This is a genomic window from Micromonospora parathelypteridis, from assembly GCF_014201145.1.
GTDB lineage: Bacteria > Actinomycetota > Actinomycetes > Mycobacteriales > Micromonosporaceae > Micromonospora > Micromonospora parathelypteridis.
Genome location: NZ_JACHDP010000001.1, coordinates 5,204,600 through 5,261,206, shown reverse-complemented (window position 1 = coordinate 5,261,206; position 56,607 = coordinate 5,204,600). Strand labels below are relative to the sequence as shown.

The 56,607-nt window shown below is 72.1% G+C and carries 54 protein-coding genes and 1 riboswitch (2 of these 55 only partly in view); of the genes, 25 read left to right on the top strand and 29 right to left on the bottom strand.

Features of this window, described 5'->3' with window-relative positions; genetic code table 11:
- Together HNR20_RS23850 and HNR20_RS23845 are read left to right on the top strand one after the other, a co-directional pair.
- Positions 1-1,184, top strand: the 3' portion of a protein-coding gene (locus tag HNR20_RS23850; protein ID WP_184183834.1) for an SGNH/GDSL hydrolase family protein. 73 nt of this gene lie to the left of the window's left edge; only the last 1,184 of its 1,257 coding nucleotides appear in the window; its start codon lies beyond the left edge, outside the window; it ends in the stop codon at positions 1,182-1,184.
- 100 nt (positions 1,185-1,284) lie between these two features.
- The gene (locus HNR20_RS23845; protein WP_184183831.1) at positions 1,285-2,148 is read left to right on the top strand and encodes an alpha/beta hydrolase family protein; all 864 of its coding nucleotides are present in this window, start codon (positions 1,285-1,287) and stop codon (positions 2,146-2,148) included.
- A gap of 83 nt (positions 2,149-2,231) precedes the next feature.
- Here HNR20_RS23845 and HNR20_RS23840 read toward each other — a convergent pair whose 3' ends face one another.
- On the bottom strand, positions 2,232-2,402 hold the full coding sequence (locus tag HNR20_RS23840; RefSeq protein WP_184183828.1) for a hypothetical protein: 171 nt from the start codon (positions 2,400-2,402) through the stop codon (positions 2,232-2,234).
- A 196-nt stretch (positions 2,403-2,598) separates the two neighbouring features.
- Between HNR20_RS23840 and HNR20_RS23835 the strand changes: the two genes are divergently transcribed.
- Both HNR20_RS23835 and HNR20_RS23830 read left to right on the top strand, forming a co-directional pair.
- Positions 2,599-3,228, top strand: coding sequence for a hypothetical protein (locus tag HNR20_RS23835; RefSeq protein WP_184183824.1), 630 nt, complete (start codon positions 2,599-2,601; stop codon positions 3,226-3,228).
- A gap of 171 nt (positions 3,229-3,399) precedes the next feature.
- Positions 3,400-3,771, top strand: coding sequence for a hypothetical protein (locus HNR20_RS23830; RefSeq protein WP_184183819.1), 372 nt, complete (start codon positions 3,400-3,402; stop codon positions 3,769-3,771).
- 70 nt (positions 3,772-3,841) lie between these two features.
- On the opposite strand, the gene HNR20_RS23825 is transcribed toward HNR20_RS23830, so the two are convergent.
- Positions 3,842-4,759, bottom strand: a complete 918-nt coding sequence (locus HNR20_RS23825) for a DUF72 domain-containing protein (RefSeq protein WP_184183816.1) — start codon at positions 4,757-4,759, stop codon at positions 3,842-3,844.
- 149 nt (positions 4,760-4,908) lie between these two features.
- On the opposite strand from HNR20_RS23825, the gene HNR20_RS23820 reads away from it, so the two are divergent.
- Positions 4,909-5,412, top strand: coding sequence for a DinB family protein (locus HNR20_RS23820; RefSeq protein ID WP_184183813.1), 504 nt, complete (start codon positions 4,909-4,911; stop codon positions 5,410-5,412).
- Between the two features lie 15 nt (positions 5,413-5,427).
- Here HNR20_RS23820 and HNR20_RS23815 read toward each other — a convergent pair whose 3' ends face one another.
- The 3 genes from HNR20_RS23815 to HNR20_RS23805 form a co-directional block, all read right to left on the bottom strand.
- Complete coding sequence (locus tag HNR20_RS23815; RefSeq protein WP_184183810.1) at positions 5,428-7,488, bottom strand: amylo-alpha-1,6-glucosidase; 2,061 nt, start codon at positions 7,486-7,488, stop codon at positions 5,428-5,430.
- On the bottom strand, positions 7,485-7,928 hold the full coding sequence (locus HNR20_RS23810; protein ID WP_184183807.1) for an SCP2 sterol-binding domain-containing protein: 444 nt from the start codon (positions 7,926-7,928) through the stop codon (positions 7,485-7,487). Before HNR20_RS23810 ends, HNR20_RS23815 begins: the two co-directional genes overlap by 4 nt.
- A gap of 81 nt (positions 7,929-8,009) precedes the next feature.
- The gene (locus HNR20_RS23805; protein WP_184183804.1) at positions 8,010-8,522 is read right to left on the bottom strand and encodes a mycothiol transferase; all 513 of its coding nucleotides are present in this window, start codon (positions 8,520-8,522) and stop codon (positions 8,010-8,012) included.
- Between the two features lie 78 nt (positions 8,523-8,600).
- On the opposite strand from HNR20_RS23805, the gene HNR20_RS23800 reads away from it, so the two are divergent.
- Positions 8,601-9,116 (top strand): 2'-5' RNA ligase family protein, encoded by a 516-nt coding sequence (locus HNR20_RS23800; RefSeq protein ID WP_184183802.1) that lies wholly within the window; start codon positions 8,601-8,603, stop codon positions 9,114-9,116.
- A 214-nt stretch (positions 9,117-9,330) separates the two neighbouring features.
- Complete coding sequence (locus HNR20_RS23795) at positions 9,331-9,522, top strand: hypothetical protein (RefSeq protein WP_141908638.1); 192 nt, start codon at positions 9,331-9,333, stop codon at positions 9,520-9,522.
- A gap of 16 nt (positions 9,523-9,538) precedes the next feature.
- On the opposite strand, the gene corA is transcribed toward HNR20_RS23795, so the two are convergent.
- Positions 9,539-10,669: a magnesium/cobalt transporter CorA gene (gene corA, locus HNR20_RS23790; protein WP_184183799.1), complete on the bottom strand. Its 1,131-nt coding sequence runs from the start codon at positions 10,667-10,669 to the stop codon at positions 9,539-9,541.
- Between the two features lie 169 nt (positions 10,670-10,838).
- Here corA and HNR20_RS23785 point away from each other — a divergent pair, with 169 nt between their 5' ends.
- The 5 genes from HNR20_RS23785 (at position 10,839) to HNR20_RS23765 (ending at position 15,691) form a co-directional block, all read left to right on the top strand.
- The gene (locus HNR20_RS23785; RefSeq protein WP_229687359.1) at positions 10,839-12,797 is read left to right on the top strand and encodes an amino acid transporter; all 1,959 of its coding nucleotides are present in this window, start codon (positions 10,839-10,841) and stop codon (positions 12,795-12,797) included.
- Between the two features lie 87 nt (positions 12,798-12,884).
- Positions 12,885-12,996, top strand: a riboswitch (SAM riboswitch).
- Between the two features lie 32 nt (positions 12,997-13,028).
- Positions 13,029-13,169: a hypothetical protein gene (locus HNR20_RS23780; RefSeq protein WP_184183796.1), complete on the top strand. Its 141-nt coding sequence runs from the start codon at positions 13,029-13,031 to the stop codon at positions 13,167-13,169.
- Positions 13,170-13,271: 102 nt separating this feature from the next.
- The gene (locus HNR20_RS23775; protein WP_184183794.1) at positions 13,272-14,132 is read left to right on the top strand and encodes an ABC transporter substrate-binding protein; all 861 of its coding nucleotides are present in this window, start codon (positions 13,272-13,274) and stop codon (positions 14,130-14,132) included.
- Positions 14,133-14,177: 45 nt separating this feature from the next.
- Complete coding sequence (locus tag HNR20_RS23770) at positions 14,178-14,951, top strand: amino acid ABC transporter permease (RefSeq protein WP_184183791.1); 774 nt, start codon at positions 14,178-14,180, stop codon at positions 14,949-14,951.
- Complete coding sequence (locus HNR20_RS23765) at positions 14,948-15,691, top strand: amino acid ABC transporter ATP-binding protein (protein ID WP_184183788.1); 744 nt, start codon at positions 14,948-14,950, stop codon at positions 15,689-15,691. Before HNR20_RS23770 ends, HNR20_RS23765 begins: the two co-directional genes overlap by 4 nt.
- A 15-nt stretch (positions 15,692-15,706) precedes the next feature.
- Here the strand turns inward: HNR20_RS23765 and HNR20_RS23760 are convergent, their stop codons facing one another.
- From HNR20_RS23760 to HNR20_RS23750, 3 genes are all read right to left on the bottom strand, one after another.
- Positions 15,707-17,287 (bottom strand): Na+/H+ antiporter, encoded by a 1,581-nt coding sequence (locus tag HNR20_RS23760; protein WP_184183785.1) that lies wholly within the window; start codon positions 17,285-17,287, stop codon positions 15,707-15,709.
- A gap of 210 nt (positions 17,288-17,497) precedes the next feature.
- A complete protein-coding gene (locus HNR20_RS23755; RefSeq protein WP_184183782.1) occupies positions 17,498-17,782 on the bottom strand; it encodes a DUF3303 domain-containing protein in 285 nt (94 codons plus the stop codon).
- Between the two features lie 51 nt (positions 17,783-17,833).
- Complete coding sequence (locus HNR20_RS23750) at positions 17,834-21,181, bottom strand: ATP-binding protein (protein WP_184183779.1); 3,348 nt, start codon at positions 21,179-21,181, stop codon at positions 17,834-17,836.
- A 153-nt stretch (positions 21,182-21,334) separates the two neighbouring features.
- On the opposite strand from HNR20_RS23750, the gene HNR20_RS23745 reads away from it, so the two are divergent.
- Positions 21,335-22,213 (top strand): alpha/beta fold hydrolase, encoded by an 879-nt coding sequence (locus HNR20_RS23745; RefSeq protein ID WP_184183776.1) that lies wholly within the window; start codon positions 21,335-21,337, stop codon positions 22,211-22,213.
- 41 nt (positions 22,214-22,254) lie between these two features.
- Here the strand turns inward: HNR20_RS23745 and HNR20_RS23740 are convergent, their stop codons facing one another.
- The 6 genes from HNR20_RS23740 to HNR20_RS23715 form a co-directional block, all read right to left on the bottom strand.
- Positions 22,255-24,429, bottom strand: coding sequence for a hypothetical protein (locus tag HNR20_RS23740; RefSeq protein WP_184183773.1), 2,175 nt, complete (start codon positions 24,427-24,429; stop codon positions 22,255-22,257).
- Positions 24,422-25,603, bottom strand: coding sequence for a low temperature requirement protein A (locus HNR20_RS23735; RefSeq protein ID WP_184183770.1), 1,182 nt, complete (start codon positions 25,601-25,603; stop codon positions 24,422-24,424). The genes HNR20_RS23740 and HNR20_RS23735 overlap by 8 nt, the downstream gene beginning before the upstream one ends.
- A gap of 131 nt (positions 25,604-25,734) precedes the next feature.
- A complete protein-coding gene (locus HNR20_RS23730) occupies positions 25,735-26,502 on the bottom strand; it encodes a TetR/AcrR family transcriptional regulator (RefSeq protein ID WP_184183767.1) in 768 nt (255 codons plus the stop codon).
- An 86-nt stretch (positions 26,503-26,588) separates the two neighbouring features.
- The gene (locus tag HNR20_RS23725; RefSeq protein ID WP_184183763.1) at positions 26,589-26,966 is read right to left on the bottom strand and encodes a hypothetical protein; all 378 of its coding nucleotides are present in this window, start codon (positions 26,964-26,966) and stop codon (positions 26,589-26,591) included.
- 155 nt (positions 26,967-27,121) lie between these two features.
- Entirely contained in the window at positions 27,122-28,756 is a 1,635-nt protein-coding gene (locus HNR20_RS23720) for an MFS transporter (protein WP_184183760.1), read from the bottom strand.
- Complete coding sequence (locus tag HNR20_RS23715) at positions 28,750-29,445, bottom strand: SDR family NAD(P)-dependent oxidoreductase (protein WP_184183757.1); 696 nt, start codon at positions 29,443-29,445, stop codon at positions 28,750-28,752. Before HNR20_RS23715 ends, HNR20_RS23720 begins: the two co-directional genes overlap by 7 nt.
- 173 nt (positions 29,446-29,618) lie before the next feature.
- Here HNR20_RS23715 and HNR20_RS23710 point away from each other — a divergent pair, with 173 nt between their 5' ends.
- The 4 genes from HNR20_RS23710 to HNR20_RS23695 all read left to right on the top strand — a co-directional run bounded on the left by HNR20_RS23710 (position 29,619) and on the right by HNR20_RS23695 (position 33,449).
- Complete coding sequence (locus HNR20_RS23710; RefSeq protein WP_184183754.1) at positions 29,619-30,908, top strand: sensor histidine kinase; 1,290 nt, start codon at positions 29,619-29,621, stop codon at positions 30,906-30,908.
- A complete protein-coding gene (locus HNR20_RS23705) occupies positions 30,896-31,561 on the top strand; it encodes a response regulator transcription factor (RefSeq protein WP_184183751.1) in 666 nt (221 codons plus the stop codon). The genes HNR20_RS23710 and HNR20_RS23705 overlap by 13 nt, the downstream gene beginning before the upstream one ends.
- Before the next feature lie 87 nt (positions 31,562-31,648).
- A complete protein-coding gene (locus HNR20_RS23700; RefSeq protein WP_184183748.1) occupies positions 31,649-32,710 on the top strand; it encodes a Gfo/Idh/MocA family oxidoreductase in 1,062 nt (353 codons plus the stop codon).
- 190 nt (positions 32,711-32,900) lie between these two features.
- Positions 32,901-33,449 carry a DUF1062 domain-containing protein gene (locus tag HNR20_RS23695; protein WP_184183745.1) on the top strand — a complete coding sequence of 183 codons (549 nt, stop codon included), beginning with the start codon at positions 32,901-32,903 and terminating at the stop codon, positions 33,447-33,449.
- 116 nt (positions 33,450-33,565) lie between these two features.
- Here the strand turns inward: HNR20_RS23695 and HNR20_RS23690 are convergent, their stop codons facing one another.
- The 3 genes from HNR20_RS23690 to HNR20_RS23680 form a co-directional block, all read right to left on the bottom strand.
- Positions 33,566-33,724, bottom strand: coding sequence for a hypothetical protein (locus HNR20_RS23690; protein ID WP_184183743.1), 159 nt, complete (start codon positions 33,722-33,724; stop codon positions 33,566-33,568).
- 213 nt (positions 33,725-33,937) lie between these two features.
- Positions 33,938-34,159: a hypothetical protein gene (locus HNR20_RS23685; RefSeq protein ID WP_030335934.1), complete on the bottom strand. Its 222-nt coding sequence runs from the start codon at positions 34,157-34,159 to the stop codon at positions 33,938-33,940.
- 157 nt (positions 34,160-34,316) lie between these two features.
- Complete coding sequence (locus HNR20_RS23680) at positions 34,317-35,405, bottom strand: hypothetical protein (protein ID WP_184183740.1); 1,089 nt, start codon at positions 35,403-35,405, stop codon at positions 34,317-34,319.
- 49 nt (positions 35,406-35,454) lie between these two features.
- Here HNR20_RS23680 and HNR20_RS23675 point away from each other — a divergent pair, with 49 nt between their 5' ends.
- Complete coding sequence (locus HNR20_RS23675; protein WP_184183737.1) at positions 35,455-36,330, top strand: collagen-like domain-containing protein; 876 nt, start codon at positions 35,455-35,457, stop codon at positions 36,328-36,330.
- Between the two features lie 68 nt (positions 36,331-36,398).
- Here the strand turns inward: HNR20_RS23675 and HNR20_RS23670 are convergent, their stop codons facing one another.
- On the bottom strand, positions 36,399-39,059 hold the full coding sequence (locus HNR20_RS23670) for an AAA family ATPase (protein ID WP_184183734.1): 2,661 nt from the start codon (positions 39,057-39,059) through the stop codon (positions 36,399-36,401).
- A gap of 94 nt (positions 39,060-39,153) precedes the next feature.
- Positions 39,154-40,251 carry an NYN domain-containing protein gene (locus tag HNR20_RS23665; RefSeq protein WP_184183731.1) on the bottom strand — a complete coding sequence of 366 codons (1,098 nt, stop codon included), beginning with the start codon at positions 40,249-40,251 and terminating at the stop codon, positions 39,154-39,156.
- A gap of 220 nt (positions 40,252-40,471) precedes the next feature.
- On the opposite strand from HNR20_RS23665, the gene HNR20_RS23660 reads away from it, so the two are divergent.
- Positions 40,472-42,508, top strand: a complete 2,037-nt coding sequence (locus HNR20_RS23660) for a glycosyl hydrolase family 28-related protein (protein ID WP_229687360.1) — start codon at positions 40,472-40,474, stop codon at positions 42,506-42,508.
- A gap of 80 nt (positions 42,509-42,588) precedes the next feature.
- Here the strand turns inward: HNR20_RS23660 and HNR20_RS23655 are convergent, their stop codons facing one another.
- The 4 genes from HNR20_RS23655 to HNR20_RS23640 are packed head-to-tail and all read right to left on the bottom strand — an operon-like array spanning position 42,589 to position 46,584.
- The gene (locus HNR20_RS23655; RefSeq protein ID WP_184183728.1) at positions 42,589-43,224 is read right to left on the bottom strand and encodes a CG0192-related protein; all 636 of its coding nucleotides are present in this window, start codon (positions 43,222-43,224) and stop codon (positions 42,589-42,591) included.
- 14 nt (positions 43,225-43,238) lie between these two features.
- On the bottom strand, positions 43,239-44,336 hold the full coding sequence (locus HNR20_RS23650) for a cellulose binding domain-containing protein (RefSeq protein WP_184183725.1): 1,098 nt from the start codon (positions 44,334-44,336) through the stop codon (positions 43,239-43,241).
- A gap of 54 nt (positions 44,337-44,390) precedes the next feature.
- The gene (locus tag HNR20_RS23645; protein ID WP_184183721.1) at positions 44,391-45,440 is read right to left on the bottom strand and encodes a nitronate monooxygenase; all 1,050 of its coding nucleotides are present in this window, start codon (positions 45,438-45,440) and stop codon (positions 44,391-44,393) included.
- Between the two features lie 31 nt (positions 45,441-45,471).
- Positions 45,472-46,584: an SMP-30/gluconolactonase/LRE family protein gene (locus HNR20_RS23640; protein ID WP_229687361.1), complete on the bottom strand. Its 1,113-nt coding sequence runs from the start codon at positions 46,582-46,584 to the stop codon at positions 45,472-45,474.
- A gap of 153 nt (positions 46,585-46,737) precedes the next feature.
- On the opposite strand from HNR20_RS23640, the gene HNR20_RS23635 reads away from it, so the two are divergent.
- The gene (locus HNR20_RS23635) at positions 46,738-47,697 is read left to right on the top strand and encodes a hypothetical protein (protein WP_184183718.1); all 960 of its coding nucleotides are present in this window, start codon (positions 46,738-46,740) and stop codon (positions 47,695-47,697) included.
- A gap of 86 nt (positions 47,698-47,783) precedes the next feature.
- Here HNR20_RS23635 and HNR20_RS23630 read toward each other — a convergent pair whose 3' ends face one another.
- Positions 47,784-48,893 carry an RICIN domain-containing protein gene (locus HNR20_RS23630; protein ID WP_184183715.1) on the bottom strand — a complete coding sequence of 370 codons (1,110 nt, stop codon included), beginning with the start codon at positions 48,891-48,893 and terminating at the stop codon, positions 47,784-47,786.
- Positions 48,894-49,172: 279 nt separating this feature from the next.
- Between HNR20_RS23630 and HNR20_RS23625 the strand changes: the two genes are divergently transcribed.
- A complete protein-coding gene (locus HNR20_RS23625) occupies positions 49,173-49,445 on the top strand; it encodes an Rv3202a family protein (protein ID WP_184183713.1) in 273 nt (90 codons plus the stop codon).
- 71 nt (positions 49,446-49,516) lie between these two features.
- Here HNR20_RS23625 and HNR20_RS23620 read toward each other — a convergent pair whose 3' ends face one another.
- Positions 49,517-50,785: an Nramp family divalent metal transporter gene (locus HNR20_RS23620; RefSeq protein WP_184183710.1), complete on the bottom strand. Its 1,269-nt coding sequence runs from the start codon at positions 50,783-50,785 to the stop codon at positions 49,517-49,519.
- A 208-nt stretch (positions 50,786-50,993) separates the two neighbouring features.
- Here HNR20_RS23620 and HNR20_RS23615 point away from each other — a divergent pair, with 208 nt between their 5' ends.
- From HNR20_RS23615 to HNR20_RS23605, 3 genes are all read left to right on the top strand, one after another.
- The gene (locus tag HNR20_RS23615; protein ID WP_184183707.1) at positions 50,994-51,401 is read left to right on the top strand and encodes a GntR family transcriptional regulator; all 408 of its coding nucleotides are present in this window, start codon (positions 50,994-50,996) and stop codon (positions 51,399-51,401) included.
- Between the two features lie 86 nt (positions 51,402-51,487).
- On the top strand, positions 51,488-52,378 hold the full coding sequence (locus HNR20_RS23610; RefSeq protein ID WP_184183704.1) for an ABC transporter ATP-binding protein: 891 nt from the start codon (positions 51,488-51,490) through the stop codon (positions 52,376-52,378).
- The gene (locus HNR20_RS23605; protein ID WP_184183701.1) at positions 52,375-53,355 is read left to right on the top strand and encodes an ABC-2 membrane transporter-related protein; all 981 of its coding nucleotides are present in this window, start codon (positions 52,375-52,377) and stop codon (positions 53,353-53,355) included. The genes HNR20_RS23610 and HNR20_RS23605 overlap by 4 nt, the downstream gene beginning before the upstream one ends.
- A gap of 48 nt (positions 53,356-53,403) precedes the next feature.
- Here the strand turns inward: HNR20_RS23605 and HNR20_RS23600 are convergent, their stop codons facing one another.
- Genes HNR20_RS23600 through HNR20_RS23590 form a run of 3 tightly spaced genes read right to left on the bottom strand, consistent with a single transcriptional unit; the run spans position 53,404 to position 56,336 of the window.
- Positions 53,404-54,492, bottom strand: coding sequence for a DNA glycosylase AlkZ-like family protein (locus HNR20_RS23600; RefSeq protein WP_184183698.1), 1,089 nt, complete (start codon positions 54,490-54,492; stop codon positions 53,404-53,406).
- A gap of 45 nt (positions 54,493-54,537) precedes the next feature.
- Entirely contained in the window at positions 54,538-55,353 is an 816-nt protein-coding gene (locus tag HNR20_RS23595) for an ABC transporter permease (RefSeq protein WP_184188862.1), read from the bottom strand.
- An 11-nt stretch (positions 55,354-55,364) separates the two neighbouring features.
- Positions 55,365-56,336 (bottom strand): ATP-binding cassette domain-containing protein, encoded by a 972-nt coding sequence (locus HNR20_RS23590; RefSeq protein WP_184183695.1) that lies wholly within the window; start codon positions 56,334-56,336, stop codon positions 55,365-55,367.
- Positions 56,337-56,425: 89 nt separating this feature from the next.
- Here HNR20_RS23590 and HNR20_RS23585 point away from each other — a divergent pair, with 89 nt between their 5' ends.
- Positions 56,426-56,607: the 5' portion of an avidin-fold protein gene (locus HNR20_RS23585; RefSeq protein ID WP_184183692.1), read on the top strand. The gene runs 163 nt beyond the window's last position; 182 of the gene's 345 nt are visible here — the first part of the coding sequence; the start codon lies at positions 56,426-56,428; its stop codon lies beyond the right edge, outside the window.

Below are 56,607 nucleotides of genomic sequence, written 5' to 3'. Positions count from 1 at the left end.
CGCTGCCCGCACCCGCGTCCGCCGCGCTACCCACCGCCGCGGTGGCACTCGGGGACAGCTTCATCAGTGGCGAGGGCGCCGGGGCGTACACCCCGGTGGTCGACGTCAACGGAGTCACCCAGGGCTTCCCCGGCTGGACCGCGCCGAACAACAACGCGTTCTTCTGCCACCGGTCGGCGAACGCCTCGCTCAACCAGGCCAACCTGCCGGGCATCCAGAACCGGTTCAACCTGGCCTGCTCCGGCGGCCAGCCACACGACATCGCCACCGCCTCGCAGGCGCGTACCAACGGCCGCACCGTGGCCGCGCAGCTGGACCAGCTCCGCGCCGTCGCGCAGACCCAGGACATCGACCTGGTGCTGATCGGTCTGGGCTCCAACAACAGCTCGTTCACCTTCGGCAGCGTCGCGGAGAAGTGCGCCAACCGGTTCATCGCCGACGCCTGGACCGGCTGGTGGGAGTTCTGGGCGTACCTGAACGGCCCGGTCGAGCAGAAGCCGTGCACCGACGCCGACCTGGCCACCGCCGCACAGCTCAGCGCCGCGACCGCGGAGACCACCGCCGCCGTACGCCAGGTGCTGACCACCCTCGACCAGGTGGACGCGGACGGACAGCACCGCGTGGTGTTCCAGGACTACACGAACCCGCTGCCGCTGGACCTGAACCAGCAGTTCCACGAGGAGGACAGCCGCGACGACACCCGGGACAAGTTCCGTGACCTGGGCGCCGAGCGGTACGCGGCCGGTTGCCCGATCCACCGGGCCAGCCTGGCGCCCGGGCACCGCTTCTCGCAGGGTCTGGGCACCATCGTGAGGTCCACCCGGGACACTTTGGCCGCCGAGTTCCCGGCCGACGATCTGGTGTACCTGAACGTGCAGCAGGCCTTCAACGGCGCTCGGCTCTGCGAGCAGACGAGCAGCCCGACGGGCGCGCTGGCCACGCCGATCCGGCTCCAGGACGGCGCGACCGGCACCTTCGTCACGAGCCTCGCCGGCAAGGACAAGATCGCCATCCAGCGGATCGCCAACACCTGCGTCAGCTACTTCCAGACCTGCCAGGAGTCGTGGCACCCGAACGCCACCGGGCACCAGGTGCTCGGCCAGTGCCTCGCCGGCGCCGCCGTCACCGCCGCTCGCGCGGTGGCCTGCGTCCGCGCCGGCAACGGGACGATCTCCGTCTCCTGACCGCGTCACCACACGGAGGCCCCGCCAACCGGCGGGGCCTCCGTCGCGTCCGACCGGCCGCGGCTACCCGACGGTAATGTCCGGGCCCTAGGCTGGGCCGGTGAACGGGGATCCCGAGTACGTCCAGGAGTTCGTCGACGTCGACGGCGGTCGGCTGGGGGTGCAGGTCTATCCGGAGCCGGCCGGGACGACGGGCGCGCCCATGGTCGTGATCTGGCCCGCGATGGGTGTGCGGGCCCGCTACTACCGCCCCTTCGCCGCCGCGCTACGCGCCGCCGGGCTGGCCGTGGCCGTAGCCGACCTGCGCGGCAACGGGGCGAGCACGCCGACACCGAGCCGGGCGGACCGCTACGGCTACACCGAGTTGGCCGACGACGTCGGAGCCGTCCTGGCCGCGCTCAAATCCCGACTGGACGGGCGGAAGCGACTGCTGGTCGGGCACTCGCTCGGCGGCCAGGCCGCGCTGCTGCACCTCGCCCTGCACGGCGGCGACGAGGTGGACGGGCTGGCGCTGATCGCGGTCGGCATCCCCTACTGGCGAAGCTACCCCGGCCTCCGCGGCCTCAGCGTGCTGCCGTACACCCAGGGGATCGCCGCCACCGCGGCGCTGCTCGGGGTCTGGCCGGGCTGGGGCTTCGGCGGCCGGCAGGCACGCGGCGTGATCCGCGACTGGGCGTACACCGCGCGAACCGGCCGCTTCCCCCGCCTCAACGGTACGGACACCGAGGCGGCGGTACGCGCGGTGCGGACACCGGCGCTGGCGATCAGTGTGGACGATGACCAGTACACCCCGCACGAGACGATGGACGCCCTCTGCGCGAAGCTCACCTCCGCCCCGCTCACCCGGGAGCGCTACACAGTGGCGCAGGCCGGTGCCGCGCTGGACCACTTCACGTGGGTCCGCGCGAGCACCCCGCTGGCGCGGCGGATCGCCCGTTTCGCCGACGACCTGCCGCCCCGCTGAGCCCTACGGGCCGGGCCGCTGAGCCGTACCGGCCGGGGCCGCTGAGCCCCACCGGCCGGCCGGCATGTGACGGTCCGGCTGACTCACTCGTCCTGGTCCAGCGGCACCAGCTCGCCGTCGCGCTCCACCTGGATCTCCGCGTGATCCTTGCGCGGCGCGACCTCCGCGGTGTTCTTGTGTGGGTCGTTGTCCGGGTGCATGAGCACCGCGTCGGTCTTGGGGGTCTTCTCCCGACTTTCGTCCGGCTGCGACATTCCGTTCCCCTCTCCGTCAGCGTCGCTCGGGATCTACCCGCCACCGCGCGGACGACTCCTGCCGGCGGTGCCGCGGCACCGCGAGAACCGGATGTCCCTCTCGTGCCGATGCGGGGCGGATCACCTGGTGGGCGACGGGGTTAGCCGCCCGGGCGGCGGGTAAGCCGCAGCGCCCAACACGGCGGAAGGGGATCACATGTCCGAACGGCATACCGCACTGCGCTCGATGCACGATCTGGGCCTCGCGGCCTGGTTCGGCGGCTCCCTCATGGGTGCCTTCGGCGTCAACGGCGCGGCGGGGAAAATCAGCGATTCGACCCAGCGGCTCTCGGTCGCGTCGGCCGGGTGGTCCAGGTGGACCCCGGTCAACGCCGCCGCCATCGGCGCGCACCTGGCCGGGGCGGTCGGCGAACTGGTGACGGAGAGTCCACGTGTGGCGGCTCAGTCCGGGGTGGGCCGTACCAGCGCCATCAAGACGGCGTTGACGATCGGTGCGCTCGCCGTGACCGGCTACAGCCGGTTGATCGGCATGCGCCTGGAGAAGGCTGGTGCCTCACCGGTCAGCGGTACCACCGAGCCGAACCACCAGACCCCGGCCAGCGTGGCCTCCTCGCAGCGGCAGATGAAGCTGCTCCAGTGGGCCATCCCGGCGCTGACCGGGACCCTGGTCGTGGTCACCGCGTACATGGGTGAGCAGCAGAAGCCCGGCCAGGTGTTCAAGGGCATTCTCGGCCGAGGCGGCGGGATGAAGGGCGCCTCGAAGAGCGTGATCAAGATGGCCGGAATGAGCAATGGCAAGCGGCCGATGGCGATGGCCGGGCGCTGAGGCGTCGGGCCGGCCGGCGTCCCGCCGCCACCTCGACGGCGGGGCGCTGGCCGGCCCTGCGCGCTCACCGGACTGACGACGCACGTCGTGCGGCGACACCCGGGCGGGCAGGAACGGCCCGAGGACGGCACAACGTCCGCCGGTAGCGGCGGACCGACGAGCGGGGTGGCCATGACGGCACACAAGGGACGCGGCGGGGACAACGACCGGCTGGAGCCGGAAGCGGTCAAACCGTGGGGCACCGGCGACGGCTTCGACGCCGACGCGCCCTGGGGGACCGACGAGGACTCGCCGATGGACGAGGGCAGCGAGCAGACCGCGGTACCCGAGGGACGCCGCGGGGAGCGGCGGGCGGGCAAGCCGACCGGCCCGTCCGACCCGGCGGGACGGCATGGCTTCGGCTCGGTGGAGCCGACCCGTACGACGATGGCCGGACCGGGCGCCCCACCGGATCCGGCGCCCAGCGGCCGGACCTTCCCGGACGACGCGGACATCGGCGATTCGACACAGGACGCCCTGCGTAGTCGGGGCCGACGCTCCTGACACCACCCCCGGTCGCCGTGCCCGGACCGTGGGCACCGCGCGGGCGCGACCGTCAGCCGGTCGGTGTCCGTCAGCCGGTCGGTGTGGCCTGGGCCGGAACAGCCCGATCAGCGATCATCGTCTCGGTGAGCAGTTGCGCCAGACGTGTCGCGTCGCGTTGGGCCTGACCGGCACAGCAGTTGTTGAACAGCACGTGCAGGTCGTCGGAGGGACCGGCGAGCTCGGCCAGCAGGCCGGCCCAGTGCCGAAGCTCGTCATCGGCGTACGCGTACCGGAACTTCTCCTGCTTGTCGCCGTCGCTCCAGGCGTCGCTGTGGCCGTGGAACCGGACGACCGCCGGCTCCGCCGTCATGGTCAGGATCGGTGGCACCGACGACGGGTGTCCCTGAGGCATGTCGACGCAGACCAGGGACAGGTCGTGCGCGCGCAGCAGGTCCAGAGTGTCCGTCGCGGCCGGGCCGTCGAACCACGAGCCGTGCCGCAGCTCCACGCCGACCCGCCACGGCCGGCAACGCTGTGCCAGTTCGATGATCCGGCGTTCGGCGGCCGCGCCGCGTACCAGCCACGGTGGGAACTGCAGCAGCACCGCACCCAGCTTGCCGGCCGCCGCGATCGGGTCGAGGGCCGCGCGGAACCGGGCCCACAGTTCGTCGTACGCCCGCTCGGGCAGGTCACGGCGGCGGATCCGGCTCGGGCCGCCGGCCGGGCGCAGGTCCCGGGGTAGCGCGGCGACCGGCGTCGGATGGCCGGTGAAGAGACTGAACGCCTTGACGTCGAAGGTGAAGTCGTCCGGTGTGGCGTCGACCCAGCCCTGCGTGGTCTCCGCAACGGGGATCGCGTAGTAGGACGTGTCCACCTCGACCAGTGGGAACCGGCAGGCGTAGAAACCCAGCCGCCGGGCCGGCGTGTTGGCCGAGCGCGGGTACCACCCGGAGCGCAGCAGCGACTGGTCCGCCCAGGACGACGTGCCCACCTTGATCACACCCATGCCATCCAGTGGACCGCTACGAGCGTGGATCGGCAACCGCTGGGGTGTCACGCCGCCCTCGTGTCGCGCCCCAGAAGTGTCGGTACCTCGTCCTACGGTGGCGACAGCTGGACATCGAGGGTTCAGCCGACAACGAGAAGGGTGGCACCATGCCCAGCACTGAGCAGCTCACCGGGGAGCGGGCTGACCTGCTGCAGACGCTCCGCCGGCACCGGGGTTTCCTCCTGCAGACCGTGGACGGTCTCACCGACGAGCAGGCGGCCACCTGCACCACCGTCAGCGAGCTCTGCCTCGGTGGTCTCATCAAGCACGTGGCCGGCACCGAGTACCGCTGGATGCTCTTCGCCCAGGGCGGCGCCGAGGCGATGGAGCGCGAGCCACTCGACTGGGTCGGTCAGTTCCGGGTGGCGCCGGGTGAGACCCTCAGCGGTCTGGTCGAGCGGTTCCACGAGGTGGCCGAGCAGACGGACAAGCTGATTGCCACTCTCGACCTGAACGCGGCGCACCCGCTGCCGCAGGCGCCCTGGTTCGAGCCGGGTGCCAGTTGGACGGTGCGCCGGGTGCTGCTGCACCTGATCGCCGAGACGTCCCAGCACGCCGGGCACGCCGACATCCTGCGGGAGTCGATCGACGGCGCGAAGACCATGGGCTGAGTTCGGCCGGGGCGCTCAGGTGGTTCTGGAGCGGTGGGGACTGGCGGTTCGGTCTCTCGCGTAGGCGTCGGAGTGGCCCCAGCGGCCAGGGATGTCCAGCAGCTCCAGCCGGCCGAAGCCCCCGGGCACGGCCGGGTTCACCAACAGGTCGTCGCCGGTGGGCCGCAGCCCCAGCGAGGTGCCCAGCAGCATCAGCAGCGCCCCCGACGACCACGACTGAGGGCGACCCGCCGACGGCAGCTGGACGGGATACTTCGTCACGCTGCGGTCGTAGCCGGCAATCACCTCCGGCACCGCCCCACGAAGCGTCTGCGCCAGGTCGAAGATGCCGGCCGCGATCCGTGCCGCCTGCACGTCGAAACGGTAGTGGCGCAGCCCGGCGGCGATCAGAGCGTTGTCCGACGGCCACACCCCGCCCAGATGGGCGCCGACCGGGTTGTACGCGCGCTGTCCGGTGGCGAAGGTACGCACCCCCCAGCCACTGAACAGCCGCGGCCCGACCAGGTGCTCGGCGACCGCTTCCGCCCGGTCGTCCGCGACGATCCCGCTCCACAGCAGATGCCCGATGTTGGAGGACAGCGAGTCGACCGGCTCGCCGTACGGATCGAGCGCCAGCGCGTAGTACTCCTGCCGAGGCAGCCAGAAGTCCCGGTTGAAGCGTTCCTTGAGCGCTGCCGCTTCCCGCTCCAACCGGTCGGCGTACGCGGGGTCGCCCCAGAACTCCCGGGCCAGCCGAGCGCCACGCCGTTTCGCGTCGTACGCGTAGCCCTGCACCTCGCAGGTGGCGCGGGGAAAGGCGGGCTGCCGGCCGTGTGCGTCGACGATCGCGTCGGTGGAGTCCTTCCAGCACTGGTTGATCGCGCCGTCGCGCTCGTTGCGGCGTTGGTAGCGCACGTAGCCGTCACCGGTCAGGTCGCCGTACTCGTCGATCCAGTCCAGGGCCATCCGAGCCGGGTGGCGCAGCTCGCGCACCAGATCGGCGTCACCGGACCAGCGCTCGTACTCGTCGAGCAGGACGACGAAGAGGGGGGTGGTGTCGGCCGCGCCGTAGTACAGCGCGGTCGGCCGGTCGCCGAACGCGGCCGACTCGCCGTAGCGGAGTTGGGCCAGGATCTTGCCCGGTTCCTCGTCGTGCTCATCGTCGAGCTGACCGCCCTGCAACAGCGCCAGCGTCCGCAGCGTCGCGGGGGCCAACTCGGGGGTGAACGCCATCGTCTGCAGGCAGGTGATGATGCTGTCCCGCCCGCACAACGCCATCGCCCACGGCAGGCCACCGACCGGCACCCGCTCGCTGTACGCCAGCGGCTGGTACCGCAGTGCCGCCAGGTCGGCCAGGCTGCCCCGGTACGTCTCCTCCAGCCCTTCCCGCTCGGCCACCAGCTGCGGCGCCCGGTCCAGCCAGTCCGTGAGATCGTCGCGCATGGTCCCGCGGACGGCCTGCTGGTGCGACTGCAGGCCGGCGCGCAGGTCCCGGCCCTCCTCACCCCGGATGGTCATGGAGACGTGCAGGTCGGTCACCCACGATCCTCCGGGGGCGATGTGGATCCGGAACGTCATCCCGCCCTCGTCCACCTCGGCCGGAGCGGTGCTCTGCACCGTGGTCTCGCGCGCGAACCGCTCCCGCTCGTAGCTCAGCAGGAGGCGTTGACCCGCGGAGTCGACGGCGATCTGGACGTCTCGCTCTCTGAGCTGCCCGACCTCGGCGATGTCGGCGAAGTCGCTCGCCACCTCCACCCGTACGGTGAACTCGGCGGCCTGCGACGCGTGGTTGAGCACGGTGATCTTCTCGTGGAAACAGTCATGGACCGAGCGGTGCCGGATGATCGACACATCGGCGTCGACGTAGTGGCTCGCCGCGCCCGGGACCAGGAAGAACCGGGTTTCGAAGTAGGTCATGTCGTCGCGGGAGAGCGCGTTGATCCGTTCGCCGTCGATCCTGAGTACCCAGTGGGACAGAAAGCGGGTGTCGAACGCGAAGAGACCGACCGGCGCCTGCGGATCCAGCTCGATGTCACCCTGGGCGTCGCTGATGGCGAACACGTTGCCGGCCATGACGTGCACCAGTTCCTGCCTCATGGCCGCTCATCCCGACCGGCCGACCCGGCCCGACCAGCCGACCTGGCCCGACCGGCTGACCCGGCTCGACCGGCCAACGCCGCCCGTCCCAGCTCGCGCGGGTGCCGGGCACCGCTCGGCCCGGGAAAGATCCGCCGCAGCAGCGTCAGTAGGCGCAGGTCGCCGCGTACGGCCAGTTCGTTGCTCAACAGAGCCTGAGCCAGGTGCAACTCGCCGCTGGCCATCCGGTCGAAGACCGTCCGATCCGCGCGGACCACCAGGTCGGCGTCGTCCGCGCTCCGGGTGGCTTGGACGTGCTGGTCGGCGATGGTCAGGTACCAGTGATCGGTGCAGCCGTCGCCGCGGAAGTCCAGTCGTAGCGTCCCGGCGGTGGTCTCCGGCAGATCGGGTCGCCGGCCGGCGTCCAACTGTTGCAGGTACTGCGCCGCCGTCGTGCCCATCAGGTCCCCTCCCCACGGTTCTTCGGAGGATCGCCCACACCGGGGTGAGTTCGGTTCACCCGAAACGGGTGAGAGCCGAACTCAGAAGTCGGCCTCGATCAGGCCGCGCAGGTAGGCGGCCTGGCCGACGTGTTGCAGGTCGTCCTCGGCGACGCTGACCAGCCGGACGCCGAGGGTGACCGGCGGATCCCACGCCTCGTCGACCACGCGGTCCAGGTCCGCCGGGCGCAGGCTGGCCAGGAACGACCCGGTACGCGAGGAGACCGCCTCGTAGTAGTCGATCAGGGCCTGCGCGCTCTCCGGCCGCACCGCCGCGACCTGCTCGGGCGAGTGGTTGTAGCCGGTGTCGTCCGGGTCGGCGGCGAGCCCGAACCGGCCCGCCCAGTCGCCGCTCACCCAGAGCTGTTCGGTGTCGAGCAGGTCGGCGACGTGATCGTCCTGGACTCTGGTCAGGTGCCAGACGAGCCAGCCGATCGAGTTGGCGTCCGGGCCGGGAGCCCAGTGCAGTTGCTCGGGGTTCAGCCCGTCCACCGCCGCGCGGACGAGGTCGGGCAGTCGGTCGTAGGTCTCGGTCAGCAGGTCACTCACGTCCACGGACACACCTTCCTGGTCGGCCTCCGAACCAGTACCGCCGACCGGGACCGATCAAACCTCGACCGCTACGGTGATCACGTGGTCGCGGCGTTGGAGCTGTATCTGGACCCGGACGCCACGCGGCGGATCCGGGTGCTCTGGGAAGCGCTGGAGGCCGAGGGTGTGCAGAGCATGCGGTCGCTGTGGGAGCAGCGCCACCGGCCGCACGTCTCACTCGCGGTGGCGCCCCGGCTCAACCCCGAGCAGGTCGCCGACGCGCTGCGCGGGACGGTCGTGGCCGCGCCGCTGCCACTCGACTTCCAGTACGCCGGCCAGTTCGTCGGTCGGGTGCTCTGGCTCGGCCCGGCACCCACACCGGAGCTGCTGACCCACCAACGCATGGTGTACGACCGACTCACCGCCGCCGACATCGGATTGGCCGAGCACTACCAACCGGGCCGCTGGGTGCCGCACTGCACGCTCTCCATGCGGGTGCCGAACGCGCTGATGGCCGCCGCGGTGCGGCGTTGCCTCGAGGTGTTGCCGCTGGCCGCGACCGTGGTCGGCGCGGCACTCACCGATCACGCTCGCGGCATCGCCCACCCCCTGCCCTGAGAGGGCGTCGACCGGCCCAGCTCACGACTTTGGCGAAATGTCCGGTTTGGCGGGCGACAGTCGGGAAACCGAAAACAAGCGGCACTTGAGCGGCCCGGCGTGGGATGGTTCGACATGGATGCCGTACCGATGGTGACCTGCCCGAGCGCGGGTGACCCGGCCGGCGGCGCGGGCGCACGCCGTGCCGCCGAGGCGGCTTCGACGAGAAGGGGCAGTGCCTATGCAGGCTCAGCGCAGGCCACCGCGCGCGGAGCGGAGCCAGACCCGGGACGACCGGACCGGCGGAGGCATGACCGGGGCGGCCACGCCGCTGACGATCTGGGCCGCCGCCGTACTACTCGGTCGAATCAGTGCCGGCGACGACGACGTCGAGGACGAACGGCACATCCTGCGCGGCATCGAGTGATCACCGGCGGCGCGGTTCACAGCCAACCGCGACGCTTGAAGATCACGTAGAGGGTGCCGCAGACCAGCAGCATCAGCAGCAGCGCGAACAGGTAGCCGAAGCGCCAGCTCAACTCCGGCATGTGGATGAAGTTCATCCCGTACACCGTGCCGATGAGCGTGGGAGCGAACAGGATCGCCGCCCAGGACGAGACCTTCTTCAGTTCCTCGTTCTGCGCGTAGCTGGCCGCGGTGAGGCTGCGCATCTCCTCGTTCTGCTGCTGCGAGACGAGGGTGGCGTTGACGGTGAGGATGTTCTGCAGCAGGTGCCGGAACCCGTCCACCCGCTCCACCACCTGGGTCAGGTGGTCGGTCACGTCGCGCAGGTAGCGGCGCAGTTCCTCATCCGTACTGGCGCTGCCGGCACCGTCGGCCAGCGCGTCGAGCACGCTGAGCAGTGGGCGGGCGGCCCGCTGGAACTGGATGACCTCGCGGCTGAGGCCGTAGATGCGCCGGCTGGCGTTTGGGTCGCCGCCGAACACCTGCGTCTCGATCTCGTCGATGTCGTTCTCCAGCCCGGCCACCACCGGCGCGTACCCGTCGACGACCTGGTCGAGGATCGCGTACAGGACCGCCTGCGGGCCCCGGGCGAGCATCTGCGCCTCGGTCTCCATCCGCCGCCGCACCGCGGCCAGGTCCGGTGCCTCACCGTGCCGAACGGTGACCACGAAACCCGGCCCGATGAACAGGTGCAGTTCGGAGAACTCGACCTCCTCCCGCAGGTCGTCGTAGCTGGCGGCACGCAGCACCACGAACAGGGTGTGCCCGTACCGTTCCAGCTTGGGTCGCTGGTGGGCGTTGATCGCGTCCTCGACCGCCAGGTCGTGCAGCCGAAACTCCCGGGCCAGGGACGTGATCTGGCCGATGTCGGGCCGGTACAACCCGATCCAGGCCATCGCGCCGTCCTGCTCCTGCAGGCAGCGGTACGTCTCGGCGAGGCCGGACGGCGAGGCGAACCGGTGCCCTCGGACGTAGACGGCGCTGTCCACCAGGCCACCGGCGGGTGGATCGGGCGACTCCGCTGGTGGCGGGCTGCCATCCCTCGTCTCGTACTCGTCCAGTTGGCGACCGAAACCACCACCCGGGCGGGAGCGACGGCCACCGACCATGCCCTGTCCCCTCCCCCGGTGACGTCCGGTCCGGCGCGATCCCGCCAACCCGGGGGCGCTGTTTCCCCCCTGTCTCCGGCCCGAAACCCGACCGGGCGGCGGGCGAGTTCGGAGCACCGGCGGACGGGCGCGCCCGGACGGGCGGATACTCACGGTGACCATGGGCGGGATGACGGGGGACGCGCCGATGGAGGTCAACAGGCGCGCCAGCCGGCTGCGGGGGTGGTTGCTCGACGCTGGCTCCGAGCAGGTCGTGCAGCACCCGGGGCCGCACGGGCGTCCGCCGGAGCACCGGCACCACCCGTGGTGGAAGGTGATGTGCCTGACCGGCGTCGACTACTTCTCCACGCTGGGCTACCAGCCGGGCATCGCGGCGCTGGCCGCCGGGGCGCTGTCGCCGGTGGCGACCCTGGTGCTGGTGCTGGTGACACTGCTGGGCGCGCTGCCGGTCTACCGACGGGTGGCGGTGGAGAGCCCGCACGGTGAGGGCTCGATCGCGATGTTGGTACGCCTGTTGAGCTACTGGCCGGGCAAGTTGCTGGTGCTGGTGCTGCTCGGTTTCGCGGCCACCGACTTCATCATCACCATCACCCTGTCGGCCGCCGACGCGACCGCGCACATCGACGAGAACCCGTTCTGGCCGAGCGGGCTCAAGGGGCACCAGGTGCTGCTCACGCTGCTGCTGCTGACGCTGCTGGGCGCGGTGTTCCTCAAGGGATTCGGCGAGGCCATCGGGATCGCGGTAGTCCTGGTCGGGGTCTACCTGGGGCTGAACGCGGTGGTGATGGTCGTTGCGCTGTGGCGGGTGGCGACGCACCCGAGCGCGGTCGGAGACTGGACCACCACGCTGACCACCGGCCACGGCGATCCCTGGATGGTGGTCGGGCTGTCGCTGCTGGTCTTCCCGAAACTGGCGTTGGGCCTGTCCGGCTTCGAGACCGGGGTGGCGGTCATGCCGAGCGTACGAGGTGACCCGCAGGACTCCGAGGCTCGACCGCTGGGCCGGATCCGCGGTGCCCGCCGACTGCTCACCACCGCCGCGGTGATCATGAGCGCCTTCCTGATCACCAGCAGCGTGACGACCACCGTGCTGATCCCAGCGGAGGATTTCCAGCCGGGCGGACCGGCGAGCGGCCGGGCGCTGGCCTACCTGGCGCACGAGCACCTCGGGGAGGTGTTCGGCACCGTCTACGACCTGTCCACCATCGGGATCCTGTGGTTCGCGGGGGCGTCGGCGATGGCCGGTCTGCTCAACCTCGTACCCCGCTATTTGCCCCGCTACGGCATGGCACCGACCTGGGCGCGGGCCGTCCGGCCGCTGGTGCTGGTCTTCACCGCGGTGGCGTTTCTGATCACGGTCCTCTTCGAGGCCAGCGTGGACGCGCAGGGCGGCGCGTACGCCACCGGTGTCCTGGTGTTGATCACTTCGGCGGCGACAGCGGTGACGCTCGCGGCGGCGCGGCGGCGTCAGCGCGGCCGCACCGTCGCGTTCGGAGCCATCGCGGTGATCTTCGTTTATACCACCCTGGCGAACGTGGTGGAACGCCCCGACGGTGTCAAGATCGCAGCCTGTTTCATCGGCGGATTCATCGTGGTGTCGGTGCTGTCCCGGCTGATGCGGGCCTACGAGCTGCGCGTGGACCATGTCGAGCTGGACGCGGACGCGGCCCGGATGATCGACGAACGTGCCGGACGGCGAATCCGGCTCATCGCCCATGATCCCGACACGCGCAACGCGGCGGAGTACCGCGCCAAGCTGGCGCAGACCATGGCGGACAACGACTTCCCCGATGACAGCGACGTCATCTTCGTCGAGGTCCAGGTCACCGACCCGTCCGACTTCGAGACCGAGTTGCTGGTGCGCGGCAGCGTGGTCGACGGCCGCTTCCCGGTGCTCAGCCTGGCCAGTTCCTCAGTGCCCACCGCGCTCGCCGCCCTGCTGCTGGAGATCCGCGACCGTAGCCGTCGCCGCCCCCACATCTACTTCGAGTGGTCCGAGGGCGGACCGGCTCGCAACCTCCTGCGCTACCTGGCGTTCGGACAGGGTGCCATCGCCTCGGTGACCCGAGAGATCTTGCGCCGCCAGGAGCCCGACCCGCACCGCCGGCCGCACGTGCACGCCGGCTGACCTGCGGGCGGGCCATCCCTTCGCAGACAGTGAGCGTGGTCATAACGACTGGACGATCCACCCGGGCGTGCTGCTAACCTCGCCGCAGGTCATGAGTGCCAGCGCGAAGCCCCGGCTCGCTGGCCGGCAACCCTCCTCCGCGGTGGGGTGCCCCGGGTGAAGACCAGGCACCGGCACGACGCCGGTGCAAGCGTGGCCTGGCACCCAGGTCAGCACAGACCCGGGAGAACCATGAGCATCCTCAGCACCGCCCCACCGACCGACGTCGCGGATGTCCGCGCCGGTTGGCCCTCGCCGGCCCTGACCCGGCGACGGCACGTGGACATGATGCGAATGTGCAGCGCCGCCTGTCGTCGCGGCACCACGCACTAGCGCACTCCCCTTCCCGAACCCTCCCCAGCGGTACGCCCATCGGGCGCACCGTCGGCGGCGCACGTCCGTGCGCGCCGAGACGCGACCCTTCCGGAGACACCCGTGCGATTTCTTCCTGCCCTGACCCGCGCCGCCGCCCTGGGCGCGGCCACGATCCTGGCCGCCACCACGCTCACCGCCTGCGGCGACGACAGCTCGTCCGACGCCACCGCCAACCCCTACGGCCTGGCGCAGCCGGGCGTGCTGCGGGCCGGCACGCTGACCGACGCCCCGCCGAACGTCTACCTCAAGGACGGCAAGTTCACCGGCTTCGACAACGACCTGCTGACCGCCGTGGCCGGCAAGCTCGGCCTCAAGGTCGAGTTCGTCGGCACCGACTTCTCCGCCCTGCTCTCCCAGGTCAACAACCACAAGTTCGATGTGGGCAGCTCCTCGATCACCATCACCGAGGCTCGTAAGAAGACCGTCGACTTCGGCAACGGCTACGACTTCGGCTACTTCGGCCTGGACGTGCCGGCCGGCTCTCCGATCACCGGCTTCGACCAGCTCGCCGGCAAGCGGGTCGTGGTGGTGCAGGGCACCGTCCAGGACGACTACGCCACCGGCCAGAAGCTCGACCCGGTGCGGGTGCCGGACTACAACGGCGCGATCAACCAGCTCAAGGCCGGCACCGCCGACGCGTGGATCGCCCCGGCCGAGATCGGCGAGAAGTCGGCCACCGACAGCAGCGGCAAGATCACCGTTGCGGCCAAGCAGCTCAGCCCGGCACCGACCGCGTACGCCGTCGCCAAGGGCGGCGACAAGCTGCGCGAGGCACTGAACAAGGGCCTCGACGAGGTCATCGCGGACGGCACCTGGAGCCGGCTGCAGGCGCAGTACTACCCCGGCCGGCCGATCCCGGCGGACTTCAAGCCGGGCAGCGGCACGGTGACGCCGTCGGCGTCCGCGTCGGCCGCTTCCTGAGGCGTACCCGGTGACGAGCGAGCAGGGCGGTAGGAGAGGCGACCGATGGATCCGTTGAGCACCCTGTGGGAGACCTTCTTCGACTGGGACGCGATGCGCGAGGCACTGCCCGAGATGCTGACCGTCGGGTTGCCCAACACGCTGATCCTGGCGGTCTCCGCCGCCCTGCTCGGCTCGGTGCTGGGCCTGTTGCTGGCCGTCGCCGGTATCTCCCGCAGCCGTTGGCTGCGCTGGCCGGCGCGGGTCTACACCGACGTGTTCCGAGGGCTTCCGGCCGCGGCGACGATCCTGCTGATCGGCGTCGGGCTGGCCCCGCTGGGCATGGAGGTCTGGGGGCCGGATCCCTACCCGTTGGGCATCCTGGCGTTGTCGCTGATCGCGGCCGCGTACATCGGAGAAATTTTCCGCTCCGGCATCCAGTCGGTGGAGGCCGCCCAGCTGGAGGGCGCCCGTGCTCTCGGTTTCTCCTGGGCCGACGCGATGCGGCTGGTGATCATCCCGCAGGGCATCCGGCGGGTGCTGCCGGCCTGGGTGAACCAGCTCATCGCCCTGATCAAGGACTCCAGCCTGGTCTACTTCCTCGGCCTGGTGGCCAGTCAACGAGAGCTGTTCCGGATCGGCCAGGACTACGCGGCGACCACCGGCAACGAGTCCGCGCTGCTGCTGGCGGGGCTCTGCTACCTGGTGCTGACCGTCCCGCTGACGCACGTCGTCAACTGGATCGACCGGCGGCTGCGCAACGGCCGACCGACCACCGTGTCGACCGAAGAGGACGACGACCTGGCGTCCTACGCCGCGACGGAAGGGGACCGGCGATGACCACCGCGACCACCACCTCGGTCAGCCTCGACGTACGCGACGTGCACCTTGCCTTCGGGCCGAACCGGGTGCTGCGCGGTGTCGACCTCACCGTGCCCCGCGGGGCGACGGCCTGCGTGATCGGCCCGTCCGGGTCGGGCAAGTCCACCCTGCTGCGCACCATCAATCGGCTGATCGAGCCGGACCGCGGCGACGTGCTGCTGGACGGGCGCAGCGTGCTGGACGACGACCCGGACGCGCTGCGGCAGCGGGTGGGCATGGTCTTCCAACAGTTCAACCTCTTCCCGCACATGAGCGTGCTGCGCAACGTCACCCTCGCGCTGCGCCGACTCCGCAAGCTCGGCGAGGACGAGGCGGAGGCGATCGCCCGAGCCCAACTGGAGCTGGTGGGGTTGGCCGCCAAGGCCGACGCGCGGCCGGCGCAGCTCTCCGGCGGTCAGCAGCAGCGGGTCGCGATCGCCCGGGCGCTCGCGCTGCGGCCCGAGGTGATGCTCTTCGACGAGGCGACCTCGGCGCTCGACCCGGAGCTGGTCAAGGGCGTGCTCGGGGTGATGGCCGACCTGTCCGCCGCGGGCATGACCATGGTGGTGGTCACCCACGAGATGGGCTTCGCCCGGCAGGTCGCCGACACCGTCGCCTTCATGGACCGGGGCGTCGTGCTGGAGGCCGGGCCGCCCGAGGGGATCTTCGAACGGGCCGAGCATCCCCGGCTACGGCGGTTCCTCGCCCAGGTGCTCTGAGCCCGCCAGGGGCGGTCAGTCGTTGGGCCCGCGCCCCAACAGCCGGATCTCCTCGTTGTCCAGCGAGGCTTGGAGCTCCTGCAGCACGAGGTCGTCGATCTCCCGGCTGTCGCGCAGCCGGGTGATCTCCCGCCGCTTGTGGGCGAGGACCCCGAGGCGCAGCCGACGTTCCAGGCGACGTTCCTCGGCGGTGCTCTCCCCACCCTCGTTGACGTCATCCAGGTGTCGCTGGTACTCGGCCTGCAGCCGGCGCACCGACTCCTCCCGGGCACCGATCTCGGCGGCGATCTGGGGCAGGGCGGCCAGGCCCACCTCGGTGGCCCGCCGCCGGGCGTTGCGGGCCTCGTCGACGCGTTCGGGGTCGCCGACCAGGCCCGCCCAGCGCACCACCTGCGGCAGGGTGGTGCCCTGCAGGAGCATGATCAGCACGATCACCAGCGCGGTGACGAAGATGATCAGATCGCGTTCGACCACCGGCCGACCGTCGACCGTCATCGTCGGGACGGCCAACGCGGCGGCCAGCGACACCGCACCCCGGAAACCGGACCAGCCGGCGACGGTCCCCACCCGCCAGCCGGACGGCCCCTCGCCCTCTCCCTCGCTCACCATCCGGCGGCGCCGCAACCTCGCCGACTGCGTCGTCAGATAGATGAAGAGCAGCCGCGTCGCCAGGACGACCACGGTGACCACGAGCACGATCACCAGCGCCCGTCCGGGCGAGGTGCTGCTGATGCCCCGCACCGCCCGAGGTATCTGCGTGCCGAGCAGGACGAACAGCCCACCGTTGATCAGGAACGTGGTCAGGTCCCAGAACGCGTACGCCAGCACCCGGGACCGGGCGCGGATCACCCGTGGGCCGGCGTAGGCCAGCATCAGTCCGGCGACCACCACCGCCAGCACACCGCTGGCGTGCACCGCGTCGGCGAGCAGGAAGGCGCCGAACGGTGTCAGCACACTCAGCGCGCCCTCGCGCAGCGGATCGTCGAGCCGCTTGCGGATCAGCACCACGGCGGCCCCCACCAGCAGACCGGCGAGCACGCCGCCGACACTGGCCCCGACGAACTCCTCGCTGACGCCCAGCACACCCGGCTTCGCACCCTCGGCGAGCAGACCCACCGCCACCGCGAAGATCACCAGGGCGGTGCCGTCGTTGATCAAGCTTTCCGCGTGCAGGGTGGTGAGCAGCTTCCGAGGCAACCGTTTGGCGAGCCCGGTGACCGCCGCGGCGTCGGTCGGCGCGAGGACCGCGCCGAGCACCCAGGCGGCGGCGGGGTTCACCCCGAACGCCTGCGCGGTGAACGACACCGTGACCATGGTGAGCACCACCAGCACCACGGCGAGCAACCCGATCACCGGCAGGTTGGCCCGGATCTCGCGCAGACTGATGGTGAGGCTCTCCCGGTACAGGATCGCCGGCAGGAAGATCAGCAGCACCAGGTCCGGTTCCAGGGTCACCTCGGACAGCGGCGGCGTGAACCCGAGCAGCACCCCGAACGCGATGAGCAGAACCGGCGGGGCGACCCGGTACCGACCGCCGAGCGTGGTGCCGATCAGGACGGTGACGCCCAGCACCACGATCAGGACGAGCACCTCCACGCGTACCCCCTCGGACCATGGCCGACGGCGGACGCGCCGGTGGTTCCATCTGACCGCACCCGCCGGCCGGTTCCAGCGGAAACCGGCAAGTCGCCGGAGACGTCGTGTTCATCGGCCCCGCCCCGCCCGCTCGCCGACCCTCGGCAGTGGTCGATGGGCGACACAGGCGATGCGAGCCCTGCCCAGATCACTCAAGAGACCTCGGGCGCATCAGTCTTCGTCGAGATAGGGCGCCACGACCGCACGGGTGTCGGCGCTGCTCACCACCGGAACGATCTCGAATGTGACGCCCGCGCCGCGCCACCCCAGCACCCACTGCTGAAGCAGTCGCAGGTCGTCGCATCGCATGAGCTGGAAGCAGCGGCCGAAGGTCGGCTCGACCCAGCTGTCCACGTATTCCAGTCCGTCCGGGAGCTGACGGCCGCGGTCGCGGACCGCCCGGTACACCGGCACCATGTCGTTGTCGCGGAACCGCTCGATGACCATGAAGAGCATCGAGCATGGTAACCGGCGCCGACAGCATCGAGCACGGTTACCGCACGGCGCTCAGGTTGAGTCGTCGGCGCGGACGCGCGCGGTGAGCACCCGAGCGGTACGGCGGTGCCCGGCGGCTTCCTCGTCGCGGCCCAGAGCAGCAGCCAGATCGGCGAGGTGCCCGGCCACCGGGCCGACGGTAAGCACCCCGCTGCCAGCGGCCAGTTCGGCGGCGGCCGGGCTGAGTGCGGCGGCGACGCGTTCCATGGTGGACCGGTCGTCGATGGCCAGCGCCGCCCGAGCGGTGAGGCACAGCCGCACCTCCCGCAGCAGGTCGTGCGGCCCGTCCGGCAGGGCCCGCAGCGCCACTCGGGCGGCGCTGGGATCGTCGGCGGCAGCGAGCAGCAGGGGTCGGACCCAGGGCCCGTGCGGACCCCAGTCCAGCCGCGCCCAGTCCTCGTCGTCCGGCCCGGGAACCGGCCGCCACCCGGGGAGCAGCCGGGCGTCACCTGCCAGCCGGTCGTCGCCCACGGCGTCGGCCAGCCGCAGGCCGAGCAGGGCGAGCGGCAGCAACCCCTGGGCCAGTCCCGGCATACCGTCGGCGGGCAGTCGTTCGGCGGCGGCCCGGTACGCCGTTGCCGCGGCGTCCCGGTCGCCGTCCAGCGCCAGCCGCAGCGCGGCGTACCACCGGGTGAAGACGCCGACCAACGGAAGTTCGTACCGTTCGGCGAGCCGGTCGGCGGCGCGGGCGTGCGCGTCGGCGCCGCGCCGGTCGGCCAGCGCGCAGTTGGCCTGGACCAGGACGAGGTGCCCGAGCACCTCGAAGGTCACCAGCTGGTGTCGGGCGGCCAGGTCGACCAGTTCGGCGCCGATCCGGGCCCGTGCACCGGCCAGACCGACACGCCGGAAGGCGTGCATGAAGCGGGCGTTGAGCGCGAAGGCCAGCAGCCCGGGGTCGCCAACGGTCCGGGCGATCGCCTCGGCCTCGTCCGCCGCACGGCGGCCCCGATCGGTGGTGGTGCCGCGCAACTCCAGCGCAAGGGTGCTCAGCAGCCGGCTGCGCTGTGCCGAACCGGTCGAGCCGAGAGCGGTCAGCGCGTGCTCGACGGCTCGGACGATGTGCCCGGAGAGCACGTCGTCGTCGTTGCGCGTCCAGATGGCGGGCACGTCGAAACCCGCCAACACCTCCTCGATCAGCAGGGGGTCACCGACGGTTTCGGCGGCGGCGATCGCCTCGGCGCGCCGCCGCCGCGCCTCGGCCAACCGGCCGGTGACGGCCAGCGCGCGCCCCAGGCCGAGCAACGCGGTCAACCGCTCGCGCTGCGCGACCCCACCAGCGCGGTCGTACGCGTCGAGCGCCTGGCCCCACAGGCGGGCCGCCTCGTGCGGATTACCGTCCCGTTCGGCCCGCTCGGCAGCCGTGCGGGCGTACGCCCCCGCGCGACCGGCAGCGACCGGGCCACCGGCGCGGAGCAGGTGGTGCGCGAGGGCGGCGGGTTCGATGGGTTCCCGCTGTCCCAGCACCTCCGCGACGGCCCCGTGCCAGGCGGCGCGGCGCGGCGCGGACAGGTCGGCGTAGAGCGTGTCGCGGACCAGGATGTGGGTGAAGCGCAGCCGCCCGTCGGTCTCCCGCTCGCTGAGGAACCCGGCCTGCAGGGCACGGTCCACGGCGTCCAGCACCGCCGAGGGATCACCGGCCAGCGCGCTGAGCACCTCCGGGTCGAGGTCCCGCCCGAGCACGGCCGCCTGCCGCAGCACGGTACGGGTCGGGGCGGGCAACTGCGCCAACCGGTGCCGGATCACGTCGCGCACCCCGGGCGGCACCGCGACCAGTGCCGCCTCGCCCTCGCCCGCGTACAACTGGGCCAGCTCGCGGACGAAGAACGGGTTGCCGCCGCTGCGGTGGTGGATCAGCTGGACGGTGGCCGGGTCCAGGTCCGCCCCGACGACAGCGCGGGCCAACTCGCCGGTCGCCGGTGCGGGCAGGCCGGCGAGATACTCCCGGGTCGGCTCCAGCCCGGCGGCGCGTGCCAGGGTGGCGGTCAGCTCCGGGCTGATCTCGGTGGCCCGGTAGGTGCCGAGGATCAGCACCGGCCCGGTGGCCGGCTGTGGGCCGGTGAGCAGGGCGGTCAACAGGTCCAGGGTGTCGCCGTCGGCGCGGTGCAGGTCGTCGAGGACCAGCAGCACCGGCCCCCGGTCGGCGACCGCCGAGACCAGCGCCGCCACGGCACGCTGCCGGCGGAACCGCGTCCCGGCCGGATCACCCGGGCCATCGGCCGACCCGGCGGGCTCAACGGTTTCGGCCGGCCCGGCGAGCGCGTCGGTGACCTGGGTCCACGGCCAGGCCGCCGGGGCGCCCTCGTACTCCGGGCTACGTCCCCACGCCGTGGTCCAGCCCTCGGCGGCGAGCCCCTGGGTCAGGGTTTCCGCCAGCGCGGTCTTGCCGGCGCCCGGATCACCGCTGAGCAGCGCCAGGGTGGGCTGGTGGCGTTGGGTGGCGGCCGCGGCGGCCCGCCGCAGCCGACCCAGCTCGGCATCGCGGCCGACGAACGAACGCCGCCGGGCCGAACCCGCGTTGACGGGTGGGACAAGTCCCGTGCCGCTGGGGGTGGCGGCGTCCTCGGGAGGCGGGGTGAGGTGCGGTGCCTGGGCCAGGATGTCGGCTTCGAGCCGCCGCAGGTCGGGGCCCGGATCCACGCCCAGCTCGGTCACCAGGACGTCCCGGGCCGCACGCAGCGCGGCCAGCGCGTCACCCTGCCGGCCGGAGCGGTACCGGGCCACCGCGAGCAGCCGCCAGGCGTCCTCGCGCAGCGGATGGCGGGCGAGATGGGCCGGCAGGTCGGCGGCGGCCTCGTCCGGCCGACCCAACGCCAACAGCGCCTCCGCCCGCCGCTCGACGGCGAGCATCCGCAGCTCATCCAGTCGATTGATCTCCGCGACCGCCCAGGCCTCGTTCGCGCAGTCGGCGTACGCGGGACCGCGCCAGAGTGGCAGGGCCGCGTCGAGCGCGGCCAGGGCCGGCGCGGGACGTCCCACCGCCAGCAGGCGACCGGTCTCGCCGACGGCCGCCTCGAACCGGTCGGCGTCCACCGCGTCCGGTGCGGACCGCAGCACGTACCCGGGTGGCTCGGTGACCAGGATCCGGGGCGGCTGCCGGGGCGGTCGATCGGGTTCCAGCGCCCGGCGCAGGTCGGCGACGAAGGTCCGGATCGCGCCCACCGCCCCGTCCGGCGCGACCTCCCACAGGTCGTCGACGAGGCGATCCACCGGCACCACCCGGCCGTGCGCGATCAACAGCCGGGCCAGTACCAGGCGCTGCCGGTGCCCCTTGAGCGGGACCGGGCCACTCTCGGTCGCGGCGGTCACCGGCCCGAGTACGCCGAACGTCACCGCGACAGGTGCCGTCGGCTGCCTGGTCATGGCACCAATCTAGGCGGATCGGCGCGGGCGACGGCGACCTGCCGGCACTGATCCGGCACTGATCATCTGCTGATCACCGGCGGGCAGGCTCGACGACGTACGGCGACGACGGGCCACTGCCCCAGCCGCCCCTGCTCACCAGGAAGGTTCCCCGTGGACCCCAAGATCAACGGTTTCGACTACCGGCGCGTCACCGTCGCCGACGGTGTGACGCTCAACGCCGCCGTGGGCGGTTCCGGGCCAGCTGTCGTGCTGCTGCACGGCTTTCCGCAGACCCACCTCATGTGGCGGCACGTCGCGGCCGACCTGGCCGCCGACCACACGGTCATCTGCCCCGACCTGCGCGGCTACGGCGACAGCGACAAGCCGGTCGACACCGACGGCAACGGATACGCCAAGCGCACCATGGCCGCCGACGTCGTGGCGCTGGCCGGCGCGCTCGGCCACGAACGGTTCGCCCTGGCCGGGCACGACCGGGGCGCCCTGGTCGCGTTCCGCGCCGGTCTCGACCATCCGGAGGCGATCAGCCAGCTCGCCCTGCTCGACGTGCTGCCAACCCTGGACATGTGGGGCGTGCTGCACGGCGCCACCGCGGCGGTCGCGTTCCACCTGTACCTGATGGCACAGCCACCCGGTCTGCCCGAGGAGCTGATCAGCGCCAGCCCGGACGCCTTCTTCGGTCACTTCCTGGACGTCTGGACCCGTGATCCGGAAGCCCTGCCGGCGGACGTGCGGGCCGCGTACCTGCGCGCGTCCCGCAACGCGGTCACGTCCATCGTCGCCGACTACCGGGCGTCGGCCGGGGTCGACGTCACCCACGACACCGCCGACCGGGCGGCCGGCAACCAGCTCCGGATGCCGGTGACCGTGCTCCAGCAGGACTGGGGCGCGGCGCTCGGCTACGACGCGGCGGGGCTGTGGAGGTCGTGGGCGCCGGACCTGGCGCACCGGACAGTCACCTGCGGGCACTTCATGGCCGAGGAGGCACCGGCCGAGGTGGTACGGGAGTTGCGCGCCCTGCTCACCCGTTGATCGACCGCCTGCCCAGGGTCCGGGCGGTGGTGACCGAGCGCTCAGCCGCCGTCGGTGTCGAGGAGTCGTCCGGCGAGTTCGCGCACCGCCGCCCGGAACTCGGGGTCGGACTCGCCGGGATGGTGTCCCCGCACCGGCGGCGGGCGGCGCTCCCCCGGCGAGGCGAGCAGGTCCCGTGGATCCCGCAACCGCCGGTCGACCCGACTGGCCGGATCGGCGGGGTCCGGGGGCGGATCGCCGGGTCGGTTCGCGGCGAAGATCCAACCGCCGACCGGATCCGTGTCCCGCCACAGGTTGAGCCACCGCCACTCGACCCGCTCCCCCACCGTACGCAGCACCTTCTCGTTCAGATAGGCCGGAAAGAGCCGGGCGTACAGGCGATCCAGCGGCGACCCGTAGGTGAGCAGCGCGACGCGCTGGCGTACCCGCGGTGGCAACCGCAGCACCGCGAGGGCCAGCAGCACGGAGCCGTGGCTGTGCCCACAGAGCAACACCCCGCGGTGCCGCTCGGTCAGTTGGGTGATCCGGTCGGCCAACTCCGGCACGGCGCGGTCCGCGTAGCTCGGGGGTGCGAACGGGTGCGCGGCCCGGGGCCAGAACGTGCCCAGGTCCCACAGGATGCCGACGTGCCGGCGGAACCACGCGGTTCGGTAGGCGAACACCCCACCCAGGAGCAGGGCGACGACCACCACGGCGACGAGGGTGCTGCCCATGGCCAGCACCCTGTCGACGGCCCCGGGCCGGAGCCCGAACAGCGAGCGCACCAGTTGGGCCGGGGTCAGGTCGAACAGCCTCAGCAGGCCGGTGGCGAGGCCGATCACCGCGAGCGCCGCGTACGTGACGGCGAGCAGCCCCAGCCACTCGGCGAACCGGGCACGGGCGACCGTCTTCGTCACCTGCCGCAGCCGCCCGGCGGCCGAGGGCGTCACCGCCGGGAAGTCGCGGTCCGTGATCGCCGCCGCCGCCCGCCACCGGCGTCGCCGGGACAGGAGGGTCAACGCACCGCACAGCATCACGCCTGCCGACGCGTGCAGAAAGAACGACAGGATCGCCCACTGGTACGGCACCGGTGGCCCGCCGTCGCCGCGGTAGCCGCCAAGCAGGTCCCCACTCTGATAGACGAGGTCGGCGGCGAGCGCGGCGGCCAGGCCGACCGCGATGGCCGCGACCACCGCCGCGCCCAGACCCCGCGGCAACGCCTTGTCGCGCTCTCCCCGGCCGTGGTGCCACAGCACCAGTCCACTCAGCGCCACCAGCAGCGACATCTGGCCCAACAGTGCCCAGTTGGCGATGGCGTCGTAGCCGGGCAGCCCGTCGGACGACGGCCAGGCGCGGTCGTCCAGGGCGACGGTCAGGAGGGTGGCCGCACTCAGACCGAAGGCCACCGCGCCCACCGCGCTGCCGGCCCGAGTGACCATCCGCTTGGTCGCCGCCCGGTCCAGCAGCCCGGGGACCGCGAGCAGGCCGGCGCAGACCAGCAGCACCGCTGCGTTGAGCGCCAGCAGCACGGCCGTCGAGGCCGTCCCACCGCCAGCGGTACGGGCCATGAGCAGCGTCAGGTCGAGCACGGCGAACGCGGCGGCGACGTGGATCGCCCGCAGCCGTCCCACGATTGGCTCGACGGCCCACAGCGGGTTGCCCGCCGGGCGGGGCCGCCGGGTGCCCAGCAGCCGGAGGAATGCGACGGCGGCGATCGGCAACAGGGCGAGCACCGCCAGCCGGATTCCGACCTGCCGTCCGTCGAGCCCGGCCACCGTGTCGAAGGGTGCGCGGCACGGGGCCGCGCCGAGACACCGCCAGGCCAGCAGGTCGAGTGCCACCCCGGAGATGGACACCACGTACAACACGGTGAGGTTGAGCGCGAGGAGCCGACACAGCACGGTGACGCCGGCACCGCTGCGACGGCCGGTCGGCCGCATCCAGACCGCCACGTTGCTGAGCATGAACGGCAGCAGGAAGACCAACGAGAGCGTCCGGGCCACGGTGCCCGAGGGCAGATCACCCCACCGGTACGCCTCCAGCGTCAGCCCGTCCGGCTCGGTGGCGTCCGACCCGTCCGGGCGGTGGAAGCCGCCGCTGCGGTCACCCGCGACCTGCGTGACGTGCGCCCGGCCGAGGATCCGCTCCGGCCGCGCCCCCGACACGCCGTGCACCCGTAACTCCACGATGTCGTGGCGTCCCGGCCGCTCGCCCTGCGGCGCTGAGCCGTCATCCATCGGTCCGCCGAGCTGGTCGTCCCGGCTGCCACAGTCCGGGCAACGCGTCGAGCACGACGATCAGCAGGAGCACCCCGGCGACGATCCCGCTGGTGCCGACCAGCGGAAGGTTCACGCTCGCGAAACCGCCCAGGATGATGAGCGGTACGCCGATCAGCCGGGCCAGGGGCAGGCGGGGGTCGACGAGCGCCGAGAGCAGGATGCGGCCGGTCAGGAACAGCGCCGGGCCGGTGACGGACAGGACCAGACGCGCCGGCTCGCGCGCTCCGGGGTTGGCGATCGACACCTCCATCCCGGCGGAGGTGGCCAGGACACCGGCGATCATGACGAGGTGCAGGTAGCCCGCCTTGAGCGCCAGCTTGCTGCCGGGTGGGCCGGCCTCCTCGATACTGGTGCCCAGCCGCGCGCCGGCGGGCACGAGATAGAGCCGGGCGAGGGCCACCGCGGTCACGAACGCCAGGACGAACGCCACGGTGCTGTCCCGGTCCAGGCCGGAGCCGCTGTAGGTGACACCGGACATCAGGATCAGCTCGCCCAACGCGATGATGAACACCTGTTGGTAGCGCTCGGAGAGGTGTGTGCCGTTCACCTGCAGGTCCGGCCAGGAACTGCGCCCGAGCCCCGCGAACGGCCAGCGCAGCCGAGCCAGGGAGAACTCCATCACCAGAGCCAGTGCCCAGAGCACCTCGCGGGCCGGGGCGACGGCCGCCCCGACCACCCAGAGCACCCCGGAGATCGCGAACCAGACCGCCACCCGCACGGTGCGCAGTTGCAGCGGGTGACCCCGCAGGGCGGGGATCAGCAGAGCCGCCCGGCCCAGGTGGATGGCCACGTAGGCGATGGCGAACACCAGGGCGTGCCTGCCGAACGCGGTGGGCACGGCCGCGGCCATCAGCAGGCCACCGAGCATCACCCAGAGCAGCAGGGCGACGATCAACGGGGTACGCGGGTCGAACCAGTCCGCCGACCAGGCGGTCACGAACCACACCCACCAGAGCGCCGCCAGCATCAGCAGGACCCGGAAACCGCCGTTGAGGCTGGAGTCGTCGAGCAGCGCCTGGGACAGCCGGCTCAGCGCGAAGATGAACGCCAGGTCGAAGAAGAGCTCCAGGAACGACGCGCGCCGCGGATTCTCCCGCCGTTGCAGCAGCCGCCCCGGAAGCCCGTTCGCCATCGCCACCCTTCCCCGGCCCGCAGCTGCCACCGCCGCCCAAGTCGTACCACCTGGACGACCGGTGCCGGGCGGGTTCCGTCAGGCCCGACGGTCGGGTCGGGGATCGGTGGCGCGGCTGGCGGTAGCGCGAGCTACCCGGAGGTCGCCCGCTCGGCGACCACCACCGAGATCCCGTCGAGGACGCGTTGCAGGCCGAACTCGAAGGCGTACTCCGGGTCGTACGCGGCGCCGTGCTGCTGACCGGCCGCGGTGCCGACCCGGGAGGCGGTCGGGTAGTTGCCGGCCGTCATGAACGTCTCCAGCCAGGGCGCGTGCGACTGCCACCACTGGCCGTCCGTCATACCGGTCGCACGCTCCAGGTCGACCACCTCGGAGGCGGCCCGCGCCGCGCTCTTCACGTGGCCGAGGACGAGCGTGAGCACCGCGTCCATCTCGACGTCGGTGAGCCCGATGTCGACGACCGCGCCGAGCTCGTGGTCGTACTTGGCCACCAGGTAGGGGCCGAGCACGGGCCGGGTCGTCTCGGCCCGCAACATCCAGGGATGCTGCTGGTAGAGCACCAGATTGTCGCGGGCGACCCGCTCCAGCCGGACCCGCCAGTCTCCCTCGACGGCGGGGCGTGGCATCTCGCCGTACACGGTGTCGATCATGACGTCGACCAGCTCGGCCTTACCCGGAACGTAGGTGTAGACCGACATCGTGCCGACACCCAGCGCCTCGCCGACCCGGCGCATGGTCAGCGCGTCGAGACCTTCGGCGTCGGCGATGTCGATCGCGGCCCGGACGATCCGGTCGACGCTGAGCCCCGGCCCGGCGCTGCGGCTGGTCGGCTCCCGGGTGCGCCACAGGATGGCCAGACTGCGGGCCGGGTCCGCGGTCGCCTTGCGCTCACTCGCCATGGTGCGGCCATCCTAACAACGAGGGCGTACGCCGTACGCCGGGCGCTGCCCTGTCACGGGCCGCCCGCCACCGGTCGTGACGCCGGTCAGTCGGCGTTCGCGGCCACCGACCGCAGCCAGCGGTAACCTGCCCCGAGGGTGGCGGCGAAGGCGATCACCATGGCGTACGACCAGGCGTCCCCGCCGGCGTTCAGGTCACCGAAGCGGTGGGCCAGGAAGCCGACGAAGGTCGCCATGCCCAGCCCGGTCACCGCGATCACCGCGCGCAGATCGGCCACCACCGCGGCGTACCCCCCGGCGGCAAGGCACATGACCAACGTCCGGGCTGGCAGCTCGGCCGAGGAGAAGAGTGCCCCGGCGAGCAGGGCGGCACCGATCATCACCACCCAGCCGAACGCCACACTCACCCCGGTCGGGGTCGACCCGCCGACCACCGTGGTCTTCTGCTCCCAATGGACAACCACTGCACGCCTCCGGCGAAGGCGACGGCCCGTACCTCGGACCCGCCGAAGGCCATCGCACCTCGACCCGCGCGCAACCGGCCAGGGCTTTCACGCTTCCGCTACGCCGATCGGCGCGATCATTACGCCGCGTTGACGCGCGACCGGCGGCGGCCCGGTCACACGGCCTCGCGGTCGTCGGACAGCGCCGAGCCGGCGGCGGCGGGCACCAGGTGTCGCACCTCCACCTCGCCGTCGGTCAGCTCCCGGGCCCGTTCCTCGGCCTCGCGGTCCTCGCCCGTCAACCGGCCGCCGTGCTGGCGCAGGTGCTCGCCCCAGGACGGCACCAGATACACCTCGACGAACCGGTCCGTCGTCTCGGCCGGCCGGAACAGCCCCCAGCGCATCGCGCCGGTCCGCTGCCGCGCGCCGCGCACCAGGTCCATGGCCGCCAGGAACGGCTGGGTTCGCTCCGGCCGGACGGTGTACTGCACCATCACCAACACCGGCCCCACCCCCGGGTCCGGCTCGTACGCCAGGTGCAGTTGCGGCCAGTACGCCGCCGGTTCGCGGTTCACCGACCGCAGGTTCGGCAACGGCCAGATCCGACTCGTCACGGTGCCCACCAGCATCAGCGCCGCCGCCGCGAGGTAGGCCAGGACCAGCCCGGCGACGTCGGCCACCAGGCCCCAGACGAGCGCGCCGACCGCCTGCCCGCCCGCGAAGCACACCTGGTAGACGGCCAGGCCCCGGGCGCGTACCCAACTGGGCAGGAAGAGTTGCATCTCGGCGTTGACGTTGGCCAGCACCGTCACCCAGGCCATCCCGGCGGGCAGCAGGGCGAGCAGCACCAGCGGCACCACCCGCACGGTGCCGACCACGGTCAGCGCCACGGTGAACAGCGCCCCGGCGATCAGCAGGAGCTGATTGGCCGACAGCCGGGTGCGGATCATCGCCAGCAGCACACCGCCGGCGATGGCACCCACGCCGAGTGCGGCCAGCAACAACCCGTACCCGCCGGAGCCCAGCCCCAGGCGCCGGTTGGCCACCAACGGCAGCAACGCCCACAGCGCGCTGGCCGGAACCACGAACACCAGCGCGCGGCGCAACAGTCGGCGCACGATCGGCGAGTGGCGGACGTACCGGCTGCCGGCCCGCAACGCGGCGGTGAACCGCTCGGGCACCTCGACCGCGCGGGCGCTGCGGGGCCGCCAGCGCCACAACGCGTACGCGAAGATTGCGAACGCGATGGCGTTGAGACCGAAGACCGGCGCGACGCCGATGCGGGCGATCAGCACACCCGCCGCCGCGGGCCCGACCGCCCGCGCCATGTTCACGCTGATCGAGCCGAGCGCGGACGCCGACCGGAGCTGCTCCTGTGGCACCAGCTCCGGGATCACCGCCGCCCAGGCCGGCAGGGTGAGCGCCTGCCCGACCCCGAACGCGAAGGTGAGGGTGAGCAGCAGCGCGGGAGGCATCCGGTTGGTCAGGGTGAGCAGCGTCAACGCCACCGCCACCGCCACCAGGAACAGCTGCACGGCGATCAGCAGGTGCCGGCGGTCGAAGTTGTCGGCCAGCACCCCGCCGGGCAACGCCAGCAGCAGCACCGGCAGCAGGCTGGCGGTCTGGACCAGCGCGACCAGGGTGGAGGCGTTGGAGTGGTGGATCAGCAGCCATTGCGCGCCGACCGTCTGCATCCAGGTGCCGATGTTGGCGGCGAGCAGAGCCAGCCACAGGTTGCGATAGACCGCGATCCGCAGCGGCGCCCACGCCGAGGCCGGACGGTCGTCGGGTCCGGCCGCTGCCGTCACCACCGCCCGTCCGCGCGCAGGACGCGCTCACCGGAGACGTAGAGATCGTCGGGTTCGAGCAGCAGCAGCCGGACGACCTCGGTGGCGACCTGTTCGGGCATGGCGTACACCTCGTCCAGGAATTCGGCCCCCACCCGCTCCTGCAGCCGGGTCGGCATCGGACCGGGATGCAGTTGCATCACCTTGACCCGGTTGCTGTGCTGGGCCTCGGCCAGCGAATCGACCAGGCTGCTGCCGTAGCTCTTGGTGGCCCGGTAGACGGGGATGCCGGGCCGGGGAGCCGCCAGCGCCAACGCGCCGATGTACACGACATTGCCGTGCCCCTGTCGGTGCAGGTGCCCCACCACCTCCCGCAGCAGGTACGTGATGCCCAGGACGTTGATCTCCACGGCTCGGCGGATGTGCTCCGCCGACAGGTCCGTCAGCTCACCGCCCGCCCACATCGAAGCGCAGGCCGCCACCCCGTCGATCGTGCCGTAGCGCTCCACCACCTCGGCGAAGCCCTCGCGGACCTGCTCGTACGAGGAGATGTCGCAGACCGCCCCGTCGCAACCCAGCTCATCGGCCGTCGCGGCGACCTCGGCCGGCTCGTTGCCGAACACCACGACGTGGTGCTCGTCCACCAGCAGCCGGGCCACCGCGAGACCGAGCCCGCTGGTACCGCCGACAACCACGAAGGTTCTGGCACCCATGTCTCTCCAGCCGCCGCCCGGACAGGTCACGCGCGCCGCGTTCTTCCCGTTCTCGGCCCCACCACACCCGTTTGGCCCGGACCGTCGAGACGGGCGACGGTAGGGCTGGGCATACCCGAGGAGTGGATCTGGACGGCTGGGGCAACCCGGCCGCCGCGATTAGCGTCTGCGGCATGACCCCGGAACACCCTCGTCACCTGGCCGAGGCGTTGCGCCGCCGCAGCTGGCTGATCTCTGCCTGGCCGTGGCGGACGCTGGCCTACCTCACCAGCACCGTGCCGATCTCGGGCGTGCTCGCCGGCGGGCTGCTCGTCATCGGCGCACCCCTGCTGGCCGCCGTCAACGCGCTGCTGCTGCATGGCCGGCCACCGGGCATCGCGCTGCTGCTGTTCCTGGCCCTCGGCAGCCTCTTCCTGCTGGCATTGGCGCCGATCGTGAGCTTCCCGGTGGCCGCCATCGAGCGGTGGCGGCTGCGACTCGTGGACAGCCGCCCGCTGCCCGCGTCGCCGTGGCCCGGCCTGGTCGCCCGCTACCGCAGCGCCGCGACCTGGCGGGAGGTGGCGTACCTGTTCTGGCTGGGTGGGTTCGCGCCGGTCGCGTACTGGGTCTTCCTGCTACTGGTGCTGCTCGACCTCGGCATGGTCACCAGCCCCTGGCTGGTTGGCGACGCCGGACCGGTCGTGATCTGGCGCCCGATCGAAACCACCGGCGAAGCCATCCCGTACGCGATCGTGGCTGTGCTGCTTCTGCCGGTCCTCTGCTACCTGGCCGGTCTGCTCGCCGCCGCCCAGGCCGCCGTGGCCCGGTGGGCGCTGGCCTGGCCGGTCGACGCGACGGCGCTGCGCGAGGTCGCCCGGTCCCGCACCCGGCTGGTCGGCGCGTACGAGGCCGAACGCCGCCGGATCGAGCGGGACCTGCACGACGGCGCGCAACCCCGACTGACCAGCCTCACCCTTCAGCTGGGCCTGGCCCGGCTGGACGTACCCGAGGACTCCCCCGCGGCCCGGCCGCTCGCCGTGGCGCACGACCAGGCCCGGGGCCTGATGGTGATGTTGCGGCAACTGGTACACGGCATTCGCCCGCAGAGCCTCACCGACCTCGGCCTGGCCGGCGCCGTCCGCGAGCTGGCCGACGCCGCCACCATTCCGGTCACCGTGCACGCCGACCTGCACGGCGAAATGCCGGAGATCGTGGAGACCACCGCCTACTTCGTGGTGTCCGAGGCGCTGGGCAACGTCGACCGGCACGCCAGGGCGACGCGTGCCGAGGTGCGCCTCACCCGGGCCGGCGGGGACCTCGTCGTCGAGGTGTCCGACAACGGCCACGGCGGGGCCGACCCGGCCCGGGGCACCGGTCTGACCGGTCTCGCCGACCGGGTCGCCGCAGCCGACGGCCGGCTGTTGCTCGCCAGCCCGCCCGGCGGGCCTACCCTGGTCCGGGTGGAGCTTCCGTGCCGGCGGTGACGCGGGTGGTGCTCGCCGAGGACGAGGTGCTGCTCCGCGAGGGCCTGGTCGCGCTGCTGACCCGCTTCGAGTTCGCGGTGTGCGCCGCCGTCGGCTCCGCTCCCGAACTGCTGGACGCGGCCCGCGAACACGAACCGGACCTGGTGCTGACCGACATCCGGATGCCGCCGGGCCGCCGCGACGACGGGCTCCGCGCGGCCGTCGCGTTACGCGCCGAGCGGCCCCACCTGCCGGTCGTGGTGCTCAGCCAGTACGTGCAGACCGGGTACGCGGCGGCACTGCTGGACAGCGGCGACGGTCAGCGGGTGGGCTACCTGCTCAAGGACCGGGTCGCCGAGGTCACCGAGTTCGTCGACACGCTGCGCCGGGTCGCGGCCGGCGGCACCGCCATCGACCCGGACGTGGTCCGGCAACTGCTGCACCGGCCACGCGACCCGCTCGCCGCGCTCTCCGCCCGTGAACGCGAGGTCCTGGCGCTGCTGGCGGAGGGCCGGTCCAACGCGTCGATCGCCGCCCGCCTGCACGTCAGCGAGGCCGCGGTCGGCAAGCACGTCGGCAACATCCTGCTGAAACTCGACCTGCCGCCCAGCGACGACACCAATCGAAGGGTGCTCGCGGTGCTCACCTACCTGCGCAGCGACCCGGCGGGCTGACCAGCGGCGGGCTGACGTCGGGGCGTAGATTCGACCAGCGGTACCGCCGCCACGTCGGAGCGCGGACCGGGGAGACAGGGGTACGGCATGGCGGAGGCGCTGCGGGTCGGTCTGCTGGGATACGGGCTGGCGGGCCGGGTGTTCCACGCACCGCTGATCGCCGCGACCCCCGGGTTGCGGCTCGACGCCATCGTGACCCGCGATCCGCAGCGGCGCGAGCAGGCCCACCAGCACCACCCCGACGCCCGCCTGGTCGACGACGCCGACGAGCTGTGGCGTACGCCGGACGCGTTGGACCTGGTCGTGGTGGCGACGCCGAACCGGCATCACGTGCCGATGGCCAGGGCGGCGCTGGCCGCCGGGCTGCCGGTCGTCGTCGACAAGCCCCTCTCCCCGACCGCCGCGGAGGGCCGCGCGCTCATCGCCGAGGCGACCGAGCGTGGGGTGCCGCTGACGGTGTTCCAGAACCGGCGCTGGGACGGCGACTTCCGCACCGCCCGCCGGCTGGTGGACCAGGGCGAGTTGGGGCGGGTGCTGCGCTTCGAGTCCCGGTTCGAGCGGTTCCGTCCGACGATCAAGCCAGGCTGGCGGGAGCTGGCCGGCCCCGAGGAGGCCGGCGGCGCCCTGTTCGACCTCGGCGCGCACCTCATCGACCAGGCGGTGCAGCTCTTCGGCCGGGTCGACCGGGTCTACGCGGAGGTGGACCGTCGCCGCGCGGGCGCCCTGGTCGACGACGACGCGTTCGTGGCGTTGACGCACACCAGCGGGGTCCACTCGCACCTCTGGATGAGCGCGGTGACCGCCCAGCTCGGGCCGCGACTGCGGTTGCTGGGCGACCGGGCCGCGTACACGAGTTACGGGCTGGACGTGCAGGAGGCGGCGCTCCACGACGGCGGCCGACCGGACCAGCCGGGCTGGGGCGAGGTCCCGCCGGAGCGGTACGGCATGCTCGGCGTCGACGGTGACCTGCGGTCGGTGCCGACCGAGCCCGGCGCGTACCAGAGCTTCTACGCGCAGGTGGCGACGGCACTGCGCGAGGGCGCGCCGATGCCGGTGGACCCACGGGACTCGGTCGACACGGTTGAGCTGATCGAGTTGGCGCACCGGTCCGCGGTCGAGGGCGTGGTGCTGCCGGTCCCGACCGCCTGACCGGCGCGATCGAAAATCGGTGGAGTAGCGCCGCTCTGCGCCATTACCGTGCAACGGAATCGGATCGTCTAGGCAAGGACGTGCCGTTGTACACCCTGTGAGACCTCCCGAGTGCTGATGTGTCGCGCGTCGCGCCTGTGCGCCGCGCTCCCTTTTGCTGCGGACTTCTCACTGAAATCGGTGTACTTCTGTGCTCACACACTGGGCCGTCGTGCCCACCTGCCTGCCGCTCGTCTGCCGTCGCTGCCACGCGTGCGCGTCCGAGCGCTTCCGGCCAAGCGGTAAATTCCGCGTCAACGCCAACCACAAGCTCCTCGACGTCTGGCTCCTCGTGCGCTGTACCGCCTGTGGGGTAACGGCCAAGCTCACGCTCCTGGAGCGGGTGACCGTGCGCTCCGTACGACCCTGGCTGCTGGACCGGCTGCACCACAACGACCCTGGACTGACCGCCAGGCTGCTCCAGAACCCGCTCGTGCAGCGCCGTAATCACATCGCCCTCGACTGGGACGACGCCTGGTGTCTCGACACCGGCGGGTCGGATCACCTGGACCGCGAGACGGTCGACGTCGCGGTCCGCTTCGCGGCGCAGATCCCGGTCCGGCCGGTGCGACTGATCGCTGACGGTTTCGGTCTTTCACGGGCCGAGGTCGAGAGACTGATCGTGGAGGGGAAACTCGTTTCGGCAGTCCGGTTGAGCAGCAAGCTCTCCGGTGACTTCACGTTCACCCTGAAGCGCTGAGCCCTCTCTGCCGACCGTGGGCCTGTCCGGCTTGAACCGCCGGGCAGGCCCGCCCAGGGCGGGAGGTGAGCTTCTCAGACCCGACGGATCATGCGTTCACCGGTGGAAGACGGGCGCTAGTCGGCGTCCTGCTCGGAAGGGGCATCATCCGGCGCTCGGGCGTCGTCGTCGGTCAGCGCGTCGTCCGACGAGTTGGTGAGTTTGCCGAGCCGACGCTCGGCCTCTCGGGCCTCCTCGTCGAGCCTGGGGTTCTCCTCGTCGGGACTCTGCGACATGCGCGACCTCCATGGGCACGACCGGTCGGCCTCGGTGTACCCGGCCTGACGGCGGCGACACGAAACGGATGCGCTATCCCTTGATCACTTGAAGGCGAGCAGTCGAGAGCAGCGGAAGGTTTCCACTGCAGGGGGTGAACCGAGCGCCGGGCCGGTCGGGGGGGCGCACCGGGCTGGAGCCCAGGAGCGTTGCCGGCCCGGCCCGGTGCCGGATCAGCGCTGCTTCAGCTCGCGCCAGGATGGGTGCGTGCCGCGCCAGGCGTCGGCGAGGATGGCCGCCGAGGCCCGGCTAGGGCACTGCTGCACCCGCTCACGACCCGACGCCCCACCGATCTGGGCGCGGACCTCCCAACCCTGCCCGTCAGTACGGATATACACGTCCCGGCGCCCGCGCGGAGTCGTGTCTCCGTTCCACCAATGCTCCTCGACCTTCATTCGCCGACCGTATAGCAAATTCTGCGCCGGGGGTACGTCGCAGGTGGGCCCGAAGTAGGGTGATAGCCGCAATTCCGGCGCACTTCGACCTAAGCGTTAACGGGGAGGACCCGCAACGGCGGATCCTCCCCGTCCTGAGCGACGAATCAGGGCGCGATCACATGCCGTTCAGCACACCGGCCAGGGCATTGGCCAACTTGTCCTGGCCCGCAGGACTGGGGTGCGGAGAGCCACCCTCCTGGGTGATCTGGAGGTCACTCGGAGTGAACGGCGGCGGGAACGCCACCCGGACGGCCGGGTCGAACGGGACGCCGAGTTGGACGGCCCAGTTGAGATCGTTGATCACGCCTCGCACGGAGCCCACCCAGAGCGGGTCGATAAGTGGTTGCAACGTCGACACCGGGGCCGCCGGAAGGTAGGACTGCATCCCGGTCGGTAGAAGGGACCTGAGCTTGGCCCAGGCGTACTGGCCGACATCGACGTTGGCCGGGGTGATGTCGTAGTACAGCATCCAGACGACCTTGTCCGCGCCAGCGGCCAGCAGCGAGTTGACGATGGTGGTGGCGTCGGCGGTGACGCCGGCGTACTGGGCCGGGCCGTCGTAGCGCGGCACCCCGATGTTGATGTAGTAGTCCTCGCCGACCGGCAGGTCGAGCCAGAAGTTGCAGCCACCACCGTTGGTGACGATGCCCTGCTTACCGCCGACCGCCGCCCACTCGAAGCGGAACACCCCGTACGGATTGAGGGTCTCGCCCGCGAACTCGAGCGCCCGACAGATGGCCAGCCGGGTCAGGACGGTGGTCCAGTTGGTGTTGTTCACGCCGCCGGTGGTGGCGTGGTACGCGTCGTGCCCGTCCGCCTTCGCCTTCGCGATCCGGGCGGTGGCGAGGCCGAGCGGGCTGGCCACCCGACCCCAGGCGTTGCCGCAGGCGTCGGGGCCCGCGCGTCCGGCGATGATGTCACCGGTGCCGTATCCGGTGCGCGCGTAGTTGTCGTAGTCGACGATGCTGCCGTTCATGTCGAAGTAGCGCCGGCCGTAGCTGTAGACGCCGTTGTTGCCGGGCATGCCGCGGCCGTCGAATGAGGTCAGCGGGCAGCCGGGGCCGATGCCGAAGCCGAACTGGTGGTGCGATGAACTGATCGAGTCGCCGGTGAGGGTGAGGACCGTGTCGTCCGTGACCGTCTGCACCTCACGGCAGCGGATCCGGTCCTTGTTCGCGTCCACCAGGGTGGGGTTGCCGGCCACGTTCGGGCAGCCGGTCGGCGGCGGGGGTGGAGGCGAAGGCGGTCCGCCGGTGGGCGGGTCGGTCGGGTTGGGCGGGTCGGTCGGTTCCGGCGAACCGCTGCCGCTGGGCGACGCGGAGCCGGACGGCGACGCGCTACCCGACGGCGAAGAACTGCCCGACGGAGACGCGCTACCCGACGGCGAAGAGCTGCCCGACGGAGACGCACTACCCGACGGCGAAGAACTACCCGACGGAGACGCACTACCCGACGGCGAAGAACTGCCCGACGGAGACGCGCTACCGGACGGGGAGGCGCTGCCGGACGGAGACGCGCTGCCCGACGGCGAAGAACTACCCGACGGAGACGTACTACCGGACGGGGAGGCGCTACCGGACGGGGACGCGCTGCCGGAGGGGCAGGGCGTGCCGGTGGGCGACGCCGTCGAGCTGGGCGACCCGGTCGCGGTGGGCGACGTTGTCGAGGTGGGTGCGGTCGCGGTGGCGGCGGGAGCACGTACCGCGACCGGCTCGGCTGTCACGGGCGGCCGGGTCGCCCGGGTCGGCGACGTCGAGGCGGACGGCGACGCGGTCGGCTCTGGGCAGTCGGCAGCGGCGGCGGCCTTCTGGGTTCGGACGTGCGCGAGCCGCGCCTCGACCTCCGCCGGCAGTTTCGCGCCCGGCTCGACGCACGGGTCGAGTAACCAGATCGTGCCCTCCAGCTCACGTGTGCACGGCGGTGCGTCGTACGACGCCCGCTCCGGACTGGCGGCGACGGGGGTGGCCGGGGCGCCGCCGGCGGCCGGGGCGACCACCGCGGTGACCACGGCCACCACCACCGCCACCCCGGCGGCGAAGAGGGCATTGTGGACGTGGAACGACCTTGTGGGTCGGGGTCCTGGCGGTCCACTCGGATTCACATGGCTCATGCCGTCCTCCAGGGACTGAGGTGCGCCGGTAGTTGTTACCGCACGGTAGGCAGGCGCGCGGTAACCCGGTAGATCAGTCGCCCTTACCTACTGTGGAGGATGAAACGCACCCGGTGACCTGTCCGATGCCCCCGGCCGATCGTGGCCGAGCACCAGGGCCAGCTCCCGGCGGTTGCGAACGCCGAGCTTCGTGAAGACGCGGGCCAGGTTGTTGTTGACGGTGTTGACCGACAGCCCCAGCCGATCGGCGATGCTGCGGCTCGGCAGGGTCACCGCGAGCAGGGCCACGTCCCGTTCCCGCCGGGTCAGCGTCGCCTGCTCGGCGCCGGGGGCGGTCGCGGTGAGCAGCGGCGTCCGGACCGCCCGGCAGTCCCGGGCCAGGGTCGCGGCCCGCTGCGCGACCGCCACGCGGGGCCGGCCGCGCCGCGCGTACGCCCGGGCGGCGGCGCCGAGCGCCTCGGCGGCGAGCAGGGTGTGCCCACGGACGATGAGCGCGCCCGCGGCCGTCTCCAGTGCCGGTCCGTCATCGCGGACCAGACCGTCGGCCGCGCTGGCGAGCGTCGACGCCAGGCCACCGAGCCGGTCCGCGAGAGCGGTCAGTCGGTCCAGTACCGACTCCGGCGCGCCCAGCCGCGCGCACTCGTAGAGCGCCACCGCCTCGATGGTCGGCTGCTCACTGCCCCGCGCCAGGTCGGCGGCGTGCCGGGCGGTACGGATCGCGGCGGTGAGATCGCCCTCGGCCGCGTCCACCCAGGCTCGATTCAGCTCCACCCACGGATGGAAGATCCGATTGGCGGTCCGCTCCCGTGCGTCGGCTGCGGCCAGCCAGCGGCGAGCGCCGGGCAGGTCACCGGCGAGAGCGCGGACGCCCGCCAGCTCGGCCCAGTACGTCCGCACCAGGTGGTACTGGTCGTTCTCCTCGACCAGTGCGATGGCCTCCCGCAGATCGGCCTCGGCGGCGTCGAGCCGACCCTGCGCCTTGGCGATGATTCCCCGGAATCCCGCCCACACGGCGACCATCCCTCGCGCGTCGCTGCCGACCGCCGCGCGATAGCCCTGATCGGCCAGCTCGGCGGCCCCGGCCAGCTCGCCGGCCGCGTACCGGGCGTAGCAGAGCCCCAACCCGACCTGGGCTTCGTTCCACGGCAGACGCTCGGGTTCGGCGGCGAGCACCGCACGGCCCCGCTCCGCCAGCTCGGCGGCGAGCCCGAGCCGACCGAGCATCCCGGCTGCCGAGGCCGCGCCCATGGTCGCCCAACTGGCCGCCCGTACGCCGGTGTCGGGCCGGGCCAGCACGGCCTGCCCGACGGCCAGTGCCGCCTCGCACCGGCCGTCGTAGAACAGCACCCACGACCGGGTGGCCTCGGCCAGGTCGTGGCCCGGCGAATCCGCCGGCACCATTCGCAGCGTCTCGTGCGCCTCGTCGATCCGGTCCAGGCCCCAGTAGAGCAGCCCGGCGCGGGTGATCGCCCAGATGGCGAGACGTTTGCTGCCTGGTGGTGGGGCCGGCGGAAGCATGTCGAATGCCTCCTGGCTGCGCGCCTGGTACTGCAACACCCGGGCCAGCAGCCACTGCGCTTCCCAGCCCTGTCCCGCGTCGTACGCCGTGCGGGCCAACCGTTCGGCCAGGTCGATGTCGAACCGGTCGATCGCCTGGCGGGCAGCGGCCAGCGCGATGCCCGGATGCCGGACGCTACCCGAGCGCAGTTGCCACACCCCGGCGACCAGCGCGTCGTCACGCCGGCGCAGCGGCATCCTCGCCAGCACGTCAGCGAGCTGCCCGAACACGGTGCGGGACCGACTGGCCGGCATGCTGGCGCGCAGCGCCTCCCCGTAGAGCGGGTGGGCCATCCGCAGCGCCGTACGGGCACCGGAGCGTTCCGCGACGACCATCCCGCTGCGTTCGGCGGCCTCGATGGCGACCGGGTCGGTGAACCGTTCGAGCAGGGCCAGGGAGAGCGGTTCGCCGCAGGCCACCACCTCCAGCACCTGGCGGGCGGCCGGCTCCAGGGCTCGCAGCCGGGCACTGACCAGCTCGGCCAGCCGAGGACTGCCCGACCCGGTTCCGCGCCAGCGCCAGACCCCCCGCGACTCGCGTAACCCACCGGTGTCCATCGCGTCGGCCAGCAACTCCCGCAGCAGCAGCGGATTGCCGTCGGCGAGGTGCCGTAGCCGGCGGCGGCTGATCGCGTCGAGCGGACCGGGCGCGGCCTCCTCGAGCAGGTGATCCACTGCGGTGGCCGGCAGCGGGCGTACGTCCAGTCGCCGGCCGGAACCCGCCCACAGCGAGGTGAGGGCATCGGAGAGCGGCTCGCCTGCCCGGACCGTCGCCACCGCGGTCGCCAGGCCGTGCACGGCGAGTTGGTGCAGCAGCCCTGCCGAGGGCTCGTCCAGCAGGTGCGCGTCGTCGATGCCGATCATCACCGGCCGGCCGCCGCCACGCCGGGCGAAGTCGCGCTCCACGCTGACGACCAGCCCCACCGGGTCCGCACGAGGTCGGGTCTGCGCGGGGATCAGGTGGGAGACCGCGCCGAACGGGATGGACCGGGCCGCTCCCGTCGCGGAGACCCAGTGACACTCCACCTCGTCCTGGGCAGCCCGGGCGAGCGCCTCCCGAAGCAGCCGAGTCTTGCCCACCCCGGCGTCACCGACCAGGACCAACCCGGGCAGCTGTGCCGACACGACGGCCTCGATGGTCTTCAGCTCGTCGTCGCGGCCGACGAGCGTCCATTCGCCACGTCCCGACATGCCGACCCTCACCTCGCCCTCGGGGTCGCCCCACCGCCCACCCTATGGGCAGTTCCGGCACTCCCGCTCGACAGCGGTCGATGGCCGAGCTGGCCTACCCCTGGATGGTCAGCAGGTAGTCGTCGGCTTCGGGGCTCCAGCGGAGGTCGACTACGCCACCCGTGGCGGCGGCCTTGCAGAACTGGAGAAAGCTGCGGTAGCCGAGCTTCTTCTCGCTGAAGTCGGGTCGGGCCCGGCGCAACTGGTTCTTCAGACCGGACAGCGCCACCGGGTTGCCGCTGCTGCCGAGGTCCGCCACCACACCACGGAGCAGACCGAACGCCACCTCCCGGTCGCCGTGCTCGGGCAGCGAGACCTCGGGATCACCCTTCGCGGGGCCTTCGGCCAACTCGATCACGTTGTGCTCGGCGAGGTGCCGCAGCAGTTCGCCGAAGGTGCGGAAACCGTAGTCGGACTCGCTGAACGTCGGGTCCTTGCGCAGCAGGGTGCGCTTGAGCCGGGAGGCGGTGACCTCGCCGTTGGCGCTGCCCTGCAGTCCGGCCACCGTCTGGGCAACCAGCACGGCGAGCGCGTCCACGTCCCGTTCGGGCTCCTCGCCGACGGGTCGCCGGTCCACCTCCGGCTCCGGTTCCCGCTCGATCTCCGGCTCGGGCGGGCGAACGTCCGGGCCGGCCTGCCGGGTCGGGCGTCCGCGCCGGCTGCGGGTCGGCGGGATGTCCACACCCTCCAGCCGGTCGTAGTAGAGGAACTCGTCGCAGGCCGGCGGGAGCAGCGCGGACGTCGACCCCTCGACCCCGACCCCGATGACCCGCTTGTTCAGCTCGCGCAGCTTGTGCACCAGCGGGGTGAAGTCGCTGTCGCCACTGCAGATCACGAACGTGGAGATGTAGTCGCGCTCGAACGCCAACTCGATCGCGTCGACGGCCATCTTGATGTCCGCGGCGTTCTTGCGGGAGGCCCCCATCCGCTGCGGGATCTCGATCAGCTCGACGTGGGACCGGGTGAGCATCCGGCGGTCCTCGTCGAAGTAGGACCAGTCGGCGTACGCCCGTCGGACGACCACCCGACCTCGTTCGGCCAGCGCGTCGGCGATGGGCCGGAAGTCGAAGGCCGCGCCGCCACGGTGGTCGCGAGCGCCCAACGCGAGGTTTTCGTAGTCGAGGAAAAGGGCGATCCGGTCTTCTTGATCCACGCGGACCAGCCTACGCCGGGCGTGAGCTGGCGGTGGGCACGCGACGCGCAATACCCGAAGTCGACAATCGTCCATTTCTTGCGGACTGATTGTCGCTTCTTTTCGCTGTTCGATTGCGGTCTTGCAACGCAGTGTTCGGTGCTGGCATCATGACGATCAATGTCGGGCGTCGGGGGCGCCGGGCGGACCTCCCACCACCACCCACTGAGGAGGGTCACCGATGTTTCGTGCCATCATGCCGGCGCGGGGACGCCCCGGCCGGCCGGCGGCCACCGGGGCCGCGCTCGCGACCGGCCTCACCGTGCTGCTCCTCGGCCCCACCGTGGCCGTCGCCGGCCCACCCGCGTCCTCCGGCGCGGCGCCGGTCGTCACCCGGGCCGCCCTCGATCCGGCGTTGGTCGCCGGACGCGGCGCGGACGTCGACTTCGTCGAGCAGGAAGCGGAGAACGCCCGCACCACCGGCGAGATCATCGGGCCCGACCGGTCCGCCTACACGCTGCCCGCCGAGGCCTCCGGCCGCCGGGCCGTCCGGCTCACCCCCGGCGAGTACGTCGAGTTCGTCCTGCCCAGCGCGGCCAACGGGATCACCGTGCGGTACAGCATCCCGGACGCGCCACAGGGCGGTGGGATCACCGCGCCGCTACGGGTGACGGTCAACGGCAAGAACGCACGCACCATGACGCTGACGTCGCAGTACTCGTGGCTCTACAACCAGTACCCGTTCTCCAACGACCCCCAGGCCGGGCTGCTGCACCCGGACTGGTGGATCACCGAGTGCCAGTGCGTGCCGTCGGCCACCACCCCGTACCCGAGCATCAGCACGCCGTTCAGGCCCACCCACTTCTACGACGAACAGCGGCTCCTGCTCGGCCGCACCTACCGGGCCGGTGACAAGATCCGCCTCACCGCGCCGCCCGGCAGCGCCGCAGCCTGGACGGTCATCGACCTGCTCGACTCCGAGTTGGTCGCGCCGCCGCGCATTCGGCTGCTCGCGGCGAACGTGCTCGCCTTCGGCGCCGACCCCACCGGCCGGCGGGACTCCGCCGACGCCCTGGACCGGGCCATCGCCTTCGCCCGGCGCACCCACCTGAAGGTGTACGTCCCGCCGGGCACCTACCAGGTCAACCGGCACGTCATCGTCGACGACGTGACCATCGAGGGCGCCGGCAACTGGTACACCATCTTCAAGGGCCGCGAGGTCGCCCTGCCGACGCCCGCACCGGACGGCTCGGTGCACACCGGCGTCGGGTTCTACGGCCGGGACGCCGCCGACGGCGGCAGCCGCAACGTTCACCTCTCCGACTTCGCCATCGAGGGAGACGTGCGGGAGCGCATCGACACCGACCAGGTCAACGCCATCGGCGGCGCGATGAGCGACTCGACCATCGACGGGCTTCACGTGCGGCACACCAAGGCCGGCCTGTGGTTCGACGGACCGATGAGGAACGTCCGCGTCACCAACAACATCATCGTCGACCAGATCGCCGACGCGCTCAACTTCCACACCGGTGTGACCGACTCCGTCGTCGCGCACAACTTCGTCCGCAACACCGGCGACGACGGCCTGGCGATGTGGTCGGAGAAGACGGCCAACGCGCGGAACACGTTCGACCACAACACCGTGCAGTCACCGACCCTGGCCAACGGCATCGCCATCTACGGCGGCACGGACACCACCGTCTCGCACAACCTCATCGCCGATCCCGTCCGCGAGGGCAGCGGCATCCACGCCGGTGCCCGTTTCGGCGCGGAGCCGTTCACCGGGCACCTACGGATCACCAACAACACCACCGCCCGTGCGGGCACCTACGAGTTGAACTGGAACATCGGGCTGGGCGCGATCTGGATCTTCGCCCTGGACCGGAGCATCGACGCGGCCATCGAGGTGACCGGCGACGCGTACCTCGACAACACCTACAACGCGATCATGCTGGTCAGCGACTGGCCGGTGAAGGACCTCTACTCGATCTCCAACGTGCGGTTCCGAAACATCCGGGTCGACGGCACCGGCACCTCGGTGGTCAGCGCCCGCTCGGCGGGGTCCGCCTCGTTCGCCAACGTGGACGCCCGCAACGTGGGCGCGGTCGGGGTCAACAACTGCGGCTCGTTCCACTTCACCCCGGCGGGTTCGGAGTTCACCCTGACCGACCTCGGCGGTAACGACGGCGGGTGGCTCGCTCCGTGGCTGCTGCCCAACACCATCACCTGCGACGACCGGCCACCCGTGTCGCCGCCCCCGCCTCCGGCGCAGTGGTGAACGCGGTGGGCGGCCCGAGGAGTCGGGCCGCCCACCGCACCCGCACAGCAGGTCAGAGCGTCTTGCACCTGCGCAGCAGGTCAGAGCGTCTTCACGTACGCCAACGGCACGGTCGTCGGCTGCCCGGCCCAACTGCCGCTCAGGGTGGCGCCGGCGCCCCCGTCGGCCCCGGCGCCGGGTCGACGGATGACGACCAGCTCGAGGGAGTCGGTGTCGATGACAGTGACGTCCCCGTCGACCACCCGCCGGACAGCGCCGGCCGGGGGCACGTCGGCGTCACCGGCGCCGCTGACGACGACCGTCATGGCCGGCTCGCGCACCTCGCGCCGGCCGTCGACCTCGAAGTACTGCTCCGCCTGGCCGCCACCGGCGAGGACCGCGTGGGCGAGCGCGGCGGCGTACACCGGGTCGGCGCAGCCGTCGTACACCCAGCGTGGGCCGAGCACCGAGTGCTCGACCGTGCCGACCAGCCAGCCGGCGGCACCGTCCAGAGGCGCGGCACGGTAGGTGAGCGGGACCTGATGGACCGGCCCGTCCGCGGTGCCGACAAGTATCGTCTCGATGCCGACCTCGCCGGCCGGGTCGTCGAAGCGGTAAGCGCCCCGGCTCACCACCTCGACGCCGGTCGGCCCCGAGAACCAGGGCCGGCCGGGCAGCCAGGCCGCCAGCAATTCGAGTTTCGTAGGGCGCAGGGTCGCCCGGTGCAGCAGTGCCATCACGGCAGCCTAGGTCAGAGGCCCGCGCAGGGATTACCGCCCACCGTGCAGGCCTCCGGCACCCTTGCCTTCGGCCGGTTGTCGCGTACGTCGAAGCGGAACGTCTGCGACCCTCCGGCCGGTACGGCCGCCCCGGTGAAGGTGATCGCCAGCCCGTTCTGACGCCAGTTCGCACCGTCGACGTCGTCCACGGTGCTGCCTTCGGCGAGCGTGACCACCACGGCCCAGTCCCCCACCGGTGTGCCGGCCGGGTTGGCGACCACCACCTCGCCGGTGTAGCCGAACAACCGGCTGGAGTCGGTGTCGTAGCGGGCGGTCAACGACGGCGGGGGCGGCGGTGGCGCCGACGTGGGGGTACGCGACGGCTGTACCGCCACGCTCCGGCTCGGGCGGGCGGTCGCCGACGCGGTCGTCCGCGAGGGGCGCACCGAGGGCGTCGCCCGTTGCGTGGCGGTGGGCGCGGCGGGCGTCCCGGACGGCGATGGCGACTGCGACGGCGTCGAGGACGGCGCGGCGCTCCGGTTCGAGTCGACCGGGAGCGCCACCCACGCCGCCACTCCCCCGACGACCACCACCCCGCCCAGCATCGCTGCCAGTTGGTGGCGGCGCCGACGGGCGCGGGCGGGACCCTTGCCGCGCGCACCCACCAGCGGCAGTTCGGCGGTCATCCCACCGTCGCCGCGTCGCAGGTCGACCTGCTGGAAGGCGAGCCAGTCGAGGATGGCCGGCAGTCGCACGGTCAGCGACTGCCGGAGCTGCTGCTCGCGTGGTTCGTGCTGCTCGGCGGACCACGCGCCGTGGGTCGTGACCTCCCGTACGTCCAACCGGGAGCCCTGTTTGGTGGCCGTGACCGCGCAGGTGAGCTCGCTGAGCCGGCCAGCCTCGTCGCAGGCCAGCACGAGGAGTTCCGGCACCTGCCGCTCGGTCACCTCGACCTCGACGTCGGCCTCGAAGCCGGGCAGCCCGGCCGTGTGCAGCAGCAGTCGGTCCGGTACGCCCTGGACCGTCTCGGCCTCGGCGAACCACCGACCGAGCAACGTTCGATCGGTCAGTGCGAGCCAGACCCGGTCTGGCGGGTGGGACAGGTCGACCTGCGCGCCGATCTCGATCACGGCGAGACTCTACGGGTTACCGCGGCCGGCCGTTCCTCCCGCCCGAGCGGCCGGTCAGCCCCAGCGGGTCGACCGCTCGACCACCGCGGCCAGCGCGGCCCGGGCGCCGGCACTCACCGTGGCGACCACCTCGGCCGCCGGCAGGTCCCGGGCGAGGGGGTGGGCCTGCCCGGCCCAGAGGTTCGCGACCGATGTGTCCTCGTCGCGGCGGGCGGCCGCGAGCAGCGGACGCGTCAGGTGGAGCACCTGGGGGTAGCCGGCCGGCGCCGCCGCGTCGTGCTGGCGCAGAAAGTCGTTGGCCACACCGCGGGCCTGCTTGCCGGTGTAGGACCGGGTCAAGGCGGTCGGCCTGGCACTCGCCACCGCCGCCCGGTGCATCGGCGAACTGCCCGCCTCCGGGCAGCGCAGGAAGGCCGTGCCGAGCTGCGCGGCGGCGGCACCGGCAGCCAGCACGGCGGCCACTGCGGGGCCGTCGACGAGGCCGCCGGCGGCCACCAGCGGGCGGTCGCAGCGGGCGGCAGCCAGTCGGAGCAACGGCAGCAGCGCGTAGTCGTCATCGTCCGGGAGGCCGCCGCGATGCCCGCCGGCCTCGGTGCCCTGCACCACCACCGCGTCCACGCCCAGGTCGGCGGCGACCGTCGCGGCCTCCGGGCCGGTGACCGTGGCCCACACCTCGGTGCCCCGCTCGCGCAGGGCGGCCACCGCTGCCCGATCGGGCAGCCCGAACACGAAGGACACGACCGGGACCGGATCCGCGAGCAGCGCGGCCAACTTCTCCGGGTACGCGTCGTCGCCGCCCACCGGCTCGCCCAGGCTCACCCCACGCGCAGCGGCCTGCGGCGCGAGCCGCTCGGCGTACCCCTGGATGGCAGCCTCGTCGACCGAGCCGGGGTCGGGCAGGAAGACGTTGACACCGAACGGCCTGTCGGTGCGCGCGCGGACCTCGGCGACGTCGGCGGCGAGTCGCTCGGTGTCGATCATCCCGGCGGCCAGGAAGCCCAGCCCACCGGCCGCGGAGACGGCTGCCGCGAGCGCCGGCGTGGACGGGCCGCCAGCCATCGGGGCGGCGATGATCGGGTGACGCAGCGTGGACAGCACGGACATCCACTCATCCTGCCGCATCGCTGGTGTTCGCTCACCGGCGCGCGGTGTGCCTCCACCACAGCACGCCGCCCACGCCGAGCAGTGCCAACAGTGTTCCGGCGCCGGCCGCCAACGGCCAGGTCCGGCCGCCCGCGCCGCCATCCTCCTCAGCGGCGGGGCGGACTGAGGTGGAGGCCACCGGGCCAGCGGACCCCGTCGGGCCTGCGGCGGCGGCCGGCGCGTCCGTGACCGGGTAGCGCAGAACCGTCGGACGGGTGCCCGCCGGCTGGTCGGCGGTTTCGGAGACGGTGAGCAACGAACGGCCGTCACGGCTGTAGGTGATCGACTCACCCTGGGGTTCGTCCGGCAGCGGGGTGATCCGCGGGGTGCCGGAGGTCAAGGCGGTGACCACATCGCCCGCGGGAACGTCGTACTCGAAGGCGTCGGCGTAGCTGCGCAGCACCACCCGACGCCCGTCCGGTGCGCTCGCCGCGCCGGTGATCACACCCCGCCCGAGGAACGAGAACGGGTTGCTGGTGCTGGTCCTCGGAAGGGTCACCTGGCCGACCGAGGCCATCGGCGTCGTGGCGCCGGGCCGCAGCGCGGTGGTCGGCGCGTACAGGAAGACGGTGCCGCTGCCGCCCTTGGTGATGACCAGCGGCCGGCCGTCCGCGTCCAGCAGCAACGCCTCCGCGTCGTGCGGGCCGTCCGGGTACGTCATCCGGTGCAGCACCGGCTTACCCGCGCCCGGCGTGAGCCGCCAGAGGGCGATCGTCGGTCGGGAGCGGTCGTTGTCGCCGATGTCGGCGACCCAGACGGTGCCGTCCCGGCCGACGGCCAGGTCCTCGGTGTCGCGGGGCCGGGACGGGTAGGCGACCGACCGGACCACTGCGCAACGCTGGTCGAGGAAGAAGATCCGGCGGCGAGCCTCGTCGTCGGCACCGTCGTTGATCATCACGTACCCGTCGTCGGTGGCGACCATCCCGGAGATCTCGCGGAGCCGGTCGTCGCGCACCTGGCACACGGGCGTCCCGGCCGCTGCCGTGCCCGCCGCCGCGCTCGGTGTCGCCAGCGCGGCCGGTGGTAGCACCCCGGCGAGCACGGCAACCAGCGCGGCCCGCGCACGGGAACGCCGCGCCCAGGTCAACCGCCCGCGTACCCGCATCGCCCACCCTCCTCGTCGTGACCGTGCCCCGGCCACCCGCCCATCCTGACCGATCGCGGCCACCGGCGGCGCTCATCGCGGGGGACGCGCCCGCGCCTCGTGTCGATGTACTGTCGCTCGGCCTGATTCTGAATCCGAAGGGTGCCCATGTCCGTGATCGACACGTCAGTGGCCGGCCTTTTCGGACGGCTGCTGCGCGCTGGGCTCGGCCGTCCGACCAGGGGCTTCGCCCTCGCCTGGGTGCCGCTCGCCGCGGTAATCTGTGGCCTCTTCACCGGCGCGTTGGCCAGCCGGGCCGCCTGGGAGACCTCCCGACCGCAACCCGACCGGGCCGAGGCCGCCGCGATCCTGACCGAGGTGTTTCCCGGACACGACCTCGGCGACATCGACACCCCGCCCGCGCTCTTCGTCGTCTACGGGCACGCGCTGCGTCTGGGCACCGTCAAGACCCTGGTGTTCGGTGACGGTGGCGAATATCAGGAGAGCGCCACCGGCGCCGCCGCCTTCGGCGCGCCACCGGTGCCCGCCGAGCAGATCGTCGCGGTGGCCCGGGAACGGCTGACCGGTGCCGGCTGGCGGGTGTACGACCCGGAGGTGACCGAGGGCATCACCTGCGAGGACAAGGTCTGCGCCACGCCGCGGGCGATCACCGACACCGCTCTGGTCGCCCGGCGGGGCGACACCATCCTGAACGCCTCGGTCTCCACACAGACCGCCGCCGAAGCCAGCTACCTCTCGGTCGAGATGCATCGCGCGCCACCGCCGGCGGTGGTCCCCGCCGGGGTGCTCGGCACCGTGCTGGGCGCGGTGGCGGGTTGGTTGGTCTTCGGCTGGATCAGCCGACGCGTCGAGGGACGCCGGCGTCGCGGCCCGGTGCACGTCCTGGTCGGTGTGACCGTGGTGCTGTGGTGGCTGCCGGTGCTGCTGGCCGCGCCGCAGTTGCTGGGGCACCACCTCGGCGAACCGCACCCGGCCTGGCACCCGTTCTGGGAGTGGCTGGGTCAGCCGGCGGCCTCCCTGCTCTTCCTGGTCGGCGCGGGCTGCGTGCTACTGGCACTGGCGCTGGCCGCCGGGGCCGGCCGGGACACCACGGCCGAGGCTCCGGCCGACTGACCGCCGTTGGGCGCGGCCGTCGGCGGGTCACGGGCCGCCCAGGGCCGGTCCCCGCCGGGGTACGGCGTGGACCGGCCGGGCGTCCGCTACCGGGTGGCCCAGCGCTGGCCGACGCTGCCGTTGCACGTCCAGAGCTGCACGGTCGTGCCGTTGGCCGTGCCAGCGGAGGTCACGCTCACGCACTTGCCGGCGGAGGTGAGCACGATCGTCCCGTCCGAGCGGAAGGTGAAGCGCTGCGCGGCGGTGCCGTTGCACGTCCAGATCTGCACCCTGGTGCCGTCGGCGGTGGCCCCGCCGTTCACGTCGAGGCACCGGTCGCCGTAGACCCGCAGTTCCCCGGCGGCGGTACGGGTCCAGCGCTGGTTGGTGCCACCGTGGCAGTCCCAGATGATGGTGGGGGCGCCGGCGGTGGTGCTGGCGCCGGAGACGTCCAGGCAACGCCCGGAGTTCGGGTTACGCAGGCCGACCGGCGTTCCCACCGGCGGCCCGCTCGGTGCCACCAGGCTGCCGGGCACCGACAGCAACGCGTCGTACCAGCGGGCGGCCATCTTGTCGTACCCGCCAGCGTTGGGGTGCACCCCGTCGGCGAGGTCCGCGGTCCCGAGCGCGGCGTGCATGTCGACCAGGTGTACCCGGCTGCCCTTCTGGGCCACGATGCCGGGGATCGTCGCGTTGTACGCCCGCACCCGGGCCTCCAGGTTCGGGTCGGATTCCGGGGTGATGGTGGCGACGAAGAGCTCGACCTCCGGCGCGGTCGATCTGATCTTGTCGATCAGGGCGGAGAGCCGGGCCGGCGCGTTGGGCAGGTCGTAGTTCTGGTTCATGTCGTTGGTGCCGATGTGCAGCAGCACCGTACGCGGGGTGGTGGCCCGCAACCAGCCGACGACGTTGGCGTCGAGTTGGTCGATGCGCCAGCCCGAGTGCCCCTCGTGGTCGTGGTCGCCGAGGCTGGGCGGACCGTTGAACCCCGAGCCGACGAAGTCGACGGTGTAGCCGCCGCTCGCCAGCCGCTGCCACAGGTTGATCCGGTACCCGCCGGGCACGTTGAACCCGTCGGTGATCGAGTCACCGAGTGGCATCACCCGTACCCCGCCGTTCGACTCGGCCTGAGCGGGCGCGACCTGAGCCAGCGCCAGCACGGCGCCGAGGACCAGGCCGAAGCCTCCGGCGGCGGCCCGTCGTGCGTTCCATCGCATGGTTGGTTCCTCTCCTCGGAGGTCGTCCGGGGATCTCGGTGACTCGCCGTCCGCCGAAAACGACGACCACCTCCGGACTCATCCATTGATGGTTGACGATTGATAGGGTGGTCCGGACCCGGGACGGCACGGACGGGAGCCGAACGCCGCGCTGGCTGCGCCGAACGGTCCCCGGGACCGCCGTGACCACACCCCTGGGCCCGAAGATGCGTGAGCGTGACGGTGAGGGGTAGGCAGCGGCCCGGCGGTATGTCGACACCCGCCGGGTAGGAGGCTCCGATGAGCACGTACCGGGACGAGCAGGGCGATACGTTTCCTCCTCCGGAGGCCGATGCCCTGGAGCAACGGCAGAACGCCGTCGACTACGGGCCGCCGGACCGAGTGTCGGGTGACGTCGACCCCGAAGCGTCCGAGGCGGACCTGGCCGAACAGGGCGCACTGCCGGGGGGCACGCTCGACGAGGCGACGTCGCTCCCGGCCGACGCCAACCCGGCGGACGCCCTGGAACAGCGCCAGGAGATCCCCACCCGCGACGAGGGTCGCCGCACCTGACAGCTGATCGACCGCTGACGCCGGACCGCACGCCGCACGCCACCTGCCGGACGCGCACCTGACCTGCCGGCTCAGCCGGTGGCGATCTGCCACAGCAGGAACGCGTTGAGCGCGACCACCAGCACGGCCACCAGGGACGCGGCGGCGGTGGTGAGCGGATGGTTGACCAGGTTGCCCATCAGGTCGCGACGGCGGGTGAAGGCGACCACCGGAATCAGCGCGAACGGGATGCCGAAGCTGAGGATGACCTGGGACAGCACCAGGGAGCGAGTCGGGTCGAGGCCGATGGCGAGCACGGCCAACGCGGGCAGCAGAGTGACCAGCCGGCGCAGCAGCAGCGGAACCCGCCGCCGCAGGAAGCCCTGCATGATCACCTCGCCGGCGTAAGTACCGACGCTCGTCGAGGCGAGTCCGGAGACCAGCAGAGCGACGGCGAATCCGAACGCCGCCGCGGTGCCGATGGTCTGGCCGAGCCCGGCGTGCACCCCTTCCAGGCTGTCCGCGCCGCCCGGGCCGCCGCCCCGGAAGCTGGCCGCGGCGATCAGCAGCATGGCGAGGTTGACCGCGCCGGCCGCGCTCAGGGCGAGCAGAACGTCGGTGCGCTGGCCGCGGAACAGGACCCGACGCTCAGTGTCGTCGGCGGCGGGGATGCGGTCCCGGGTCAGCGCCGAGTGCACGTAGATGACGTGCGGCATGACGGTGGCGCCCAGGATGCCGGCGGCCAGCAGCACACTGTCCGTGCCCTGGAGCCGAGGAACCAGACCGGCCATCGCCGAGCCGGGATCGGAGCCGGAGGCGAGCAGGTTCGCGGCGAAGGCCAGGACGATCACACCGAGCAGCACGGCGATGGTGATCTCGAAGGCACGGTACCCGCGCGAGCGCAGGGCGAGCACGGCGAACGCGGCCGTACCGATGATGATCCCGCCGGGCAGCAGCGGGATGCCGAAGAGCAGGTACAGGGCAACCGCGCCCCCGATCACCTCGGCCAGGTCGGTGGCCATGGCGACCAACTCGGCCTGCACCCACATCAGCCGGTTCACCGGCCGGGGCAGGCGCTCCCGGCACAGCTCGGGCAGGCTGCGCCCGGTGGCCAGACCCAGCTTCGCGGTGAGCGTCTGGACCAGCATCGCCATCAGGTTGGCCACCACCACGACCCAGACCAGCAGGTAGCCGTAGCGGGCTCCGGCGGCGGAGTTGGTGGCGAAGTTGCCGGGGTCGACGTAGGCGACGGCGGCGACGAACGCCGGGCCGAGCAGGATCAGCCGCCCGCGTACCCGACCTCGGGCGCGAGCAGCCTGCAACGGCGTCGTCGTCGACACCGACAGTTCGTTGGTGACCATCGAACACCTCCCCGGTCCGCACGGATCGCGTGCCGCTCCCTTCCCGCCGGGCTGGCCCGTCGGTGCCAACCTCTGGCCTGCCGGTGTCATCACGGCCGACGCGCCGGGTCCACGGCGGCGCGCCGCGTCGCGCTTGACAGCAGCCGGGGGACCGATGAAGCTGTCTATTAGTCCTACTGTCGTAGGACAACAGGAAGGATCGTCACGAGTGATCGAGTTCGTGCTGGACAGCCGGTCGAAGGTGAACACCTACATGCAGCTCGTGCAGCAGGTGAAACAGGCGCTGCGGGTCGGCCTGCTGACGCCGGGCGACCAACTGCCGAAGGTCCGGGATGTCGCGCAGTCACTGGCGATCAACCCGAACACGGTGCTGAAGGCGTACCGGGAGCTGGAGATCGAGGGTCTGGTCGGCGGCCGACCCGGGGTGGGCACCTTCGTCCGGCGCACCCTGGCCGGCGCGTCGCTGCCCAACCAGGCCGAGCTGCGCGACGACCTGGTCGCCTGGCTGCAACGGGCGCAGGCCGCGGGCCTCACGGCCGAGGACGTCATCGCCCTGGTGGAGACCACGCTGCGGGCCACCCTGGCCGACGACGCCCCGCAGAGGGAGCCCGCCTGAACGAGCGCAGCGAGCACACCACCACGCACAGGAGCGAGGGCTGCGCCGCCTGAAGCGGCGGCGCCGCCGGAACGAGAGGACAGAGGATGGACATGGTCTTGGAGGCAGACCGGCTGGGCAAGCGGTACGGCAGCGCCTGGGCGTTGCGGGACTGCTCGCTGCACCTGCCGGCCGGCCGGATCGCCGCGCTGGTCGGGCCGAACGGCGCGGGCAAGAGCACGCTGCTACACCTGGCCGTCGGCCTGCTCAAGCCCAACGCGGGCGCGGTCCGGGTGTTCGGCAGATCGCCGTACGGTGACACGGAGTGCCTGGCCGACATCGGGTTCGTCGCCCAGGACACCCCGCTCTACCGGGACTTCACCGCAGCCGAGTTGGTCATCGCCGGCGGCAAGCTCAACCGGCGGTGGGACGCGGCGCTGGCCCGTACCCGCCTGGCCCAGCTCGGGATACCGCCGGACCGTCCGGTCGGCAAACTCTCCGGCGGGCAACGGGCCCAGGTGGCGCTGGCGCTCGCGCTGGCCAAGCGACCCCGGCTGCTGCTGCTCGACGAACCGGTCGCCAGCCTCGACCCCCTCGCCCGGCGGGAGTTCCTCCAGTCGCTGATGGGCAGCGTGGCCGACGGCGACACCACCGTCCTGCTCTCCTCGCACCTGCTGGCCGACCTGGAACGGGTCTGCGATTACCTGATCGTGCTCAACGCCTCCAAGGTGCAGCTCACCGGTGCCGTCGACGACCTGGTCGCCGAGCACCGCCAACTGGTCGGCCCACGGCACGACGGCGGCACTATCGGGGGCGTCGCCGCAGTGATCCGGGCCAGCCACACCGATCGGCAGTCCACCCTGCTGGTCCGCACCGACGGCCCGGTCTCCGATCCCGGTTGGACGGTGCGCGACGTCAGCCTGGAGGACGTCGTCCTGGCCTACCTGGCCGATGGCAACACGCAGACCAGTCACACCGAGTGGGGGGTGCCGGCATGATCTGGCTGACCTGGCGACAGCACCGCAAGCAGGCGTTCTACACCCTGCTGGGGTTCGCGGCGCTGGCCGCTCTGATGGTGCCCATCGGTTTGTCGATGCGGAACACCTTCGCCGACCTGGGGCTGGCGGATTGCATCCGTCCGGTCAACCTCAGCGAGGCTGCCGTGCGGACCTGCGACGCGGGTTTCCGCCGGTTCAGCGATCAGTACGACAGTCTGAACCTGGTCGCCGTCCTGCTGATCACGCTGCCGGTGCTGGTCGGCCTGTTCTGGGGCGCCCCACTGGTCGCCCGCGAGGTGGAACACGGCACGCACCGGTTCGCCTGGACCCAGGGCGTCGGTCGGACCCGTTGGGCCCTGGTGAAGTTCGGGCTGGTCGGTGCGGCCGCAGTGCTCCTCGCGGCCTGCTACGGGCTGGGCATGTCATGGTGGGTCGAGCCGCTCACCCAGGCCGCGCACGAGGGCCGGCTCGGCATGATCGTCTTCGATCTGCAGGGTGTCGTACCGATCGGGTACACCATCTTCGCCGTGGCGCTCGGCGTCTTCGCCGGCACCGTCTGGAAGCGGATGCTGCCCGCCATGGGCATCACCCTGGCCGGGTTCATCGGCGCGCGGGCGGCGGTGGAGATCCTGGCCCGGCCGCACTACCAGGCCGCCCGCACCCAGACCTTCCCGATCGAGGGGGACGGGATACCGGAGATGAGCCGGGGTGACTGGATCCTCTCCACGGGCATCCGGAACGCCGACGGAACGATGGTCGCGGAGAACACCCGAATCCAGTGCCCACCGGGTGGCAAGGGCCCGGACGGCCGGGTCTGCGGCGCCGAGCTGGGTCTCGACCCGGGCGCGTACAACTGGCAGCTGTACCAGCCAGCGGACCGGTTCTGGCTCTTCCAGGGGATCGAGACGGGCATCTTCGTCGCCCTGGCCCTGCTCCTGCTCTACTTCGCCGTCCGCCGGGTGCGTCGGATCGCGTAGGTCGGCGACGGGTGCTCGTCGGGGCGCGGGGGCCTCGGCGAGCACCCGTCAGCGCAGGCCCTCGGCGGTCAGCATGAGCCAGGACGCGAGGTCGTGCAGCTCCTCATGCACGGCCCGGGTCAGCTCCGGAGTGAAGGGCACGTCCTCGTGGACGGCGTGCACGGTGAGCGTGCCGCGCCGGCGGTCGGCGGTGGCGTCGACCTTTCCGACCAACCGGTCGCCGTGCAGGATCGGCAACGCGAAGTAGCCCCACCGTCGACTCGCCTTTGGTTTGTACATCTCCAGCACGTACTCGTACTCGAAGAGGTCGGCCAGGCGGACCCGGTCGTGCACCAGCCGGTCGAACGGGGACAACACCGCGGTGCGCCCGGCGAAGGGCTGCCCGAGCGCGGCCGGATCCACCCGCCAGACTCCGGGGACGCCCTCGACGACCGCCGGCTCACCGGCGTCACCGACCTCCGCCGGCTCGCCGGGGACGACCACCGTCTTCGCCCGGGCGATGCCGAGCGCCCGCAGTCGTCGCTCGTTGCGGGCCCGGTGTGCCTGCTCCAGCGCAACGACGGGCATGCCGACCGGGTAGACCCGTTCGGCGACGTCCCACCACCGCTGTCGGCCCTGACGGCCGGCGATCGCGACTTCGCCGCGTAGGACCAGGAACTCCAGCATCTGGGTGACGTTGCGGTTGTTGGTCCAGCCGGACGAGGGCCACGGCACCGCGCACGTGTCGGGGATGTCGCGGGACAGCAGTGGCCCGGAGCGGCCGAGCAGGTCGAGCACGTCACGCCGGAACGCGTCGTTGACGCGCAGCCACTTCCGCTCCCGCTCGTGGGTGGGCCAGGCCGCCATCGCCGCGAGATAGAGCCCCAGATCGTCCATCGGTCGCACCATCGCCTGGTGCTCGAAGAGCGTCCGATCCTGCTCGAGTGCCTGCCGCAACTGCGACGGCTGGTACGACGAGCCGAGTCGGCTCCAGCAGACCAGGTCCGCGCTGGGAGCGACGGCGGCCGTCGGGTCGATCTGCACCAGCGTCAGCTGACGCACCACCGTGAGCAGGTCGGCCGGTCGGGGGTCGGCCAGCAACTGGGCCCGGACGGCGATCCGCCGTGCCTGCGTGCGATCGAGTTGGTGGGGAACCACGCCGCCGAGCCTAACGGCACGCCACGGCCTTGACGCGCGGCAGCCTCAGCCGGACAGTCGCCGGTAGCGGGCGACCGAGAGTGGCAGGAAGACGACGATCAAAGCGATCGGCCAGGCCACCGCCAGCCACGGGTAGTGCTGCGCGGCCCAAGAGTCACCACCTGAGCCCGGGTTGCCGAACAGCTCGCGGGTGGCGCCGACGGTCGCCGACAGCGGGTTCCACGCGGACACCGCACCGAGCCAGGCGGGCATGGTGGACGGGGCGACGAACGCGTTGGAGAGGAAGCCCAGCGGAAACTCCAGGGTCTGCACGGCGACCACGGCGGTCTGCCCACGAGTGACCAGCCCGAGGAAGATGCCGACCCAGATCAGGGCGAACCGCAGCAGCAGGATCAGCCCCACCGCGGCCAGCGTCGCGCCAGCCCCGCCGTGCGCCCGCCAGCCGATCGCCAGGCCGGTCAGCAACAGGACCGCCAGCGTGACCAGGGCGAACAGCAGATCGGCCACTGCCCTGGCCACCAGCGGAGCAAGGGGCGAGACGGGCATCGACCGGAGCCGGTCGGTCACCCCGCGCTCCAGGTCCTCGGCGACGGCGATCGTGGTGAGGCTCATGCCGAACACCATCGTCATCACGTACATGCCGGGCATCAGGAACTCCCGGTAGCTACCGCCGCCGGGCACCTGCAACGCGCCGCCGAACAGGTAGGCGAACATCAGCACGATCAGGATGTTGAAGCCGAGCGAGGCGATCAGCGGACCGGGGTCGCGCCGCCACCGGGCCAGGCCACGCCAGATCAGCGTGCCGCTGTCGGCCAGCAGGGCGGGCGGGCCGGGCGTCAGATCCACCGCCGGGGCCGGCATGTTCGAGGCGCTCACGCCGCCACCTCCGCGGCGGTCCGCGTCCGGTCTCCGGTGAGATGCAGGAACACCTCGTCCAGGGTGGGGCGACGCAGTGCGACGTCCGCCACCGGGACCTGCACGGCGTCGAGCGCCCGCAGCACCTCGACGAGCGCACCGGCCGGGTGACCAACCCGGACGCTCAGCATCCGCCGGTCCGGGTCGGCCGTCGGCTCGACGTCGAGCACCCGGCGTACCTGCGCGACGGCGGTGGCGAGGTCGGCCGGGTCCGCGACGACCACCTCGATCCGGTCGCCGCCGAGCTGGGTCTTGAGGTCGTCCGGAGTCCCCTCGGCGATCACCCGGCCGCCGTCGACCACCGAGATCCGGTCGGCGAGTTGGTCAGCCTCATCCAGGTGCTGGGTGGTGAGCAGCACGGTGGTGCCGGTGTGCACCAACGCCCGGACCGACTCCCACACCTCGTTGCGACCACGCGGGTCCAGCCCGGTGGTGGGCTCGTCGAGAAAGAGGACCGAGGGGGCCAGGATCATGCCGGCCGCCAGGTCGAGCCGTCGGCGCATGCCCCCGGAGTACGTGCTGACCGGCTGCTCGGCCGCGTCGGCGAGCCCGAAGCCTTCCAGCAGCTCGACCGCCCGCCGCCGGGCCCGGCGGCGACCCAGGTGGAACAGTCGGCCGAAGAGCACCAGATTCTGTCGGCCGCTCAGCGCCTCGTCCAGCGCGGGCTGCTGACCCACCAGCCCGATGCGGTAGCGCACCTGGTCGGCCTGGCGGGTCACGTCGAACCCGGCGACCTCGGCACGACCCTCGTCCAGCCGGAGCAGCGTGGACAGGATCCGCACCGAGGTGGTCTTGCCGGCCCCGTTCGGGCCGAGCAGGCCGCACACCGTCCCCTGTCGTACCCGCAGGTCGAAGCCGTCCAGCGCGTACCGGTCCCGATAGCGCTTACGCAGCCCTTCGGCCACTATCGCGTCACTGCTCGCCGTCACGGCGCTCCCCTCCCGCAGCCATCAACCAGCGCCACCGTACAACATACGGTAAGGGATACGAGAAGACTTGATGGACTAGTTTCGGCGACATGACGAGCTCGTTGGACGGGCGGCGGTTCGCTGCCGTAGCGGATGTGGTGGCCGGCGAGGTGGGCACGGAGACCGTCTTCGCGTACCACGAGCGGGCGGGCGAGGTGTGGGCCGAGTACACCGGCGGGTCCATCCGACGCGGTCACCTCGTCGGCACCCGCGAGGGCGACCGACTGGACTT

Coding starts and splice junctions, on each gene's coding strand:
- HNR20_RS23645 (WP_184183721.1), bottom strand. CDS start 45,440: ATGTCCGTGCTGTCCACGCTGCGTCACCCGATCATCGCCGCCCCGATG.
- HNR20_RS23785 (WP_229687359.1), top strand. CDS start 10,839: ATGACGGGGGACGCGCCGATGGAGGTCAACAGGCGCGCCAGCCGGCTG.
- HNR20_RS23710 (WP_184183754.1), top strand. CDS start 29,619: ATGACCCCGGAACACCCTCGTCACCTGGCCGAGGCGTTGCGCCGCCGC.
- HNR20_RS23625 (WP_184183713.1), top strand. CDS start 49,173: ATGAGCACGTACCGGGACGAGCAGGGCGATACGTTTCCTCCTCCGGAG.
- corA (WP_184183799.1), bottom strand. CDS start 10,669: ATGGTCGGTGGCCGTCGCTCCCGCCCGGGTGGTGGTTTCGGTCGCCAA.
- HNR20_RS23820 (WP_184183813.1), top strand. CDS start 4,909: ATGCCCAGCACTGAGCAGCTCACCGGGGAGCGGGCTGACCTGCTGCAG.
- HNR20_RS23670 (WP_184183734.1), bottom strand. CDS start 39,059: ATGTCGGGACGTGGCGAATGGACGCTCGTCGGCCGCGACGACGAGCTG.
- HNR20_RS23765 (WP_184183788.1), top strand. CDS start 14,948: ATGACCACCGCGACCACCACCTCGGTCAGCCTCGACGTACGCGACGTG.
- HNR20_RS23660 (WP_229687360.1), top strand. CDS start 40,472: ATGTTTCGTGCCATCATGCCGGCGCGGGGACGCCCCGGCCGGCCGGCG.
- HNR20_RS23740 (WP_184183773.1), bottom strand. CDS start 24,429: ATGGATGACGGCTCAGCGCCGCAGGGCGAGCGGCCGGGACGCCACGAC.
- HNR20_RS23840 (WP_184183828.1), bottom strand. CDS start 2,402: ATGTCGCAGCCGGACGAAAGTCGGGAGAAGACCCCCAAGACCGACGCG.
- HNR20_RS23610 (WP_184183704.1), top strand. CDS start 51,488: ATGGACATGGTCTTGGAGGCAGACCGGCTGGGCAAGCGGTACGGCAGC.
- HNR20_RS23815 (WP_184183810.1), bottom strand. CDS start 7,488: ATGAGGCAGGAACTGGTGCACGTCATGGCCGGCAACGTGTTCGCCATC.
- HNR20_RS23780 (WP_184183796.1), top strand. CDS start 13,029: ATGAGCATCCTCAGCACCGCCCCACCGACCGACGTCGCGGATGTCCGC.
- HNR20_RS23830 (WP_184183819.1), top strand. CDS start 3,400: ATGACGGCACACAAGGGACGCGGCGGGGACAACGACCGGCTGGAGCCG.
- HNR20_RS23605 (WP_184183701.1), top strand. CDS start 52,375: ATGATCTGGCTGACCTGGCGACAGCACCGCAAGCAGGCGTTCTACACC.
- HNR20_RS23655 (WP_184183728.1), bottom strand. CDS start 43,224: ATGGCACTGCTGCACCGGGCGACCCTGCGCCCTACGAAACTCGAATTG.
- HNR20_RS23595 (WP_184188862.1), bottom strand. CDS start 55,353: ATGCCGGCCCCGGCGGTGGATCTGACGCCCGGCCCGCCCGCCCTGCTG.
- HNR20_RS23685 (WP_030335934.1), bottom strand. CDS start 34,159: ATGAAGGTCGAGGAGCATTGGTGGAACGGAGACACGACTCCGCGCGGG.
- HNR20_RS23750 (WP_184183779.1), bottom strand. CDS start 21,181: ATGACCAGGCAGCCGACGGCACCTGTCGCGGTGACGTTCGGCGTACTC.
- HNR20_RS23770 (WP_184183791.1), top strand. CDS start 14,178: ATGGATCCGTTGAGCACCCTGTGGGAGACCTTCTTCGACTGGGACGCG.
- HNR20_RS23835 (WP_184183824.1), top strand. CDS start 2,599: ATGTCCGAACGGCATACCGCACTGCGCTCGATGCACGATCTGGGCCTC.
- HNR20_RS23630 (WP_184183715.1), bottom strand. CDS start 48,893: ATGCGATGGAACGCACGACGGGCCGCCGCCGGAGGCTTCGGCCTGGTC.
- HNR20_RS23755 (WP_184183782.1), bottom strand. CDS start 17,782: ATGCTCTTCATGGTCATCGAGCGGTTCCGCGACAACGACATGGTGCCG.
- HNR20_RS23825 (WP_184183816.1), bottom strand. CDS start 4,759: ATGGGTGTGATCAAGGTGGGCACGTCGTCCTGGGCGGACCAGTCGCTG.
- HNR20_RS23690 (WP_184183743.1), bottom strand. CDS start 33,724: ATGTCGCAGAGTCCCGACGAGGAGAACCCCAGGCTCGACGAGGAGGCC.
- HNR20_RS23700 (WP_184183748.1), top strand. CDS start 31,649: ATGGCGGAGGCGCTGCGGGTCGGTCTGCTGGGATACGGGCTGGCGGGC.
- HNR20_RS23730 (WP_184183767.1), bottom strand. CDS start 26,502: ATGGCGAGTGAGCGCAAGGCGACCGCGGACCCGGCCCGCAGTCTGGCC.
- HNR20_RS23715 (WP_184183757.1), bottom strand. CDS start 29,445: ATGGGTGCCAGAACCTTCGTGGTTGTCGGCGGTACCAGCGGGCTCGGT.
- HNR20_RS23620 (WP_184183710.1), bottom strand. CDS start 50,785: ATGGTCACCAACGAACTGTCGGTGTCGACGACGACGCCGTTGCAGGCT.
- HNR20_RS23810 (WP_184183807.1), bottom strand. CDS start 7,928: ATGGGCACGACGGCGGCGCAGTACCTGCAACAGTTGGACGCCGGCCGG.
- HNR20_RS23640 (WP_229687361.1), bottom strand. CDS start 46,584: ATGCGGGTACGCGGGCGGTTGACCTGGGCGCGGCGTTCCCGTGCGCGG.
- HNR20_RS23735 (WP_184183770.1), bottom strand. CDS start 25,603: ATGGCGAACGGGCTTCCGGGGCGGCTGCTGCAACGGCGGGAGAATCCG.